The organism is Bradyrhizobium niftali (assembly GCF_004571025.1).
GTDB classification, from domain to species: domain Bacteria; phylum Pseudomonadota; class Alphaproteobacteria; order Rhizobiales; family Xanthobacteraceae; genus Bradyrhizobium; species Bradyrhizobium niftali.
Window position 1 is genome coordinate 1 of record NZ_SPQT01000010.1, and the last position, 56,513, is coordinate 56,513.

Sequence of the window (56,513 nt, forward strand, 5' to 3'; positions counted from 1 at the left end):
TGGCGCTGCAGGGCCATGTCGACTTCGCGGTGTTCGGCGACGACTACGACACGCCCGACGGCACCGCGATCCGCGACTACATCCATGTCACCGACCTCGCCGCCGCGCATGTCGCGGCGCTGAAGCTGCTGGAACAGGGACATGCCGGCGGCAGCTTCAATCTCGGCACCGGCTCCGGCTTTTCGGTGCGCGAGATCCTGGGCGCCATCAGGCAGGAGACCGGGCGCGAGGTGCCGCACACCGTCAAGCCGCGCCGCGCCGGCGATCCCACCTATCTGGTCGCCGACCCCTCCGCCTCCCGCAAGGTCCTGAACTTCGTGCCGCGCCACTCCGACCTGCCGACGGTCATCCGCACCGCCTGGGCCTGGCACCAGAACGCGCATCCGTTCAGGTCACGTTAGGCAACCGTAACACCCGTACCTTGCCTGCCGTGCCTGCAAACGGCTAGAATGGCTGTTCGCCGCCGCCGTTGGCGCATCGCTGACGGCCGCATTCAGGCATCGCCGACGATGATGTCGGCATGCATGGCTCGGCCAATTTGGCGCGAGCCAGCTTTTTCCGAGCGTCAAGGCCACGATCAAATCCGCGCGTCGGCCTGTCGTCGGGCGCGGATTCCGGGAGTATCGACCGCATGCATCAGGCTGCACGCCTGGAGTTCGAGCGCGTGATGGATGAGTTCGTTCGCTGGCATGTCGTGCCCGAGGACGAGCGCTCGCCTGCGCCTGCCTGGTGGTGGGGGCCTGCCATGGCGGTGGTCGACGACCAGGAGCCGATGAGCGCCGCATGGTGCTCCGAGCTCGGCTTGAACGAAGGCGCGAGCTTCGCTGACGGTGCGCGCACGATACTCGCGCTGTTCGTCGAGCAGACCTCGCTGACGGAACCGCAGGATTTTCCGAGCAAGGCCGAAGGCACGGATCACGAGGTCCGGGAATTGCACCCGCAGCCGTCAGACGACAGCGCGTTTCAGCCGTAGCGCCGCAGCTTCGGTGGCAACCGGATCCGGCTCGGGCTGGAGCGGCGGTGCGACCGGCAGGACCATCGGCCGCAGCAGCTCGGCCATCTGCCGCGCCGGCAGCGGCTTCGAGATCAGGAAGCCCTGCATCTCGTCGCAGCCATGGGTGCGCAGGAACGCCTCCTGCTCGGCGTTCTCGACGCCCTCGGCGACGACGGTCATGCCGAGCGCCTTGCCCATGCTGATGATCGCCTGCGCGATCGCCTGGTCCTCCGAATCCTGCGGCAGGTCACGCACAAAGGAGCGGTCGATCTTGATGGTGTCGATCGGGAAGTGCTTCATCAGCGACATCGACGAATAGCCGGTGCCGAAATCGTCGATGGCGAGGCGAATGCCGCGGCTCTGGATGGCGTCGAGCACCTTGAGCGCGCGCCCGACATTGCGCATCATCATGCTCTCGGTGACCTCCAACTGGAGCAGCACCGGCGACATGCCGGAGGCCGCCAGCGCCTCGTCGACATCCTGCAGCAGATGTTCGTCGGCGAACTGCCGCGGCGACAGGTTCACCGCCATCGACACCGGCAGCAGGCCGCGGCGCTGCCAGGCCATGGCCTGCGCACAGGCCTCTTTCACCACCCAGCGGCCGATCGGCACGATCAGTCCGGTTTCCTCCGCAAGCGGAATGAATTGCGCCGGCGAGATGCTGCCGAGATCCGGGTGCGTCCAGCGCAGCAGCGCTTCCACGCCGGTGATCTGGCCGGTCTCCATGTCCACCTTGGGCTGGTAGTTCAGCGAAAACTGCTCGCGCTCCAGCGCGCGGCGCAGCGCGCTTTCGAGCGACAACCGCTCGATCGACTGCGTCTTCACTTCGTTGGAGAAGAAGCGGTAGCCGTTCTTGCCGTCCTCCTTGGCCAGATACATCGCCATGTCGGCGTTCTTGGTCAGCGTCTGCGCGTCGGAGCCGTTGGCCGGATACATCGCGATGCCGATCGAGGCTGTGGTGTGACATTCGTGGCCGGCCAGCTCCATGGGCTTGGCGAGTGCCGCGAGCAACCCGGTCGCGATCCGCTGGACGTCGTCGATCTCGCCGCACTGGTCGAGGATCACCACGAACTCGTCACCGCCAAGCCGCGCCACCACGTCGCTTGCCCGCAACGCGTTGCGGAGGCGGTCGGCGACCTCGAGCAGGAGCAGGTCGCCGGCCTCGTGGCCGAGCGAATCGTTGATGACCTTGAAGCGGTCGAGATCGATGAACAGCACCGCAAAGCGGTGGTCGTGGTGCTGCGCTGCGTCGATCGCCTTACGCAGCAGCCCGTTGAAGGTCTCGCGGTTCGGCAGGTTGGTCAGGCTGTCGTGCGAGGCGAGATACTCGATTCGCTCGTCCGCCTTGTTCTTCTCATCGGCGCGGTCGAAATTCTCCATCGCGAAGGAGACGTTGTCGGCGAGGCGCTGCAACAGCTCGACGAACTCGGCCGTGAAGGTGCCCGGCTCGGTCGACATGTAGATCATGACGCCGACGGCCTGATCGTGCGCGATGAGCGGAAACGCCGCGCCCGACCGTGCGCCGTCGCCGCGGACGACGGCATGGAAGACACGGACGCGATCGTCGTTGAGATAGTCGTTGCTGATGCAGGGTTGGCGCGTGCGGAATGCCGTGCCGCTCATTCCGCGCCCCTCGGGACGCTCGGGGTCGATGGAGAGGCGGATGTTGCGCGTGGTGTCGGCGGAGGGCCCGGCCGCGGCCACGATCTCGAGCTGGTCGCTGTCGGCCCTGGCCAGCGCGATCGTCGTCGAGGTGAACTTGGCGCCGTTCGATGCCGCAAGGCAGACGAGGTCGAACAGCTCGGCGCGGGATTTCGCCCGCATGATCGCCTCGTTGGTCGCGCTCAGTGCCGCGAACATGCGCGTCAGGCGCTCCTTCTGCACTTCGGTGCGGGCCTTTTCCTCGGCCCGATCGAAATTGTCGAGCGCGAAGGAGACGTTTTCAGCCAGACGTCCGAGCAGTTCGACCAGATCGGGCGTGAACGTATGCTCTTCCGGTGCGAGGAAAAGCAGAATGCCGATCGGCTCCTGGCCAGCCCGCATCAGCGGGAAGCTGGCAGCGGCCCGGGTTCCATCCTCGATCGCCTTGGCGTGCCAGTGCGCCGATCGCGGGTCGTTCAGATAGTCGTTGATGACACTGGGCCGGCGGGTCCGCACCGAGATTCCGATGATGCCCTGGCCCTCGGGATGATCGGCGGAAACAATGCAGGTACGTCCGACCATTCGGCCCTGCAGTCGTCCCTTTCCCGCGACGACGCGAACGAGCTCACGCTTTTCGTCCATGATGCCTATCGTCGCCGAGGCGAACACGTCGCCCAGCACGGCCGCCTGGCACGCGACCTCGAACAGCTCCTCCCGCGTCTTGGCGCGCATGATGGCTTCGTTGGTCGCGCTCAGCGCCTCGAACATGCCGCTCAGGCGGCTCCGCTGCTTGTCGGCGCGCGCCTTCTCCTCCGCGCGATCGAAATTTTCCAGCGCGAAAGCGACGTTCGCCTGCAATCGCTCGAGCAGCTCGACGAATTCGGGAGTGAACGTGTCGCGCTCCGCGGCATTGAAGAGGAAGACCCCCTCGACCCGGTTGCCGTTCAGCAACGGCAAGGCAGCAGAAGAATGTATGCCGGCGCGACGTGCGCTTTCATGCCATGGCTTGATGCGATCGTCCGCCAGGACGTCGTTGCTGACATGGGTCTGGCAGGTTCGGAGGGCCGTTCCGGTCACCCCTCGCCCTTCCGGTACCTTGTCGGACGTGGCGAAGGTGTAGCGGCGTAAATCATCCGCATGCGGTCCATAACTCGACGCGACACGGAGCAGTTCAGCTTCATGATCGGCCACGAAGATCGTGGTCGAGACGAACTTCGCGCCATGCACGGTCGCCTCGCAGATAAGGTCGAACAGCTCCGATCGCGATCGCGCGCGCAGGATCGCCTCGTTGGTGGCGCTGAGCGCCGCATACATGCGCGCCAGGCGCTCTTCCTCCGCCGCGATCCTGGCCTTGTCGGCCTCCCGGCCGAAATTCTCGATCGCGAACGAGACGTTCTCTGCCATGCGCAGCAGCAGCGCGACGACTTCCTCGTCCTTGGCCCATGACCTGCCGACGAAGGACAGGAGCACGCCGACGCTCTCGCCGTGCTTGATCAGCGGCGCGACCACGCAGGCGGCGACGCCGGTGTTGACGTTGGCCTGCTCCCACGGCGTTCCCCGGGTACGGCTGGCGAGATCGTCCTCGACGATGGCTTTCTGCGTCCGGAACACCTCGCCGGAGATGCCCTTGCCGTAGGGATTTTCCGGATCGATCGAATAGCGCGCCTGGGTGACCAGTTCGAGGTTCTGTCCGGTGGAGGCCACCGGCCTCATCCAATGAGAATCCGGGTCGCGGAGCAGGACGATGGTCGCAAGCGACTTGCCGCCATGCACGGAGGCGTCACACACGAGCTGGTAGAGCTCCTGCTCGGTCTTGGCGCGGAGAATGGCCTCGTTGGTGGCGCTGATGGCGCCGAACATGCGGTTGAGCCGCCGCATCGCCCGCTCGCCGGTCTGCCGCGCGGTCTCGCGCGCGAAATTGTCGAGGGCATAGGAGATGTTGGCCGACATCCGCTCGAACAGCGACACCATCTGCTCGTTCAGCGAGCCGGCTTCGCTGCGGGTCACGTACAGCACGCCGACACTCTTGCCGTTGCAGAGCAGCGGCAGCGCCGCGGCCGCGCCGATGTGGGCCCGGGCAGCGCCCTCGCGCCACGCCAGCGAGCGCGGATCGTTCAGATAGTCGTTGCTGACGCACAGCTTCTGATCGCGAAATGCTTCGCCGCCGACGCCGGATCCTTCGGGTGTGCCGGCGTCCGTGATGATCTCGATCGAGCGCAGCCGCGGGATGTCGTCGCCACAGCCGGCCGCAAAGCAGAGCCGCCGGCCGTCCGGTCCCGCCAGGAACACGGCCACGGCCAAAAAGTCTCCGCTCGCAAACCCGGCGTCGCAGACCTTCTGGTACAGCTCGTCCGGCGATTTTGCGTAGAGGATCGCTTCGTTGATGGCGCTCAGCGCCGCAAAGGTGCGCGCGAGTGTCGTCGGCACGATCTCAGCTCCCGGGCATTTCTGCCTAATTTTCCCGGGTGCTTTATGAACGGCCATCGCCTAAACGGTCGTTATTGCGGGCCGCAAACCGTCGATCAAAGTGAACGAGCTGCGAACGACCTCCGCCAAACTATCGAAAATACCGCCGCCCGGGACAAATCTTCGACCAAAGGCGCGCGCTCTTTACGAATTTGCAGCCCTGTATTGGTTTACGGGAGATTGATATCGGTCCGGCGCTTTGAGACGATGACCCCAACAACCGCCCGCCGGATGTCATGACAAGGGCGATGACCGGGGAGACGCCATGCCGATCGTCAGGGCCGACCGCCTCACGCGCATCAGCGCCGCACTGCTCCAGGCGGCAGGAGCTTCCCAGGAAGAGGCCGATGCGGTCGCGACCGGCTGCGTCAACGCCAATCTCGCCGGCCACGACTCCCACGGTGTGATCGCGGTTCCCACCTATATCGACCGCATCAAGGCCGGGCACATCGTTCCCGGTGCGAAATGGACCATCGTCCGGGAATCGCCGACCACCACCGTGATCGACGGCCATTGGGGATTTGGATTTCACGTCAACGCCAGGGCGATGGCGCTGACGATCGAGAAGGCGAAGACGGCGAATGTCGCCGCCTGCACCGTGTTCCGGCAGAGCCATGTCGGCCGCCTCGCCGCTTATCCGCTGATGGCGATGCGCGAAGGCATGATCGGGATTGCAACGGCGGACTCCGGCCGCTCGCCGAAGCACGTGGCGCCGTTCGGCGGCAAGGAGGCGCGGCTCGGCACCAACCCGATCTCGATCGCGGTGCCGTCCGATCTCGACGCACCGTTCTACCTGGACATGGCGACCTCGGCGGTCGCCGCCGGCAAGATCCAGCTCGCCGTGGCCCGCGGCGAGGAGATCCCGGCGGGATGGATCATCGATGCCGAGGGACGGCACACCACCGACCCGGCCCAGTACCGCAAGGGCGGCGCACTGCTGCCGCTCGGCGGCACCGAGGGCTACAAGGGCAGCGGGCTTGCTGCCATGGTGGAAGTACTGTGCGGCCTGCTCACCGGTCTCGGCTTCGGCGTCGAGCCCACGGGGCGGCACAATGACGGCTGCTTCATGGCGGTGTTCAACGTCGCCGCGTTCCGCCCGCTGAAGGAATTCAAGCGCGAGGTCGCCGAATTCGCCCGCTATCTGAAATCGACCCCGCCCTCCGAGGGCAGCACGGGCGTCTACTATCCGGGCGAGATCGAAGGCGAGCGTGCGCAGCAGCGGCTGCGTGACGGCATCGAGGTCGAGGATGCCACCTGGGAGAAGCTGCGCACGCTGGCGCGGGAGTACCGGCTCGACACGGTGCTCGACCTGGCCTGACGGAATTCGGAGAACAGCAGCATGACGCGGCAGATGGTACTGGTCGGCTTCCTCCAGGCGCAAAACTGCACCAATTTGCCGAGCTCCTGGCGGCATCCGGACTCGCGCGACGATTCGATGTCGGCGGACTATTATCAGGAGATCGCCAGGATCCTCGAAGCCGGCAAGTTTCACATGGCTTTCTTCGACGACCGCCTGGCGATGCCGGACCGCTACGGCAACGACCACGCCCACACCGTCGAATACGGCATCCGCTGCGTGAAGATGGATCCGCTGATCGTGCTGACCACGATGGGCATGGTCACCGACAAGCTCGGCCTTGGCGCGACCTGCTCGACCACCTATTACGAGCCGTTCGACGTCGCGCGCCGCTTCGCGACGCTCGATTTGATGTCCGGCGGGCGCGCGGGCTGGAACGTCGTCACCTCGCTCAATGACGGCGAGGCGCTCAACATGGGCCGGGACTCCCATCCCGAACATGATTCCCGCTACGACCGCGCCGACGAGTTCATGGAGGTCGTGCTCGGCCATTGGGACACCTGGGAGGACGGCGCGCTCATCATGGACAAGACGAGCGGCCGTTTTGCCGATCCGGCCAAGGTGAAGCGGCTCGATCACAGGGGAGCGGCCTTCAAGTCGCGCGGGCCGTTCACCGTGCCGCGCTCGCAACAGGGCCATCCTGTCATCATCCAGGCCGGCGCATCCGGCCGCGGCCAGCGCTTTGCCGGCCGCTGGGGCGAGATAATCTTCACCGCCGCGCGCGACCTCGCCGCGGCCAAGGAGGGTTATGCGGCCGTGCGTAACGAAGCCGCCAAAGCCGGCCGTGATCCCGACCAGATGTTTCTCTGCAACCTGACGACGCCGGTCTGCGGCGCAACCAAGACCGAAGCCGAAGACAAGATGGCGCTGATCAACAAGCTGCCGCTCCAGATCGACGCGCTGTCGCTGCTCGCCGAAGCGCTCAATTACGATTTCGCCTCCAAGGACCTCGACGAGCCGCTGACGACGGAAGAGCTGAAGAGCATGCAGGGCATCCTGGGCATCCGCGACGGCGTGCTGAAGAATTCGGGTAAGAGCAATCCGAGCGCGCGCGATTTCGTCACCTTCTCCGGCCGTGGCCAGGTGCAGGACGCAATGGTCGGCGGCCCCAAGGAGATCGCGGACAAGCTCGAAGAAATGTTCGTCGAGCGCGGCTGCGACGGCTTTGTCATCGCGGCCACCTACGTACCCGGCTCCTACGCCGATTTCGTGCGCCATATCGTGCCGGAATTGCAGCGGCGCGGTTTGTTCCAGAAGGACTATCGCGGCAAGACGCTGCGGGAAAACCTCGGCTTGCGGCGGCCCGCTGCCGGTGTCTGGAAGGTGCAGCCGCGCGATGCTGCGGAATAACAAAGAGGACACCACATGCGCTGGCTGAAATTCACTGCCTCGGACAAAACCTCCTGGGGGATCGTTGAAGGCGACCAGGTCATCGCAGTTGACGGCGATCCCTTCGGCGAATGGCAGCGCACCTCGCGCACGCATCCGCTTAGCGACGTCAAGATCGAGCTGCCGCTGATCCCGCGCACCTTCTATTGCGTCGGCCTCAACTATTTGAAGCACCTGAAGGAGGCCGCCGACAAGCGCGGCGAGGTGCCGGCCGTGCCTGACCGGCCCGAGATCGGCTATCGCGCGCAAAACGCGCTGATCGCGCATGACGAGGAGGTCGTGATCCCCTCTTTCGCGACGGACAGGATCCACTACGAGGGCGAGCTCGTCGTCGTCATCGGCAAGAAGGTCAAGCACCTCACCAAACAGAACGCGATGGATTGCGTGTTCGGCTACACCATCGGCAACGACGTCAGCGAGCGCAGCTGGCAGAAGGCGGACCGCAGCCTGTGGCGCTCGAAGAACGCCGACACGTTCAAGCCGATGGGCCCGTGGATCGAGACCGAGGCCAATCTCGCCAGGATGCAGACGATCGTCAGGGTCAACGGCAAGGAGACCAACCGCTTCCACACCAACGACATGATCTTCGGCGTGGTGCCGTTCCTGGTCGAGCTGACCAAGTATTTCACGTTATGGCCCGGCGATGTGATCTGGATGGGCACCGACGGCGCCTCGCCGGACATCAAGCATGGCGATGTCGTGGAGATCGACATCACCGGCATCGGCACACTGCGCAATCGGTTCGTGCGGGAGCAGCGGTAGATCAGTTCGTGCCGCCTGAGCGACCCTTCACATGATCGATAAAGGCCCGCAACTTCGGCATGATTTGTCGGTGACCGGGATAGTACAGGAACACGCCCGGTGTCATCGGCGCGAATTGCTCGAGGACGGGAACGAGCTTTCCCGTCGCCATGGCACCGGTGGCCAGGGGTGCGGGCACTTGCGCAAGACCCACACCTTCGACGGCGGCTCCGAGCATCGTAGGAAAGTCGTTGGCGATGAAAGGTCCCGAAACCACAATCTCGATCGAACGACCGTTGTCGTCGAGCGACCATGACGCAAGCGCACCGTTCGATCGTCGCAACCTCAAGCAAGCGTGCTCACGCAGATCGTCTGGCCGCTCGGGCCGGCCGCGGCGGGCAAGGTAAGCCGGGCTGCCGAGGATAATGAGCGGTAGCGGATTCGTCAGGCGCACCGCGATCATGTCGGGGGCGATGAACTGGCCCAACCTGATGCCGGCGTCAAAACCTTCGGCTGCGAGGTCGACCAATTCTTCGCTTGCGGCAAGCTCCACCTCAATCTCGGGAAATGCCCGGCAGAACGACGCAATCAGCGGCTCCAGCAGGATCGGCACGACTGAGCGCGGGACGGTGAGACGCAGGAGCCCGGTCGGTCGCTGTCCGAGCTCGCGCGCCACGCCGCTGGCGGCGACGAGCTCCTCGAAGGCGGGTCTGGCGCGCGCAAGGAATCTTTCGCCGGCTTCGGTCAAACCGACACTGCGGGTCGTGCGGATGAAGAGCGCGGCGCCAACGCGCGCCTCGAGCGCGCGTATCGCCTGACTGATGGCCGATGGCGTGACCCCGAGTTCAGCTGCCGCTCGGCGGAAACTGCGATGGTGGGCGACACTCAGGAACGCCTCCACGCCGTCCAGCGCGCCGTGCCTGACTGTGAAGTTCTGCTTCATGGCCCATCAACATTATCGCGAATAGTAACTCGCGGAAAGCAGCTTTACATCCGAATTGCACATGAGCCGTGCCGCTGCGGCAACCGCCGCGATCGGAGAAATGAAATCGATGAAGACAATCCGCAATGTCGTCTTCGCAGTCTCCCTCATACTCACAGGCGCAATCTCCATGGCCGATCCTTCACTTGCCCAATCGCAGACCGCGTCACCGACAACCGGGGTCATGGTCATCCTGACCGTCAAGGCGGGCGTCACCCGAGATCAGATCATGGCCGTCATGCCCGATGAAATCAGGCAGACCGTGCAGCTCTATCTCAACGGGACGGTTCGCGAATGGTATTCGCGATCCGACGGCGGGGCGCCGTATTCCTGTTGAATGTCAGGGATGTCGCCGAGGGACACGCGATCATGGAGGGCCTGCCGCTCGCGCGGCAAGAGCTCATGGACCACGACTACATCGCAGTCGGTCCGCTGATGCCGCTCGGTCTGCTGATGGCCAAACCCTGAGCGTCCGCCGACGCCGAACCGACCGGCTTCGACCGCACCCGGCCGGACAGGCCACCACAAGGGAATCCGAACGTGCCGCAAAGCTTCAACCTTCCATTCGTGCTCAGCGTCGCAGGCGCTTTCCTGGCTTCGATCTACGTCTGGCCGGCACTCCGCGTCATGCCGCGCTATGAGGCCCTGAGACTTCTCGCGGCCTTCAACGCGTTCAGGTTCTTCGGCATGAATTTCATGGTGGCGGGATTCGTATCTGCGGAGTTGAGCCCGACTTTCGCCGCCGAGGTCGGATGGGGGGATCTCATTGCCGCCTCTCTCGCGCTCGCGTCAATCGCAGCACTCTCCTGGCGATGGTCGATCGCCGTTCCGGTGGTCTGGGCGTTCAACGTCTGGGGCACGCTGGATCTCTTGAATGCCTACTATGTGGGCGTGACGAAAATCCAGGATCCCGGCCTCTTCGGCGCCGGCATCTATATTCCAGCCCTTTACGTCCCGCTGCTGCTCGTCAGCCATGTTCTTGTCTTCATGATTCTCGTGAGGTCGGGAGCAGAAGAAAAAGCGGCCTGACATGGCCCCTGACATGGCCGCTGGCCGCGATCTCGTGCGTCCGCCAGAACCGACCTCTCTCTAGGGAACGCCGATGAACAGCGATGCTGCTTCCGTTGCCGCCCCGGCCCAGCCTCCTATCCGGCTCGGCTTGATGTGGACCGTTCTATTCACGATCCTGTGGACCTGGCTGATCTACTCGCTCCCCGCACTTCCGGAGAGCGGTTTTCCGGCCCTCGGCGTTCGGCTGCTGGCCCATGGCCTCATTGCGGTCGGCCTGTGGCTCGGGCTCGAAAACACCGCGTTGACGCCAGAGCAACGCCGGACGACCTGGCTGGTCGTCATGGTCCCCTTCACGCTTTGGGCTGCCCTCGCCTGGACGGCAGCCATCAATGGTGCATTCCGCACGGGCGCCTCCTCCTTGCCGCTGCTTCCCGCGGCGATCCTGCTGCCAGTGATCGTCGGCGCTCCGGTGCTGATGCTATCGAAGCGTGTCGGACAATTGCTCGATGCAATGCCGACGACGTGGCTCATCGCCCTTCAGGTCTATCGCATCTTTGGCAGTCAGTGGCTTGCTTACTGGCTGCGCGGGGCGCTCCCGGGCTTATGGGCATTGCCGGCAGGAACCGGCGACGTGCTGACCGGCCTGTTCGCCGTGCCAGTGGCGATTGCCTTGGCGGCCGGGACGGCCGAGGGGCGGAAAGGAGCGGTCTTCTGGAATATCTTCGGCCTCGCAGACTTCGCCGTCGCGATCGCGCTGGGAATGGCGATGTCGCCTGGCCCGTTCCAGTTGATCGTTCCGGATGGCCCGAGCATGGCCGTCGATACTTTTCCGAACGTGTTGACCCCAGCCTTCGTCGTACCCAGCTCGATCCTGTTGCACGTGCTGTCGCTGCGCCAACTGCGCCGGCGCAGCCGGGCCGAGACAGTGTGAGTCCTGTTGTTGTCTCAGAACGGCAGCGCCACGCCGGTCTTGATCTCCTTCAGCACCACATTGCTGCGGACGTAACGGATGCCGGGAATGCGGAACATGAACTCGTCGAGGAATCTGTTGTAGGCGGCCATGTCCTGCACGACGACGCGCAAATGATAGTCGGCGTCGCCCGTGGTCGCGAAACATTCCAGCACCTCGCGGCGCGTCGTGACCCTGGCCACGAACTCGTCGACGAACTTCGCATCGTGTCGCTCCAGCGAGACGTGGAGGATGGCCGACATCGTGAATCCCGCCTGCTCGCGTGCGACCAGCGCCGCATAGCCTTGGATGACGCCGCTCTCCTCCAGCGCGCGCACCCTGCGCCAGCAGGCGGAGGTGGACATGCCGACCTCGTCGGCGAGTTGCTGATTGGTGGCGCGACCATCCTTCTGAAGATGGGCGAGTATTCGCGTGTCCTGCTCTTCGATCATGGAGGCCTCTCAAGCCGAGAACATCTACCAAATTTGATTGCCTTGTGCAAAATTCTACCGAAATTTCGATCTAAGCGGGAAAAATAGGTAAGACCTACCAGCCTCCCAGGCATAACCTTCCATCATCAGGCAGGATGCCGCGCGAGGTCCGCCATGGACGCCATTCCGTCACTCGACAGCTACGAGCTCCCCGACCGCTACGACCGCGAGGAGGGCCGCGTCTTCCTCACGGGTACGCAGGCCATCGTCCGCATCGCGCTCGACCAGGCGAAGCGCGACCGTATGCGCGGTCTCAACACCGCAGGTTTCATCTCCGGCTATCGCGGCTCGCCGCTCGGCGGCATCGATCTTGAGCTGTGGCGCATCCAGGAACGTCTCAAGCGGGACCGCATCGAATTCCTCCCGGCCGTGAACGAGGACCTCGCGGCAACCGCAGTGCTCGGCTCGCAACAGGTCGAGACGCAAGCGGAGCGCGAGGTCGATGGCGTGTTCGGGCTCTGGTACGGCAAGGGCCCCGGCGTCGATCGCTCCGGCGATGCGCTCAAGCACGGCAACGCCTACGGCTCCTCGCCGCAGGGCGGCGTGCTGGTGGTCGCGGGCGACGACCATGGCTGCGTGTCGTCGTCGATGCCGCACCAGTCCGACGTCGCCTTCATGAGCTGGTTCATGCCGACGCTGCATCCGGCCGATGTCGGCGAATATCTGGCGTTCGGCGAATATGGCTACGCGCTGAGCCGCTTCTCCGGCATGTGGGTCGGCTTCAAGGCGATCTCGGAAATCGTGGAATCGGGCGCATCCGTCGCGCTGCGCCCGCCGCGCGCCTTCCGCACGCCCGACTTCACGCCGCCGCCGGGCGGCCTGCACTATCGCTGGCCGGACCTGCCGGGCCCGCAGATCGAGGAGCGGCTAGAGGCGAAGAAGCACGCGGTCTATGCCTTCGCAAAGGCCAATCCGATCGACCGCCACATCTACGACATTCCGGGCGCCACATACGGCATCGTCACAACAGGCAAGGCGCATCTCGATCTGATGGAAGCGCTGCGGCTGATGGGCCTCGACGAAGCCGCTTGCCGCAGCATCGGCATCGACGTCTACAAGGTCGGCATGGTCTGGCCGCTGGCGCTGCATGACGCGATGGACTTCGTGAAGGGCAAGCGCGAGATCCTCGTGGTCGAGGAAAAGCGCGGCATCATCGAGAGCCAGTTCAAGGAATATTTCTACGACTATCCCGGCACCAAGCCCGAGCGCATGGTCGGCAAGCACGACGAGCGAGGGGCGCGGCTGATCTCCTGGATCGGCGAATTGTCGCCGCGTGCACTGGCTGGCGTGCTCGCCCGCCGGCTCGATCCGATGCTTCCGGGCCTCAATCTCGCCGCACGCGCGGCCGCCTTGATGCCTGAAGCCGCGCGCACGATCAACGTCAGCGGCGCGACACGCACGCCTTATTTCTGCTCGGGCTGCCCACACAACACGTCGACAAAGGTGCCTGAGGGATCGAAGGCGCTGGCCGGCATCGGCTGCCACTTCATGGCGAGCTGGATGGACCGTGAGACGTCGTCGCTGATCCAGATGGGCGGCGAGGGCGTGAACTGGGCGGCGTCGTCGAAATTCACCGGCAACAAGCATATCTTCCAGAATCTCGGCGAAGGCACCTACTATCACTCCGGCTCGATGGCGATCCGGCAGGCGATCGCCGCCAGGGCCAACATCACCTACAAGATCCTGTTCAACGACGCCGTCGCCATGACTGGCGGCCAACCGGTGGACGGCCCCATCAGCGTCCATGCCATCGCGCATAGCGTCCGGGCTGAAGGTGTAACACGCATCGCGCTGGTATCGGACGATCCCGCGCAGTTTTCGCCGGCGGACCTGCCCATCGGCGTGACCATCCATCCGCGCGAGGAAATGGACCCCGTGCAGCGCGAGCTGCGTGAGGTTCCCGGCGTCTCCGTCCTGGTCTACCAGCAGACCTGCGCCACCGAGAAGCGACGCCGCCGCAAGCGCGGGCAGATGGCCGATCCCAAGCGCTTTGCCTACATCAACGATCTCGTCTGCGAGGGCTGTGGCGACTGCTCGGTCGAATCCAACTGCCTGAGCGTCGAGCCGAAGGAGACGCCGTTCGGCCGCAAGCGGCAGATCAACCTGTCGGCCTGCAACAAGGATTTTTCCTGTCTCAACGGGTTTTGCCCGAGCTTTGTCACCGTCGAAGGCGCGACGCGCCGGAAGAAGAGCGCGAGCGAGATCGACGCAGTCGGCCGCGCGGCTACGCTTCCCCTGCCCGCTCCCGCCACGCTCGACCGTCCCTACGACCTGCTGGTAACAGGCGTCGGCGGCACCGGCGTGATCACCATCGGCGCGCTGATCGGCATGGCCGCGCATCTCGAACGAAGCGGCGTCTCGGTCCTCGACTTCACCGGCTTTGCGCAGAAGTTTGGCCCGGTGCTGAGCTATATCCGCCTTGCCGCCTCGCCCGAGGCGCTGCATCAGGTCCGCATCGACCAGGGTGCCGCCGACGCGCTGATAGGCTGCGACCTCGTCGTCAGCTCGGCGCCAAAGGCGTCCGGCACCTATCGTCGCGGCACGCGCGCTGCAATCAACACGGCGGAGATGCCGACCGGCGACGTCGTCCGCTTCCGCGACGCGGACCTCGCCTCGCCCGCCCGCCTGCGCGCGATCCGGCAGGTCATCGGCAACGACAATCTCGACACCATCAACGCGAACGCGCTGGCCGAACAGCTGCTCGGCGATGCCGTCTATGCCAACATCATCATGCTCGGCTTTGCCTGGCAGCACGGACTGATCCCTGTCTCGCTGCAGGCGCTGCTGCGCGCGATCGAGCTCAACGGCGTCACAGTCGAACGCAACAAGCAGGCCTTTGCCTGGGGCCGGATCGCCGCGGCCGATCCGGACTTGTTGCCGAAGGCGGACGATGCGCCCAAAGCCGAGACGCTCGACCAGCTCATCGCCCGCCGCGCCGATTTCCTCACCGCCTATCAGAACGCGGCCTACGCGGCACGCTACCGGACGATCGTCGCAAGGGTCCGCAATGCCGAAGCCAACCTGGACAGCGATGCGATGACCGAGGCCGTCGCACGCGCGCTGTTCAAGCTGATGGCCTACAAGGACGAGTACGAGGTGGCGCGCCTGCACATGCAGAGCGGCTTCCTCGACGAGTTGAAGCGCCAGTTCGAGGACGGTTTCAGCGTCCAGTATCACCTCGCGCCGCCGTTCCTGCCGTCCGAACGCGACGCCCGCGGCCGTCCGCGCAAGCGCGCTTTCGGCCAGTGGATCCAGATGCCGCTTGCCATGCTCGCGCGGCTCAAGCTGCTGCGCGGGACGCCGCTCGATCCGTTCGGCTACACCGCCGAGCGGCGGACCGAGCGCGAGCTGATCTCCTGGTATGAGGGTGTGATCGAACGGATGCTTCGCGAACTCGACGCGGCGCGCCTGCCAGATTTCATTGCGATCGCCAAGGCTCCGATGGATATCCGTGGCTACGGCCCGGTCAAGGACGCCGCGGTCGCCAAGGTGAAGCCGGAGGTCGAACGGCTTCTCGCCGATGTGATCGCGGCATCGCCAGCAAAGATGCGCGCCCACGGTTGACGTGATGCCAGCGAGGCTTCAGCCTTCCGAATTCAAGGGGGCTCCCTGATGGAGCCCGGCAATCGGGTGACGCATCATGGATTTCGACCAGTTGACCCTGACCCAGGCCGCGGCCGACCTTCGCGCCGGGAAAGTCACGAGCACTGCACTCACGTCGGAAGCTCTTGCCCGCGCCAAAGCCAACACGGATCTCAACGCCTTCGTCATCCTGGACGAGGCCGGCGCCCTGAAGGCCGCAGCTGAATTCGACGCAAGCGGCGACCGGAGCAAGCCGCTCGGCGGCGTTCCCATCGTGATCAAGGACAATATCGAGGTGGCCGGGCTTCCCTGTAGTGCCGGCACGCCCGCGCTGAAGGATTACGTGCCGAGTTCCGATGCGCCGGTGGCGGCAAGGCTGCGCGCCGCCGGTGCAATCATCATCGGTAAGACCAGCATGCACGAACTCGCCTTCGGCATCTCCGGCTATAACACCGCATTCAAGACCGGCGCCGAGTTCGGCGTACGCAACGCCTATGATCGCGCGCTCATCGCGGGCGGCTCCTCGTCAGGCACGGGTGCCGCGCTCGGGGCGCGGATCGTCGCGGGCGGGCTTGGTACGGACACGGGCGGATCGGTCCGGGTACCGGCCGCGCTGAACGGATGCGCCTCGCTGCGCCCGACCGCCGGCCGCTATCCGCGAGAGGGCATTGCGCCGATCTCGCACACCCGCGACACCGCAGGGCCGATGGCCGCGACCATCGCCGATGTCGCGCTGCTCGACCGCGTCATCGCGGGTGGCGACGACGTCGTGCCGGCTGACCTGAAGCAGGTGCGGATCGGCATCGTGAGGTCGATGCTGACCAATCTCGATGCCGACACCGAGACCGCATTCCAGGCGGCCGTCGCGACAATGAAGGCACAGGGTGTCACGGTGGTCGAGATCGAGATGCCGCAGCTTGCCGGGCTCAACGGTCAGGTCGGTTTTCCCGTCGCGCTGTACGAAGCCTATGACGACATGGTCGCCTATCTCGCGCACACCGGCACCGGCCTCAGCATCGAGGCGCTGGCTAAGGAGATCGCGAGCCCCGACGTGAAGGGCACCTACGATGGCCTCGTCATCCCGCGCAAACTGCCCGGCCCCGACAACACGCTGCTCGACGCCAGGCCGATCTATGACGCAGCGATCGGGACCGCGCGGCCTGCGCTGCAGGCGCTCTACAGCGACACGTTTTCCGGGAACAAGCTCGACGCTATCGCCTTTCCGACCACGCCGCGCGTCGCCATTCAGTCAAATCCCGATTCCAGCAGTCTCGAAAATTTCGGCCTGTTCATTCAGAACACCGATCCCGGCAGCAATGCCGGCATTCCCGGCATCCAACTTCCGATCGCGCTTGGCGCCACAAGCACATTGCCTGTTGGTCTCGAGCTGGACGGCCCGGCAGGCAGCGACCGCCGCCTGCTCGCGATCGGGATGGCGCTTGACACCGTGTTTGGGCGGCTGCCGGCGCCGGCGCGCTAGAGGCAAGCAGATATCCATCTCCTCAGCCTGAGGAGCTTGCGAAGCAAGCGTCTCGAAGGGCGAGGCCACGACCCGGGCCTTTCATCCTTCGAGACGCGCGTTCCGCGCTCCTCAGGATGAGGAATTGGCAGCGTCTCACGAATACGGATTGATCAGCTTCTGCTGTTCGGCGCTGTGGTGCACGAGCATGTCGATGAAGGTCCTGACCTTCGCCGACAGATGATGTTTGTGCGGATAGACCGCGTTCATCGACATCTCGACAGGACGGTATTCGGGCAGGAGCCGAACGAGGTGACCGGCTTCGAGATCGTCCCGAATGAGAAACCCGGCCATCAGACAGACTGCAGCGCCTTCCAGCGCCACCTTCCGCAAGGCCTCACCGCTGTTGGTGATGAAGCTGCCGGAGATCCGTACCGATGCCGGCGCGCCCTTGCGATCGAAGAAGCGCCAATCGTCGCCGTAGGGATAATTCACGTGACGGCCGCAATTGTGCGCGGTGAGCTCATCGAGCTTGCGCACGCGACCATGCCTCTCGAGATAGTCGTGCGAGCAGCACAGCACGTGGCGCCAGGTGGCGAGACTGCGGACGATCAGGCTCGAATCCGGCGGTGTGGTCATGCGCACGGCAACGTCATACCCTTCCTCGATGAGGTCGACGTCGGCTTCGCCCATGCGCAGATCGATCTTGAGCTCTGGATAGGTCGACAGGAGTTTCGCCACGACGGGCGCGACAAACGGCACCATGTGCGTGGCGACGTGGACGCGCAAGGTGCCGCGGGGCACCGACTGCAATTCGCTCGCGATATCGTCGGCCTGTTCGATATCGGCGAGGATCTGGACGCAGCGGTCGTAATAAGCCTTGCCAATCTCGGTGAGGTTGACCCTGCGCGTGGTGCGCTGAAGCAGCCTCACCCCGAGCCGGTCTTCCAGCGCCTGAACGTGATTGCTCACCATGGTGGTCGACATGTTGAGCTTGCGGGCTGCTGCGGAGAAGCCGCCGGTCTCGACCACCCGGCTGAAGACTTCGAGGCTGGTCAATCGGTCCATGCCGCGTGATTATCCGCTCTTGATCGATAATCTCAAGGTATTCGCCCCGATTATCTATCAGATCATCTCGCGCGCGGCATTGGTGCGTGCGTTAGCAGCAATCGCTCGACAGGCACGGCAATCGCTCTGGGGCAGTCGCACGTCCGGTTGGGTAGATCATACGCACCTCAGGCGAGGTCCGGACTATCCACCCGCAGTGGATAATCCTTCCAGCATTTCGCCGATTATCGCTCGAACTGGAAAGACCGATAGTCCCTGCCAGCCGATAGGAGACCGTCATGTCCGAGATGCCCCGCACCGAAACCTTTCAGCAAGCAACTGAAATCACTCAGGATTATTCCAAGGCGCCGCCGCGTGTGCCGGTCCGCAACAAACTCCGGCGGGCGGCCTTGGCGCTCGCGCTCCTCGCGGGCACGGCAGCGATCGCCTATTACGGCCACGACTACTGGACCACCGGCCGTTATCTCGAGACGACCGACGACGCCTACGTGAAGGCGGACTCCACGATCGTCGCGCCGAAGGTTTCCGGCTACATCGCGACGGTCCTGGTCGGCGACAATGAAAAGGTCAAAGCCGGCCAGGTGCTGGCCAGGATCGACGATCGCGACTTCAAGGCGGCGCTCGATCAGGCCCGCGCCGATGTCGCCGCCGCGGAGGCTTCCGTGCGCAACCTCGATGCCCAGCTCGAACTGCAACAGCCGATCATCGAGCAGAGCACGGCCGATGTCACGGCTGCGGACGCCAACCTGAAATTCGCCCAGGAGGAGCGCGCCCGCTACGACGATCTCATGAAGTCGGGTTCCGGCACGATCCAGCGCGCACAGCAGACCGATGCGGCGCTGCGCGCCAGCGGCGCGCAATTGCAGCACGCGAAATCGGGCCTTCTGGCCGCACAGCGCAAGGTCGACGTGCTCACCACGCAGCGCGCCCAGGCCACGGCCCAGCTCGCACGCGCTCGCGCCGTTGCGGACCAGGCGCGGCTGAACCTGTCCTATACCGAGATCACCGCGCCGGTGGACGGCACGGTCGGCGCCCGTAGCCTGCGCGTCGGCCAGTTCGTGCAGGCCGGCACGCAATTGATGGCGGTGGTGCCCCTCGATGCGGTCTATGTGGTCGCCAACTTCAAGGAGACGCAGCTCACCCATGTCCGTCCCGGCCAGCCGGTCGAGCTACGCGTCGACAGCTTCCGCGGCCAGACCCTGCGCGGTCATGTCGACAGCCTGTCGCCGGCCAGCGGGCTCGAATTCGCGCTGCTGCCGCCCGACAACGCCACCGGCAATTTCACCAAGATCGTGCAGCGCGTCCCGGTGAAGATCGTGCTCGACGATCACAGCCTGACCGGCCTGTTGCGGCCGGGCATGTCCGCGGTGCCAACGGTAGACACCAAGCAGGCGGTGCTGGCCGAACGCGAGACGGCCAGGCGCATCGCCGACAACACCTCTCGCCCGAACGGCGGCTGACCTCGAGGGGGCATGCGGCAGGATTGTCAAACCCTGCCGGATGATCCTTCCCAAACTCCGCCGATTATCGAAACCATCCACCTAATGCATCCTGTCTCCGTAACCGAGACGAGGCTTCCATGAGCACGCTCCAACCGGCCGTTAATGCCGCTTCCGCCGCCACCCTCCCCGCGCCTGCCGCGGCCCCCACGACTCCAGCCGTGTCGGCCAAGACCTGGATCGCAGTGATCGGCGCGACGCTCGGCGCCTTCATGGCGGTGCTGAACATCCAGATCGTCAACGCCTCGCTCGCCGATATCCAGGGCGCGATCGGCGCCGGAATCGACGACGGCGGCTGGATCTCGACGTCCTATCTGATCGCAGAGATCGTGGTGATCCCGCTGTCGGGCTGGCTCGCCCAGGTGTTCTCGATCCGCATCTATCTCCTCACCAACGCGATCCTGTTCCTGGCTCTGTCGGCAGCGTGCGCGCTGGCGCAGGACCTGCCGCAGATGATCGTGCTGCGCGCCGTGCAGGGTTTTACCGGCGGTGTGCTGATCCCGATGGCGTTCACCCTGATCATCACGCTGCTGCCGCGCGGCAAGCAACCGGTCGGCCTTGCGCTGTTCGCGCTGTCGGCGACCTTCGCGCCCGCGATCGGCCCGACCATCGGCGGCTATCTCACCGAGAATTTCGGCTGGCAGTACATCTTCTATGTCAACCTCGTGCCGGGCGCGATCATGGTCGGCATGCTCTGGTACGCGCTCGAGGCCAAGCCGATGCAGCTCGCGCTGCTGCGCGAAGGCGACTGGGCCGGCATCATCACCATGGCGATCGGCCTGTCGGCGCTTCAGACCGTGCTGGAAGAAGGCAACAAGGACGACTGGCTCGGCTCGCCCTTCATCGTGAAATTGTCCGTCATCGCGGCCGTCGCGCTAGCTGCCTTCCTGATCATCGAGCTCACCGTGAAGAAGCCGCTTCTGAACCTGCGCCTGCTGGTGCGCCGCAATTTCGGCTTCGGCATGCTCGCGAACTTCCTGCTCGGCATCGCGCTGTACGGCTCGGTGTTCATCCTGCCGCAATATCTGGCGCGCATCCAGGGCTACAATGCGGAGCAGATCGGCATGGTGCTGGCATGGACCGGACTGCCGCAGCTCGTGTTGATTCCGCTGGTGCCGCGCCTGATGCAGCGCTTCGACGCGCGGATCATCATCGGCGTCGGCTTCGTCCTGTTCGCGGCCTCGAACTTCATGAACATCGATATGACCAACGATTATGCCGCCGACCAGCTGCTGTGGCCCAATGTCGTCCGTGCGATCGGCCAGGCGCTCGTGATGGCCCCGTTGTCTGCTGTGGCGACCGCCGGCATCGAAGCGGAGAATGCGGGCTCGGCCTCAGGCCTGTTCAACATGATGCGTAATCTCGGCGGCGCCGTCGGCATCGCGCTGCTCCAGACCTTGCTGACCAAGCGCGAGCAATATCACTCCAACGTGCTGATGCAGTCGGTTTCGGTGTTCGAGCAGGCGACGCGGACGCGGCTGGAGCAGCTCACGCAGTATTTCATCAATCACGGCGTGCTCGACCGCGCCGACGCCGCGCATCGCGCCTATGTCGCGATCGGCCATACCGTGCAGAAGCAGGCTTACATCTTCGCCTTCAGCGACACCTTCTATCTGCTCGGCATGGCACTGATCGTGGCCCTGATCGCCGTATTCTTCCTGAAGAAACCCGGCCAGACCTCGGCCGGGGGAGCCCACTGACGTCAACCCCAGCAAAAGGAGAACGACCATGAAACCCCGCATGAATTTCTACCAGGCCGCCCCCGACACGATGAAAGCGCTGATGGCGCTGGAGGAGCAGATCCAGTCCACGGGACTCGAGAAATCGCTGATCGAGCTCGTCAAGATTCGGGCGTCGCAGATCAACGGCTGCGCCTTTTGCATCAACATGCACACCGAGGACGCCCGCAAACGCGGCGAGACCGAACAGCGGATCTATCTGCTCAACGCCTGGCGCGAATCCCCGCTCTACACCGACCGCGAGCGCGCCGCGCTGGCCTGGACCGAGTCGGTCACGCTGATCTCCGAGACGCATGCGCCCGACGATGTCTACGAGCAGGTCCGCGCGCAATTCTCCGAAGCGGAGACGGTGAATCTGACGATGCTGATCGGGGCCATCAATGCCTGGAACAGAATCGCGATCGCGTTCCGGGCGGTGCATCCGGTGAAGGTGAAGGCGTCGGTCGCGTGAGGGGCTGACGTTCGCGCGCTTAATTCCGCTGTCATGCCCCGCAAAAGCGGGGCATCCAGTACGCCGCGGCCTCTCGATTCAAGCACTCCTGTCGCGGAGTACTGGATCGCCCGGTCAAGCCGGGCGATGACAGTGGAGGGTGTGGCCTAAACCGCCGTCGCCTTGGCGAATTCCACGTAGATCTCACGCAGACGCGTCGCCATCGGGCCGGGCTTGCCCTCGCCGATTGTCTTGCCATCGACTGCGACCACCGGCTGCACGAACGACGAGGCCGAGGTGATGAAAGCTTCCTTGGCGGCGAGCGCCTCGGCGACCGTGAAGGACCGCTCCTCGACGCGGAGCTGACGTTCTTCCGCGAGCGCGATGACGGCCTTGCGGGTACAGCCCGGCAAGATCGCGTTGGAGTTCTTGCGGGTGACGATAACGTCGTCCTTGGTGAGGATGAACGCTGATGATGACCCGCCCTCGGTGACGTATCCATCCTGCAGCATCCAGGCTTCGCCTGCGCCGGCTTCCGCCGCGGCCTGCTTCGCCAGCACCTGCGCCAGCAGCGCCACGCTCTTGATGTCACGCCGCTCCCAGCGGATGTCGGGCACCGTGATCACGTTGATGCCGGTCTTTGCCACCGCGGCGTTGATGATGTCCTTTTCCGAGGTGAACATCACCAGGCTCGACTTGACCTCAGCCTTGGGGAACGGGAAGTCGCGGCCCTTGTCGGCGCCGCGCGTGACCTGGAGATAGACGAGGCCGCTCTCGAGCTTGTTGCGCGCGATCAACTCCTTCTGGAGCTCGGTGATGCGCTCGACCGTCTCCGGCAGCCTCAAGCTGATCTCGCCGACGGAACGCTCCAGCCGCGCCAGGTGCGAGGCGTTGTCGACCAGCTTGCCGTCCAGCACGGCCGAGACCTCGTAGATGCCGTCGGCGAACAGGAAGCCGCGGTCGAGAACCGAGATCTTGGCTTCCGAGAGCGGGACGAATGAGCCGTTGACGTAGGCAATCGAGTCCAAGGCAGGTCTCCTGGCGGGAAAAGGGGATTTAGCTGTCCGTATACGGGATTTGGTGAGCCCGATAAACCCTACTCTTCGTCATCCCGGGGCGCGCGTAGCGCGAGCCCGGGATCCATACTCCCGATGGTGGTTATGGATTCCGGGCTCGCGACTGCGTCGCGCCCCGGAATGACGCCAGAAAGTTAATGCGACAGAATCTTCGACAAGAACTTCTGCGCGCGGTCGCTGCGCGGCTTGCCGAAGAAATCCTCCTTCGCCGCGTCCTCGACGATCTCGCCGCGATCCATGAAGATCACGCGATTGGCGACCTTGCGGGCAAAGCCCATCTCGTGGGTGACGACCATCATGGTCATGCCCTCATGGGCGAGGTCGACCATGACGTCGAGCACCTCGCTCACCATCTCGGGGTCAAGCGCCGAGGTCGGTTCGTCGAACAGCATGACAATGGGGTCCATGGCGAGCGCGCGCGCGATCGCCACGCGCTGCTGCTGGCCACCGGAGAGCTGCGCCGGAAACTTCTGCGCCTGCTCCTTGAGGCCGACGCGATCCAGCAACTGCATGCCCTTCGCCACCGCCTTGTCAGACGACCGGCCCAGCACCTTCTGCTGGGCGAGGCAGAGATTGTCGATGATCTTGAGATGCGGAAACAGCTCGAAATGCTGGAACACCATGCCGACGCGCGAGCGCAGCTTCGGCAAATCGGTCTTGGGGTCGTTGACCTTGGTGCCGTCGACACTGATGTCGCCCTCCTGGAACGGCTCCAGCGCATTGACGCATTTGATCAGCGTCGACTTGCCCGAACCCGAGGGACCGCAGACCACGACGACCTCACCCTTGGTGACGCTGGTGGTGCAGTCGGTCAGCACCTGGAAGGTCGGGCTGTACCATTTGTTGACGTGGCTGATTTCGATCATGACCGACACGCTCTATCGAATGATGGCGATGCGTGCCTGGAGGCGACGAACGCCGAAGGACGCAACACAGGAAATGGTGAAGTAGACGACGGCGGCAAACAGGTACATCTCGACCAGGCGGCCGTCGCGCTGCGCGACCTTGCTCGCCGCGCCCAGAAAGTCCGGGATCGAGAGCACGTAGACCAGCGAGGTGTCCTGGAACAGCACGATGGTCTGCGTCAGCAGCACCGGCAGCATGTTGCGGAACGCCTGCGGCAGCACGACGTAGCGCATGGTCTGGGCGTAGGTCAGGCCGAGCGCGTTGGCGGCGGCCGGCTGGCCGCGCGAGATCGACTGGATGCCGGCGCGCATGATCTCGGAGAAGTACGCCGCCTCGAACATGATGAAGGTGATGAGCGAGGAGGCGAACGCACCGACACTGATCGGCCGCGACGCGCCGGTCACCCACTGCCCGATATAGGGCACCAGGAAGTAGAACCAGAAGATGACCAGCACCAGCGGCAGCGAGCGCATGAAGTCGACATAGATGCCGGCGATGCGGCCGAGCACCTTGAAGCCGGACAGTCGCATCAGTGCGATCGCGGTGCCGAAGATCAGGCCGCCGAGGCCGGCCAGCGTCGTCAGGGTCACCGTGAACGTCATGCCCTCGAAGAACAGATAGGGCAGCGCGCGGCGGATGACGTCGAAATCGAGATTACCGAACATGGCGCTATTTCCCCGTAATGTAGCCGGGGATCGCGACGTAGCGCTCGAGGAAGCGCATCGCGGTCACGACGACGGCGTTGACAAGGAGATAGAGCAGGGTCGCTGCGGTGAAGGCCTCGAACACCTGGAACGAGAATTCCTGCATCGAGCGCGCCTGTCCGGTCAGCTCGAGCAGGCCGATGGTGATGGCGACCGCCGTGTTCTTGATGGTGTTGAGGAACTCGGAGGTCAGCGGCGGCAGGATGATGCGGAACGCCATCGGCAGCAGCACATAGCGATAGCCCTGCACGGTGGTCAGGCCGAGCGCAGTTGCGGCCATCTTCTGCCCGCGCGGCAACGAGCCGATGCCGGCCTGCAATTGCACGGCGACACGCGCCGACATGAAGAGGCCGACACCGATCGCAGCGGTCCAGAACGGTGCGTTCGGCAGTTGCTTCAGCCAGGTGCCGGCCGCCTTCGGCAACAATTCCGGCAGCACGAAGTACCACAGGAACAGCTGCACCAGCAGCGGCATGTTGCGGAAGAACTCGACCCAGCAGAAGCCGAACCAGTAGGCCGCCCTGGAGGGCAGCGTGCGCATGACGCCGATCAGCGAGCCGAAGACCAGCGCGATGATCCAGGCAAGAACCGCCGTCTTCAGGGTCAGCGCCAGCCCCGACAGCAGCATGTCGAGATAGGTGCCGGTCCCCATCGGGTTCGGCTCGAAGAAGATTCCCCAGTTCCAGTGGTAGTTCACGTGTCCCCCGCGCGAACGCGCCAATCATAGATGTCGTAAACGTCTATGCAAATGTCCGGCCACTCCCTCCAGAATGGCCGGAATTTGCTTCCTCTCCCCGCAAGCGGGGAGAGGCAAACAGCAGCTTATTTGTAGTCGTCCGGGTTAGGCGAGTCCGTGGGCTTCGCGAACTCGTTCTTCAGCTCGGCCGAGATCGGCGAATTGAGGTTGAGGCCCTTCGGCGGAATCTTCTGGGTGAACCACTTCTCATAGATCTTCTGACCTTCGCCCGAGGTGTAGAGCGCGGCAGTCGCCGCATCGACCACCTTCTTGAACGGCGCGTCGTCCTTGCGCAGCATGATGCCGTAGGGCTCGGGCTTGGAGAAGGCGTCCTTGGAGATGACGTAGTCGTCCGGCGACTTCGAGCCGGCAACAAGGCTCGCGAGCAGGATGTCGTCCATCACGAAGGCGACCGCGCGATCAGTCTCGACCATCAGGAAGGACTCAGCATGGTCCTTGGCCGGGATGATGTTGGCGCCGAGTCCCTTCGCAACGTTGGCCTCGGTGAGCTGCTTGATATTGGTGGTGCCGGCGGTCGAGACCACCGTCTTGCCCTTGAGGTCGTCGATCGACTTCAGGCCGCTCGACTTCTTGAACACGTAGCGGCTGGCGGTCAGGAAGTGGGTGTTGGTGAAGGCGACCTGCTTCTGGCGCTCGGCATTGTTGGTGGTCGAGCCGCATTCGAGGTCGATGGTGCCGTTGGCCATCAGCGGAATACGCGTCGCCGAAGTGACCGGGTTGAGCTTGACCTCGAGCTTGTCGAGCTTGAGCTCCTTCTTCACGGCGTCGACGATCTTGTAGCAGATATCCATCGCGAACCCGATGGGCTTCTGGTTGTCGTCTAGATAGGAGAACGGGATCGAGGAGTCGCGGAAGCCCAGCGTGATGGCGCCGGTGTCCTTGATGTTCTTCAGCGTGCCGGTCAGCTCCTGGGCCCCGGCCTGGCTGACGGCAAAGGTCGCGGCAAGCGCGAGACCGATGTGACGGAAATGCTTCACTTTTTTGTTCCCCTTTCAGGATGATGGGCCGGATGCAAGCACAAATCGGCCCGGATTAGAATGTGACTTTCGGCTGGCTTGCGGCTCAGGTTAATGGCTAAGGGTCAGTGGCTCAGGTCAAAGGCTTGGGCAATTCCCCGAGATCCCAGAACAGCCCGGCCATCACCGTCAAGGCCTCTTCGGTCAATGGCAGCAGGATGTGCTCATTGGGCGCATGCTGGGAGCAACCGGGATAGGAGTGCGGGACCCAGATCGTCGGCAGGCCCAGGATCTCGGAAAATACGTCGTTCGGCAGCGATCCGCCGAAGTTCGGCAGCACCGCCGGCGCCTTACCGGTCGTTTCTCGCACCGAATCCGCCGCCCATTTGATCCAGGGGCTGTCGAAATCGGTACGCGAGGCCGCAAAGCTCTGTGCGGCCCGCACCTCGACCATCGGGAAACCCTTCTCGACCAGATGCGCGCGGACGGCCTCGATCAGGCCGTCGATCTTGGTGCCGACGACAAAGCGCAGTTGCAGCACGGCATTGGCGTGACCGGGAATGGCGTTGGCCGGCTTCTCGATATTGCCCGAGGACATCGCCAGCACTTCGAGCGTGTTCCAGGCATAGAGCCGCTCGGCCGCTGACAATCCCTCCTCGCCCCAGTTCTCCGCCAGCGCCGGCTCGTCCTCGGTCGGGACGACCTGCACATCGGCAAGATAGCTGCGGATCTGGTTGGTGAGCCGCGGCGGCTTCAGGGCATCGAGCTGGAGACGGCCACGGCCATCGACCAGCGTCGAGATCGCGTTGACCAGAATGGTCGCGGGATTGGCGAGCACGCCGCCCCAATTGCCGGAATGATGGCCGCCGTCGCGCAAATTCACGTCGAGATGGATGCGGATGCCGCCACGGCAGCCGAGGAAGAGTGTCGGGCGATCTGCCGACAGGCGCGGTCCGTCGGAGGCCATGAACAGATCGGCCTTGAGCGCATCGCGATTGAGATCGCAGACCTTGCCGAGATCGGGCGAGCCGATTTCTTCACCCATCTCGACGATGAATTTGGCGTTGAAGCCGAGCTTGCCGCCGCGGGCCTCGCGCACCGCGCGGAGCGCCGCCATGTTGATGCTGTGCTGGCCCTTGTTGTCGGCGGTGCCGCGGCCGTAGAGGCGCGTGCCCGCAACCGTCGTGCGCCAGGGATCGCGGCCATCGCGCCATTCGCCTTCCATGCCGTCGACGACGTCGCCATGGCCGTAAATCAGCACGGTCGGGGCGGACGCGCTCTCGTGATGCTCGGCGAACAGGAACGGCGCCTTGCCGCTGGGGGATTCGACCATACGGCTTTGAAAATCGAGCGCAGCGAAGGCCGGCTGCATCTCCTGTTCCAGATAGGCACGCAACTCGGCGCCGCGCGACGGATTCTGGCTTTCGGTCTTGAAGGCGACGCGGCGGTCGAGTTCGGCGAGGAACGCGCCCGATTTGAAATCCTCACGGGCGCGGGCGATGGCGTCGGCTCTGGTCATGATTTGCTTTTCGGACTTCGAGGAAGGACCCTACCCGAGACAGGACGGCCTTCGAAAGTGGCGGGGACTTGGATTGTTCTTGTAGTTCTCTTGTAATTCTCTTGGGATTTCGTTCTTGCTCGCTTGAGATTGGCTCGCCAAGGGCAGCAGTGCTGCTGATTTTGGCCTTGCCAAGCGCAAGTTATATGCAAGAACTTCGCCAAGTTGGGGCGCACGTCTATCATTCGAAGAGCGCTCAGTACAGAGCGCCGGGGGACCATCATGGCCAAGCAGATCAGGCTCAACGCCTTTGCGATGAATTGCGTCGCACACCAGTCGCCGGGCCTGTGGACCCATCCGCGCGACCGCACCGCCGAATATAACCGCCTGCCCTACTGGATCGACCTTGCCAGGACGCTGGAGCGCGGCCGCTTCGACGGCTTGTTCCTGGCTGACGTGCTGGGCGTCTACGACGTCTATGGCAACAGCCCTGACGCAGCCTTGCGCAATGCAGCACAGGCGCCGTCGAACGAGCCGCTGCTCCTGCTCTCGGCGATGGCGGCGGTGACGCAAAATCTCGGTTTCGGCGTCACCAGCAATTTGTCCTTCGAGCCGCCCTACCCCTTCGCGCGACGGATGTCGACGCTCGATCATCTCACCGAGGGGCGGATCGGCTGGAACGTCGTCACCGGCTATCTCGACAGCGCCGCCCGCGGCGCCGGCAAGGACAAGCAGACCGGGCATGACGACCGCTACGACATCGCCGACGAATATATGGAGGTCGTCTACAAGCTCTGGGAAGGGAGCTGGGAGGACGATGCCGTGCTGCGCGATCGCAAGCGCGGTATCTTTACCGATCCCGCAAAGGTTCATCGCGTCAATCATGAGGGCGCGAACTACCGCATCAACAACACCATTCACCTCAGCGAACCGTCGCCGCAGCGCACGCCCGTGCTGTACCAGGCCGGCACCTCGCCGCGGGGCCGCCAGTTCGCGGCGCGTCACGCCGAATGCGTGTTCATGTCGGGACCGTCAGCCAAGGTGATCGCACCGCGCGTCTCCGCAATCCGGCAAGAGGCCGCCGCGCTGGGCCGCAATCCGGCCGAGATCCTGATGTTCTCGATGATGACGATCATCCTCGGCCGGACCGAAGCCGAGGCGAAGGAGAAATACGCCGACTACCGCCGCCATATCAGCCCCGAAGGCGCGCTGGCGCTGATGTCAGGATGGACCGGCGTCGACTTCTCCGGCTACGACCTCGACCAGCAGGTCCGCCACGTCCAGAACGATGCCGGCCGCAGCGCCATGGACAACGTCACCCGCGCCGACCCCGATCGCGTCTGGACCGTGCGCGACGTCATCGAGCATGTCGGCATCGGCGGCGCCGGCCCCGTGGTGGTTGGAACGCCCGAGATGGTCGCGGACAAGATCGAGCAATGGTTCGAGGCAACCGACGTCGACGGCCTCAACGTCGCCTTCGCGATCTCGCCCGGCGACTTCGAGGACATCGCCGACATGCTGGTGCCGGAGCTGACGCGGCGCGGGCGGTACAAGCCGGAATACGCAAAAGGCACATTGCGGGAGAAGCTGTTCGGCGATGGCCGCGCGCGGCTCGGCGCGCCGCATCCGGCGGCAGGGTATCGGGTGGGGAAGACGGGGTAGAAGCCTCACACTCTCTGTCATGCCCCGGCTTGACCGGGGCATCCAGTACGCCGCGGCGTCCCGACTCCATCACCGCCGTCTCTGGAATACTTGATCACCCGCCTTCGCGGGTGTTGACGACTGAGAGTGCGGCGAGCACCGATCCTGCAGGGAGGCGCGACCCCCTACACCTTCCCGTCCACCATCACCTCGATCAGCTTCGTCCCGGGCCGGGCAAACGCCGACGACAGCGTCGCCTTCAGCTCACGAGGGTCGCTGATCTTGATCGCCTCGCAGCCCAGCGCCCTGGCGATGCCGGCGAAATCGACCGGCGGGTCGACGAAATCCATGCCGACATAATTGTCGTCGCCATGGAAGGCGAGCAGGCGCTGCTTGATGATGCGATAGCCGCCATTGTTGGCGATGACGACGTTGAGCGGCAGCTTGTGATGTGCCGCCGTCCATAGCGACTGGATCGAATACATCGCGCTGCCGTCGCCGGAGAAGCACACCACGGGACGATCCGGATTGGCGATGCTGACGCCAACCGATGCCGGCAGGCCCCAGCCGATGCCGCCCGAGGCAAGGCCGTGATAGCCGAAGCGATCGCGGTGCGGACGCAGGTTCGTGATCTGGCGGCTGGAAGTGAGGCCTTCATCGACGAGAATGGCGTTCTCGGGCATGGCCTCAACCATGTGCAGCACCAGATAATCGGGATCGATCGGCGTGCGCCCCGCGCTCTTGCCGATCTGCTCGGCCAAAGCGGCGCGGCGCGCGCTCCAGTTCTTCGGCGCGAGCTCTGCGAGACGCTGCCTTGAGCGTTGCGCCAGTGCCGCGCCGCCGATCTCCTTCAGCACGGGAAGCAGCGCGCGCAGCGTTTCCTTGACGTCCGCCTTCAGCGCAATCTCCGCGCCAAAATTCTTGGCGATCTCCCAGTCGGCGAGGCCGACCTGCAGAATCGGCAATCCGTCCGGCAGCGGGTCGACTTCGCTATAGACCGACATGCGCACGGGATCGCCACCGAGCGCGACCAGGAGATCGTAGGGCGCGAGCGTATCGCGTGCGACCTTCTGGACGCGCGCCAGCGTGCCGACGAAGCTCGGGCTTTCCGAGAGGAAGTGCGAGCCATAGGCGGTCGAGGATTGATAGGCGGCAGCGCCGAGCAGCTCGGCGAGCTCGGCCGCCTCCTTCAGCGCGTCGCTCTTGACCACCTCGTCCATGGTGACGATGACAGGACGTTCGGCCTTGAGCAGCCGCGCGGCAAAGGCCTTCAGCGCTTCGTCCGACGGCCTGGTGCGCGCGTCGATGCGTGTGGAGCGGCCAAGATCGATGCCGGCTTCGCTGTTGAGGATGTCGCCGGGCAGCGAGATGAACACCGGCCCGGTCGGCGGCGTCATCGCGACCTTGGCGGCGCGGCGCACGATGCGCGGCAGATCCTCCAGCCGCGTCACCTCGACCGCCCATTTCACCAGCGGCTCGGCCATGCGCACCAGCGGGCCGTACAGCACCGGCTCCATCAGGCCGTGGCCCTGCTCCTGCTGGCCCGCGGTCAAAATCATCGGGGTGCCCGTGAACTGGGCGTTGTAGAGCGAGCCCATGGCGTTGCCGAGGCCGGGCGCGACATGGACGTTGCAGGCGACGAGCTTGCCGGAGGCGCGGCTGTAGCCATCGGCGATCGCGACCACCAGGCTCTCCTGCATCGCCATCACATAGCTGAGATCAGGATGGTCCTTCAGCGCATGCATGATCGGCAGTTCGGTGGTGCCGGGGTTGCCGAACAGATGGGTGATGCCCTCGTCCTTGAGCAGCGCGAGAAAGGCGGAGCGGCCGGTGATCTTGTTCTTCATGTTTCCTCCAGAAGCGGGCGTTGCCGCAAGGACGGAGGCATGATGGCCGAACTTGGCCGAGGCACGCAAGGAAGCGCCGTCATGGCAGACTTGCGTCGGCGCGCGCAAGCTGGGAACATGCTCGGGCGTAAACCTGCACGGGGAGACGCGATGGCCTATGACGAGAACACCGCGGCGCGGGTGCGCAAATTACTGGCCGGTCAGCGAGACGTCGCGGAAAAGAAGATGATGGGCGGCCTCTGCTTCATGGTGAACAACACCATGTGCTGCACGGTCAGCGGGCGCGGCGGCATGCTGATCCGCGTCGGCCCGGAAGCGCATGCACGCATGCTGCAGGAGCCGCACACCAGCCCGATGGAAATGCGCGGGCGCATCATGACCGGCTTCGTGCGCGTCGCGCCGGACGGCTATCAGAGCGATACCGAGCTGAAAAACTGGGTCAAGCGCGGGCTCGACTTCGTGGCGGCGAATACGGCGGGACGCAAAGCGGCGCCGCGGAAGGCTGTTTCGGCGAAGACTGAGGTCGCCGCCAAGGCTAAAGCACCTCCTCGCGGCCAAGCTCGAAAGGGTCTTCGCCGCTAGCGCGCTTCTTCTTTTTCGAGCGCTGCCACACCACACCGGGAAAGCCCTTCAGCGGCACCAGCGGCTCGCCGGTATAGGCCCACTCCTGGAGCTCTTCGATGGCGATGTGATAGAGCGGCTGGCGGCCGGTGCGCTCCTTGAACAGGGCGCGCGGGATGTTGACCATGTGCGGGCCCCGCGGGCGCTCGTAGGCGATCGGCGTGCCGCAATGCGAGCAGAAGCTGCGCGCAGTCTTCGTTGCCTTGTCCTCGTAGCGCGTGAGCGCAGCCTTGCCGGAGGTGATGCGAAAGCGCTTCTTCCAGCTGCCGACATAGGTCGCGTAAGCCGCGCCATGGGCGCGGCGGCTACCCGTGGAATGATCATGCCAGGCCCAGCGCGCGGGAACGTCGATCTCGAAGGTGACCTTGCCGCAGAGGCATTGGCCAGTGGCGATACCTGCGGCGGCTGCGGCTTTGGCCATGGTAGGTCCCTCCGTCGTCATTGCGAGCGTAGCAAAGCAATCCAGACACCTCTGCGGAAAGATTCTGGATTGCTTCGCTACGCTCGCAATGACGGAAATTGTGTTGACGGTCGCGCGACAAATCAAGCTCGTCATTCCGCGGCGATGCGAAGCATCGAGCCCGGAATGAGGGAAGAGAACGCCTACGCCGGCGTCAGTTCGTCATACGCCGGATAGTCCGTATACCCCTTCTCCTCGCCGCCGTAGAACGTCGCACGGTTATACGGCGTGATCGGATAGTCGTGCGCGAGGCGTCGCGGCAGATCGGGGTTGGAGATGAAGATGCGGCCGAAGGCGATGATGTCGGCATGGCCGTCGGCGATTGCCGCATTCGCGGTCTCGCCGGTAAAGCCGCCGGCCGTCATCAGTACGCCGCTGTAGAACGGACGGAACAGCACCATCGCCGAGGGCACGTTCTCCCAGTGGACGTCGGCGCGGCCGGCGCCGCTGGAGCGCGGCTCGATGAGGTGCAGATAAGCGAGACCGAGCTTGTCGAGCGCCTTCACGACATGGGTGTAGAGCGGCATCGGATCGGGCTCGCCGGAATCGTTGGCGATGCCGTGCGGCGACAGCCGCACGGCGACGCGGTTCGCGCCCCAGACGTCGATCGCGGCCTGCGTGACCTCGAGCAGAAGCCGCGCGCGGTTCTCGATCGACCCGCCATATTGATCGGTGCGCTGGTTGCTGCGCGATTGCAGGAACTGCTCGAGCAGATAGCCGTTGGCGCCGTGAATCTCGACGCCGTCGAAGCCGGCGGCAAGCGCGTTCTTCGCGCCCTGCCTGAAGGCCTCGACGATGCCCTTGACCTCGTCGGTCTCCAGCGCGCGCGGCGTCTCATAGTCGGAAATCTTGCCGTCGGCGGTCATCGCCTTCATGCCTTCGGCCTTGATCGCGATGGCCGAAGCCGAGACCGGAAGCTCACCGCCATGGAAGGACGAATGCGAGACGCGGCCGACATGCCAGAGCTGGAGGAAGATGACGCCGCCCTTGGCATGCACGGCATCCGTCACCTTGCGCCAGCCGGCGATCTGTGCCTCCGAATAGATGCCCGGCGTCGCCGGGTTGCCGCGGCCGTGCGAGAGCACGGGCGAAGCTTCGGCGATCAGTAGGCCGCCCTCCGTTGCGCGCTGGCCGTAATATTCGGCGTTGAGCGGCCGTGGCGAAAAGCTCTCGCGCTCGGCGCGCATGCGCGTCAGCGGTGCCATCGCGACGCGATGCGCGAGCTTGTACGGACCGACCTGCAACGGTTTGAACAACGCCGGAAATTTCATGCTGGCCCCAAAGTGGCTATGGAAGGATGCGGATCATATAGCGAGGGGCGGTCACCGGAAAAGGTGCCGCCCCCGCAAAAGTAGATATTCCCTCCCGCGGAACGCGTGGGAGGGAACAGACCTTACGCCGTCTTGATCCAGACGGCCTTCACGTTGAGATACTCCTCGACGTGCTGCTTGCCGGACTCGCGGCCGTAACCGCTCATCTTGTAGCCGCCGAAGGGCACGGCCGGGTCCATCGCCTGGTAGCAGTTCACCCACACCGAGCCGGCGCGCAGGCTCTTCGCAACCGCATGCGCCTTGCTGACGTCGCGCGTCCAAAGGCCCGAGCCGAGGCCGAACGTGGTGTTGTTGGCGCGCTTGACCAGCTCGTCCATGTCCTTGAACGCGATGGCGGAGATGACGGGGCCAAAAATCTCCTCCTGCGCGATGCGCATATTGTCCTGCACGCCCGCGAACACGGTCGGAGAGACGAAGAAGCCCTTCGACAGCGCACCCTCGGTGACGCGGCCGCCGCCGGCGAGCGCGCGCGCGCCTTCCTTCTGGCCGATGTCGAGATAGCCGGTGACGCGCTCGAGCTGCTGCTCGGAGACGAGCGGGCCGATCTGCACATTGGGATCGAGGCCGTTGCCGACTTGCAGCCTCTTGCCGAACTCGGCGACACGGCCGACGAACTCCTCGTAGATCGACTGCTCGACGAACAGGCGCGTGCCGGCGCTGCAGATCTGGCCGGAGTTGGCAAACACCGCCATCGCGGCGCCGGGCACGGCGGCATCGAGATCGGCATCCGCGAACACGATGTCCGGCGACTTGCCGCCGAGCTCGAGCGAGACGCGCTTGAGGTTGCCGGCCGAGGCGCGGATGATCGACTGTCCCGTGACATGCGAGCCGGTGAAGGCGACCTTGTCGACGTCGTGGTGCGAGGCGAGCGCAGCGCCCGCGGTCTCGCCATAGCCGGGCACGACGTTGACGACGCCGGGTGGAATGCCCGCCTCCATCGCAAGCTCTGCGATGCGCAACGAGGTCAGCGGCGCCTCCTCGGCGGGCTTGAGCACCACGGTGCAGCCGGTCGCGATCGCGGGGCCGATCTTCCAGATCGTCGCAGTCAGCGGGCCGTTCCAGGGGATGATGGCGCCGACGACGCCGATCGGCTCCTTCAGCGTGTAGGAGAAGATTTCGCCCGGAAGCGAGTTCTCGATGGTCTCGCCATGGATCGCGGTGGTCTGCCCGGCGTAATAGCGCAGCATGCCGACGGCGCGCAGCCGATAGGCACGGGTGCGGCTGAGCGGCGCGCCCATGTCGAGCGTGTCGAGCTGCGACAATTCGTCGAAATTCTTCTCGACGAGGTCGGCAAGCTTCAGGAGCAGGTTCTGCCGCTCGAACGGCTTGACCTTGCTCCAGGGTCCTTCGAAGGCGCGGCGAGCGGCGGCGACCGCACGGTCGATGTCTTCCTTGTCGCCCTCGGCGACGGTTGCGAGCAGTTCGCCGGTCGCGGGATTGTGGGTCTCGAAGCGCTTGCCGGAGGCGGCATCGACCCACTTCCCGTCGATCAGCATCTGCTTGTAGGACCCATTGGCGAACGGGTGGCGCGTGATCGGAATAGCCTGCGACACAGCCATGGCTGCACTCCCTGTCAGGTGATTGATTGGGTTCGATCTGGGCGGGATCGTTAGGTCAGGGAGAATACAGCGGTGCCGGAAAGGCGTAAAGGCGGCGTGGAACGAAGACCTCCCATGCCGACTTGTGCAGGGTCGCGCGAACGCCATGTTATAGCTCGACCGAACTCGACGCCCCTCCCCGGAGAATGAGCCATGTCGCATCCTGTCATCGCCAAGGGCAACGTCGCCGTGATCACCGGGGGCGCATCCGGCATCGGCCTCGCCGCTGCCATGGCCTTCGCACGTGCGGGAATGAAGGTGTGCATCGCCGACGTCGACCAGACACGACTGGCCGAGGCCGCAACAAAACTGTCATCCGTCACGGCCGCCACACATGTGATGACCTTCGTCGTCGATGTCAGCCGCGCCGAGAGCGTGAAGGAACTGGAACGCGCCGTGGGCGCGCATTTCGGCGGGACCGATATCCTCATGAACAATGCGGGCATCCAGCCCGGCAGCACCCTGTTTGGCGAGCCCGACAACTGGCAGCGCATCATCGCCGTCAACATGTGGGGGATCGTCAACGGCTCGCGCATCTTTGCGCCCAGCATGATCGCGCGCCGCAAGGCCGGTCTGATCATCAATACCGGCTCGAAGCAGGGCATCACCACGCCGCCCGGCGATCCCGCCTACAATGTCTCGAAGGCCGGCGTGAAGGCGTTCACCGAAGCGCTCCAGCATGAGCTGCGCAACACGAGAGACTGCCACATCACGGCGCATCTGCTCATTCCCGGCTTCGTCTTCACCGGACTCACCGCCAAGGGCCGCACCGAGAAGCCGGCGGGAGCCTGGACCCCCGAGCAGACCGTCGACTTCATGATCGCGCGGCTCGAGGCCGGCGATTTCTACATCCTGTGCCCGGACAACGACGTGCCCCGCGCCCTCGACGAAAAGCGCATGCTCTGGGCGGCTGGCGATATCGTGGAGAACCGCCCGCCGCTGTCGCGCTGGCACCCGGATTACGCAGATGCGTTCGCGAAGTTCGTGAAGGGGGAGTAACTATCAGACCCTCATGGTCAGGAGCGCGGAACGCGCGTCTCGAACCATGAAGGCCCGGCTGGGGCCTCAATCCTTCGAGACGCCCGCTTATGGCGGGCTCCTCGGGATGAGGGGGTTAGAGCGCCTATGGCGCGAGGTGAGGTTGGGCCGCGGCCTACAGCGTTTCCTGCTGGTGCCCGCACTGCTTGCAGGCGAATTTGACGCGGCTCTGGCCTTTTGGCGCCTGCACCCGGTTCGGGGCGCCGCACTTGCCGCAGACCGCCTCGATCCGGGTATCGCCCTGCTTGACGACGATGGTCTTCTTTTCCATCGATTCGCGGATCAGGCGCTCGGCCTCCTCTCGCAGGGATTGTTTGGACAAAGCTCATCTCCGCCATGAATGCGGGCGAGGCTTATCGCACCTGCGTCGAAATCACAATCCGTGATGGTGATCGCGGCTCTATCAACATGTCGTTCCGGGATGGTCCGCAGGACCAGACCTCAGGTGCGACTTGCGCACCGGGGAATCTCGAGATTCCGGGTTCATTCGCTGCGCAAACGCCCCGGAATGACGGTGCATGACTTCAGACCTCGACGATCACATAGCTGTCCTCGACATGCACCGGAAACGTTTCGGCAACATACGGTCCCTTCTGCAATTCATCGCCGCGCTCCACCGCGACCGGATAGGACCGGATCTTGACGCGTTTCGGGTCGAACCAGGACTGGCCGTTGCGCATGTCGAACTCCCAGCCGTGCCAGGGACAGCGCAGCATCTCGCCGACGCGAGAGCGCTGATAGATGCCCGGCTCGGGCGAGGTCAGCCGCGCCACGCAGGCGGCCTTGTCGAGCGGCGCGCCCTCGTGCGGGCAGCGGTTCAGAAGCGCAAAGAACTCGCCGTTGACGTGGAACACGACGATGTCGCGACCCGCGACGTCGACGACCTTGTTGCCGCCGGGCGGGATGTCGGAGGTGCGGGCGACGATGTGACGGGCCATGCTGGTTTCAGAACTTGTAGACCGCGCGGGCATTGGTGCTGAAGATCTTCTTCCGCTCAGCCTCGGTCAGCGGCGTCTTGAAGGCGAAGCGCGGGTCGTCAAAATCCCAGTGCGGATAGTCCGATGAGAACAGCAGCCGGTCGATGCCGACCCATTCGATCAGCGCGCGCAGATGCCGGGCCTCGTCCGGCTCGTCGATCGGCTGGGTCGTGAACCAGAAGTGCTCGCGGACATATTCCGACGGCTTGCGCTTGAGATGCGGCACCTCGCTGCGGAACCGCTCGAAATGCTGGTCCATGCGCCACACCGCCGAGGGGATCCAGCCGAAGCCGCCCTCGATGAAGACGATCTTCAGCTTTGGAAAGCGCTCCGGCACGCCCTCGATGACGAGGCTCGCAAGCTGCGCGGCAATGGTGTGCGCGTTGGACTGGTGCTCCTCGACATAATAGGACGGCCAGCCGCCGCCGGTCGGCGCGTGACCGCCATAGCCGCCGACATGGATGCCGAGCGGCAGATCCAGCGCCTGCGCGCGCTCGTAGATCGGCCAGTAGCGGCGGCGGCCGAGCGGCTCGTTGGCTCGCGGCGAGACGTTGATCTGGATGTATTCACCGATCTTGGCGCAGCGCTCGATCTCGGCAATCGCAAGATCGGTCCCGTCCTGCCCGACCAGGATCGAAGCCTTCAGGCGAGGATCGCGGTGCGTCCAGAACGCCAGCTGCCAGTCATTGATCGCACGCTGGATCGCCGCCCCGAATTCGAGGTTCTGCTGCGAGAAGATGAAGAGATCGAGCACCTGGAGAATGCCGAACTCGACGTCGAGCGGATCGAGATGCTGCTTGCGCATGAAATCAAGATCGGAGCCGGGCGGCCCGCCGGTCGGCGGCCAGGCATCACGCCGCGCGATCAGCGGCGAGGACCGCGGATAGGGCGTGGTGAACAGATAGGGCGTGCGCAGATGGCTGCCGTATTCCTTCAGATGCTGCTGCCAGCGTCTTGGCAGGAACTCGTTGAGATCGTCCGTCGAGCGCAGGCTCGGATGGACGTCACAATCGACGATACGCAGCCGCGTCGCGGCAGGCTTTTCGTCGTCACGCAACGGACGGTCGATGACCTCACTCATGCGATCCTCCAGAATCTAATTTAGAGACAACCGCGGAAACGTCTCCAGGGGATTGTCGACGCACATCTTCGCGATGATGCTCTTCGGCAGGTTCGGCGGGATCGGGTCGTCGCCGTCGAACTGCCAGTGCGGGTAGTCGGACGCGAACAGGAACATTTTTTCGGAGCCGATCTGGTCGATGATCTCCTCGACGCTTTTCGCATCGCTAGGTGCATCGAACGGCTGCATGGTGACACGGAAATTGTCGCGGATGATCGATGCAGGCTCGCGCTCGACCCAGGGCACCTCGACGCGCACGCCGCGCCAGGTCTTGTTGGCCCGCCACATGAAGGCCGGCAGCCAGCTCACGCCCGACTCCATCAGCACGACCTTGAGATCGGGATATTTGCCGAACACGCCCTCATAGATCAGGCTGAGGATCTGTGCCTGAAACGCCTGCGCCTCGACGAAGTAGTATTCGTAACGATGCGACGGCCAGCCGGCGGAGCTCGGCGCCTGACGATATTGCGTACCGGCGTGGATCGCGAGCGGCAGCTTGTATTTCTCCGCGAGCTGATAGACCGGCCAGAAATGCCGCCGGCCCAGCAGCGTCTCGCCCTGCGCCAGCACCAGGATGGAGACGAAGCGATTGTCGCCGGCGCGGCGCTCGATCTCCTCGATCGCCAGATCCGGCGCCTGCATCGGCACGACGATCGAGGCGCGCAGGCGCGAATCGCGCGCGAGCCATTCGGCGGCGATCCAGTCGTTGATGGCCTTGCAGAAGTCGGCCGCCATGTAGGCGTCGAACACGGCCTGCGCACCATAGAGCACGTTGAGGATGGCGTGGCTTGCGCCCAACTGGTCGAACGCGCCCTTCTGCACCATGGCGAGATCGGAACCCGGCCTGGCGCCATTGGCCGACCGCCAGTCGGCGCGGCCTGACAGCGGCATGCTCGGCGGGTAGCTGGTAAGGTCGAGCCCGTCGATCGCCCGGCTCACCACCTGCTCTTTCCAGTGATCGCTGAGATAGGGCAGCAGCGTCGTGCGCGTGCCACCAACCGCCGGGTGGATGTCGCAGTCGATCCGCGTCACCGCCATGGATGCTTCCTCGCCGAGATCTTAGAGCAAGTCTTTATTGGCGGCGTTCTTGGTGCGCCGCCTGGGCAGAGTGCTCCGGCCGCCACCGCTTCGCAAGGGCGCGCGCCCGCGTGATCCGTCATGGCTCGGTTGCATTTCGCAGGCGCGATATGTGGATCAGCCGCGCGGTGGATGCTCCGGCACCCACCGCGTCAGCTTGCACTTCTCCTCAAGCCGCCTTGGAAACCTCCATCAAGAGGCGCTCGGCCTTGGCATCCTCGATGCGGTTCATCAGCCGGCCGCTCTCGTGATTGTCGCGCACCGTCTTGGTCAGTGTGATGCAGGTCTGGATCAGCATCACGATGCCCATGGTGAGATAGCCCTTCATCCAGAGGTCGATCGGCAGGAAGAAGATCCCGATGGCGACGAGGAACGCGGAGGCCGCGAAGGACACGTAAGTGAAGGTCACCCAGGCGTTGCTGTGGGGCTGGCCGTTCTGGTTCATGGTCGTCTCCTGTTGGTTCGAATGATGATGGGATCTGAGTTCAGGCAGTCGGCGTGCGCTTGGACTTCAACCGCGCCAGCACGTCGTCCGCGGTCGTCTTGAGCCGGGGGCCAAAGCCCTGCTCGGCGAGTTTCTCGGCGGTGGCGAGCGGTCCGCTCGCCGCATCGAGCTCGACCAGCGCATCATCGGCGGCCTGGGCCTCGATCTGCCGCTCGCGCAGGCGCCTCAAGGTGCTCTCCGCTTCCGGCAGCGTGGATTCGTAAGGACGTGCGGCCTCGATGCCGCTGCGGCGAAGCGAGCGCACCGCTTCCGAGGCACGGGCGAGGCGACGGCCGCGATCGAGCTCAGTGATGCGGGTCTGCGCGCTCGCGACGTGGCGCCTCAGCCTGATGATCTCGGTCGCGAACAAGGCGCGTGCCGTCATCGCCGCGTCGCGATCGGCTTCGAGCCCCGCGATGGCCTCGGCGGCGTCCCTGGCGAGATCCTCGCGGCCGCCGTCGAGCGCCGCGACCGCGCGGGTCTCGAGATCGGCGATGCGGGCGACGGTCGCCTCGAGCTTGCGGCCCTCCTGCTGGTCCTGTGCGATCGCCAGCGCCAGCGTCCGCTTGCTGCGCTCGACGGCGGCGGCCGCATCGCGCATCTGCTGATCGAGGATCAGAAGGGCCGTCCGGTCCTCCAGTTCCTCGCCCGCGGCGGCCACGCTGCCGCGGAAAAGTGTCACGACGGTCTTGAACATTGTCAGCTCCCTGTTTATGAGCGTTGCTCACAGATGCTTTGTAGCAGGAACATTGAACATCGTTCAATAAAAAATGAGCGACGCTCAAGAATTTGACTCCAGATGACTAAGGCCTTGGAACGTCGAGCGAAACTTCGGACCGACCTGATCCAGGCGGCCGAGCGGATGATCGCTGAGCGGGGGGTAGCGGGTCTGAAAACCCGCGATTTGGCCCGCGAGATCGGCTGCGCCAATGGTGCGGTCTACAATCTCGTCGCTGATGTGGACGAACTCGTCCTGCGGGTCGGCTCGCGCACGCTGCATCGCCTCGATAAGGCGCTCAGCGCAGCGGAAAGCGCGGGTGATCCTTCGCCACATGAGACGCTGGTCCGCATCGCCATTGCCTATTGCGACTTCGCCGCCGAAAACCTCGAACTCTGGCGCGCGCTGTTCGAGCACCGCATGGCCGCCGACAAGATCCTCCCCGACTGGTCCATCAACGACCAGATGCAGCTGTTCCGCCACATCTATCATCCGCTGGCGCTGCTGCTTCCCGAGCGCAGCCCCGAGGAACTCGGCATCACCGCGCGCAGCTTGTTCTCGGCGGTGCATGGCATGGTGGCGCTGGGGCTGGAGCAGAAGCTGGTCGCCGTTCCGCTTCCGGCGCTGCGGAACGAGATCGCGGGCCTCGTGCGCGCGATGCTGGACGGGCTGGTCGCGCGGGCTGAGTAAAAAGATCGGCGGCGGCTGACTAAAATTTCGCCTGTCGCATCGCGAGTGGTGCGCTTAGCCTTCGGGCCGTCCCTCACCTCTCCCCCGGAGTCTCCCATGCCCCTCCTCATCCGCGGCGGCACCGTCGTCAATCACGATCATTCGCGACGCGCGGACGTGCTGATCGACGGCGAGACCATCGTCGCAGTCGGGACATCGCTCAACGCGCCGACGGGCGCCGAGATCATCGACGCCGGCGGCGCCTACATCATCCCGGGCGGCATCGATCCGCACACCCATCTCGAAATGCCGTTCATGGGCACCGTCACCGCCGACGATTTCGAATCGGGAACCAAGGCGGCGCTGACCGGCGGCACCACCATGGTGGTGGATTTCTGCCTGCCCGATCCCGGCCAATCGATGCTCGCGGCCTATCAGGAGTGGCGGCACAAATCCGAGAAGGCGGCGACCGACTACGGCTTCCACATGGCGGTGACGTCGTGGTCGAAGCAGATCTATGACGAGATGGAGACCGTGGTCAAAACCTACGGCATCAACACCTTCAAGCACTTCATGGCCTACAAGGGCGCGCTGATGGTGAACGACGACGAGCTCTACAACTCGTTCGCGCGCTGCGCCCATCTCGGCGCCATGCCCGTTGTCCATGCGGAGAACGGCGACGTCGTCGCCCTGATGCAGGAGGCACTGATCGCGCGCGGCGTCACCGGCCCCGAGGGCCACGCTTATTCGCGGCCGCCGGAAGTCGAGGGCGAAGCCACCAACCGCGCCATCATGATCGCGGACATGACGGGCACACCGGTCTATATCGTGCACACGAGCTGCCGCGAGGCGCATGAGGCGATCGCGCGGGCGCGCGCGGCGGGAAAACGCGTCTACGGCGAACCGCTGATCCAGCATCTGCTGCTCGATGCCGGCGAATACCAAAACAAGGACTGGGATCATTCCGCGCAGCGCGTGATGTCGCCGCCGTTCCGCGACAAGTCGCACCAGGATAGTCTTTGGGCCGGCCTGCAAGCCGGCTCGCTCCAGGTGGTCGCGACCGACCATTGCGCCTTCACCACGGAGCAGAAGCGGTTCGGGCTCGGCGATTTCAGGAAGATCCCGAACGGCACCGGCGGCCTCGAAGACCGCCTCGCGCTGTTGTGGACCGCGGGCGTCGCCACGGGGCGGCTGACCAAGGAAGAGTTCGTCGCGGTGACCTCGGCAAACATCGCCCGCATCCTCAACATCTATCCGCGCAAGGGCGCGGTCGCCGTGGGCTCGGATGCCGATATCGTTGTGTGGGACCCCAAGGCGACGAAGAGCATCAGCGCGAAGCGGCAGATGAGCCGGATCGATTACAACGTGTTCGAAGGCTTTGCCTGCACCGGCGGACCGGCGGCGACGCTCTCGCGCGGCAGCATTGTCTGGAAGGATGGCGATCTGCGCGCCGAGGCAGGCGATGGCCGCTACGTCGAACGCCCCGCCTTCTCGCCGGTACATGTGGCGAATTCGACCTGGAAGGAGCTGACCGCCCCGCGCGCGGTCGCACGCGGAGCGGTGACACCGTAAGAACGCGATTCACGCGGGATGCGACGCCATGAAGCGCGGTTGATGGCACGCGCTTTGCCTCTTTATGTCGCAACTTTTTCTCAAGGAGGCAGCGATGAGCGCATCATCTTCCGACATGAACCGCCGCAGCGTCGTGCTCGGTGGCCTCGGCATTGCCGGAATGATGGCGATCGCGCCACGCTTCGCCCGGGCGCAGGGGCGCGCCGAGACGCTGCTGGTGGTGCAGGAGCTGGGGCCGAACTCGCTGGACATGCAGGGCGTCGGCTCCAACCAGACCGTGAACGGCCTGTCCTGGAATTGTTACGATCGCCTGCTGACCTACGCCTCCAAGACGCTGCCCGATGGGACCGTGTCCTATGATCGCGAGAAGCTCGCGCCTGAACTCGCCGAGAGCTGGGAGGTCGCGGCCGACGGCATGTCCTGCACCTTCCGCTTGCGGAAGGACGCGAAATTCCACGACGGCACGCCGGTCACGGCCAGGGACGTCAAATGGTCGTTCGACCGTGCGGTGAAGGTCGGCGGCTTTCCGACCTTCCAGATGTCGGCGGGATCGCTGGAAAAGCCCGAGCAGTTCGTGGTGGTCGACGACCACACCTTCCGCATCGACTACGTCCGCAAGGACAAGATGCTGCTGTTCAACGTCGCAGTGGTCGTGCCGTTCATCATCAACTCCGAGCTCGCGAAGAAGAACGCAACGCCTGAAGATCCGTGGGCGCTGGCCTGGCTGAAGACCAACGAGGCCGGCGGCGGCGCCTACAGGATCGAGAGCTGGAAGCCCGGCAGCGAGACCGTGTTGGCGCGCTTCGACGACTGGAAGAGCGGGCCGCTGCCGAAGGTCAAGCGCGTGATCGCGCGCGACGTTCCCTCCGCAGGCACCCGGCGCGCCATGCTGGAGCGGGGCGATGCCGATATCTCCAGCGGCTTTGCGCCGCGCGATTTCGAGCAGATCATCCGGGAGGGCAAGGTCAAGGTATCAGGCGTGCCGATCCCGAACGCGCTCTGGTACGTCGCGCTGAACACGGCAAAGCCGCCGTTCGACAATGCCAGGCTGCGCCAGGCCATCGCCTGGGCGATGCCTTACGAGCAGATCCAGAGCAGCGCCTTCTTCGGACGCGCCGTCCCCATGTATGGCGGCCCGGCCGATGTCTCAAAGCCGGTCTGGCCGCAGCCGTTTCCCTATGTCACCGATCTCGACAAGGCCAAGGCCCTGATGAAAGAGGCTGGCTTCGAGTCCGGGCTGGAAACGACGCTGTCGCTCGACACCGGTACGGCGACCGTCGGCGAGCCGACCGCGATCCTGATCCAGGAGAGCCTCGCCAAGATCGGCATCAAGGCGTCGATCGAAAAGATCCCCGGCGCGAACTGGCGCACGACGCTGAACAAGAAGGAGCTGCCGCTCGCGCTCAACCGCTTCAGCGGCTGGCTCGATTATCCCGAATATTACTTCTACTGGAATTTCCACGGCAACAACTCGATCTTCAACATCTCCTCCTACCAGAACAAGGAGATGGACGCGCTGATCGACAAGGCACGCTTCACCGCGGATGCAGCCGAGTACGACAAGTGCGTGAAGGATTTCATCGCGCTCTGCATGCGTGACGTTCCCGTCATTCCGCTCAACCAGCCGATCCACGACGTCGCCATGCAGAAGGGCGTCACCGGCTACGAGTTCTGGTTTCACCGCGAGCCGGACTACCGTCAGTTCGCGAAGGGCTAGTGCCGATCGACGACGCGGACGAGGCCTGAGGGGCCTCGCGCCTGCTCGGTCGGAAAGCCCCTTTCCAGCCGCGCCTCGCTCGCACGCAGCATCGCCGCATCGAGCTTGCCTTGCCGCGATCCGTCCAGCGCGCAGGTAAAGATCCGGTAGAACTGCGCACCGTCATAGGCGACCAGCAGCAGGTCGACGCCGGCGTTGATCGCCTCGACCACCGCCTTGCAGACGTCGTGCTGGTAGATCGCGCCCATCACGAGGTCGTCGGTCATCACCACGCCCTGGTAATTCCACTTGTCGCGGATGATGCCTTGGACGACGCGCTTCGAATGCGAGGCGGCGCGATCGGGATCGACGGCGGTGAGTGTGACATGGCCGACCATGAGCGCGCTGCGCGAATGCGACAGCACCTCGCGGAACGGGAGCCAGTCGGTTGCTTCCAGCTCCTTTACCGGCGTGTCGAGATTGGCGCTGAAATGATGCGTATCGGTGCGCACGCGCCCGATGCCGGGAAAATGCTTGAGCGTGGCGCCGACGCCGGACTCTTCCAGCCCGCGCACATAGGCGTTTGCGATCGTGCTGACCACGACGGGATCGGTCGCAATCGCCCGTTGGCCGATCAGCGTGTGGAAGTCGAGACGATTGCGGCGGCCCGGCGGCTTGAGGTCGAGCACCGGCGCCAGATTGAGGTTGACGCCGAGGCCGGCGAGCTCGCGGCCGTGGATACGGCCAAACCCTTCGGCTTTGGCCTGCTGGTCGTCGGGGGCGAGCCCGGTGAGCGTCGCCAGCGCCGGCACCTTCGTCAGCGGCGGCGCGAGATGCCCGACGATGCCGCCCTCCTGGTCGGCGGCGACGACCAGCGGCGGCAGGCTAGCTGCACGCCGCTTGTCCTGGAGCGCCGCGATCTCGGCACGCAGCGTCTCGACCGTCCGGCCGCGGATGTTGTGCCGGGTCACGTAGACGCCACCGATCAAGCCTTGCTCGGCAAGGCGCGCGACCTCGGGAAAAGAGGAATAGCCGACCATGAAGTGAGGCCCGAGCTGGCGCGCCTCGGCGGCACTGGCCCCCAGAACATCGCGCTTGCGCAACTCGAACTTCAGTTGCGCTGCCGACATCAACAGCGGCGGCAGGCACCAGAGCACGACGAGAAGCTTGCCGGCCATGGTGCGCCACCGCCCTCTGCGAAGCAGAAAAATGACAATCGCGATGCTTGCAACGACAAGCACGATGTTTCCGGCGCCGCGCAGCGGGACCAGATAAGGATCGTTCTTGTTCGCGGCCGCGAATGCGACGAGGGGCGCGGCCAGCCAGAGCAGAATGAGACCAATACGGCGGAGGAATTGCATGATGCGCCACATGCGAGAGGTGATGAATGCTTCGCACCTAACAAAGCGATTTGCGCTGCGCGAGAGGCAAAAGCGCGCCTGCACGAAAACTGCAAAAGACTCCTGAAACCGTGCAGACGATGATCGCGCCTTCTGCACAAGCAGCGTTCAGACTTCGTGATGTCACCCATCACGAGAGGTCCTTCGGACATGACGAGCCTGGCTTCGACGATCGCAGCGGACATTCAGCCGATCAGGCATTCCTCGATTCCGGCCAAGGTCGGCCTCGCGCTGGCGCTGGCCGCGCTCGCCGACTGGCTGTTCTATGGCGAGCGGATCGGACTTTCGCTCACGCTCTTTGCCGTCGCGATGGCTTGCGTGTCCGTGCTCTTCAACCATGCGGTACTGGATTTTCGGCGCGCGGCGATCGGCGGCACGATCTTCATGCTCGGTCTTATGCCCGCCGTCGAGGAGCTCAATACGCAGTCGTTCCTGATCCTGGTCACGTCGCTGACGATTGCGCTGCTGCTCGCGACCAACCCGGAGACGACTGAACTCGCCGACCGCGCCCGCGCGCTACGCAACTTTGTCCTGTTCGGTCCCTTCAGGTTCTTCCTCGAGACGCTCCAGATCTTCAACATGTCGGCCTTCACCCGCGGCATCGCGCTCTGGCTGCTGCCGGCGGCGCTCGGCACGGTGTTCATCGCGCTGTTCGCCGCGGCCAATCCGGTGATCGAGCAGTGGATCTCCCTGCTCAATCCCAAGGTCGTCTTCGAATATGTCAGCGTCTGGCGCGTGCTGTTCTGGACTTTGATGCTGGCGCTGGTCTGGCCATTCATCCATGTGCGCTGGCGGCGCAGGAAGGTTCTCACCACGACGGTCGACGATGGCCCGGTGCCGCCGCCGCTCCCGCCCCTGGTCCCGGCCGAGTTCTTGGGACCCTCGGCGATTCTGCGCTCGCTGATCCTGTTCAACCTGCTGTTCGCGGCACAGTCCATCCTCGACGGCATCTATCTCTGGGGCCATGTGGCGCTGCCGGCCAACCTGACCTACGCGGCCTACGCCCATCGCGGCGCCTATCCGCTGATCGCGACCGCCCTGCTCGCCGCTGCCTTCGTGCTGGTGGCGATGCGTCCGGGCGGACCGGCGGAGAAATCGAACGTGATTCGTCCGCTGGTGTATCTCTGGGTGGGGCAGAACGTGCTGCTGGTCGCCTCCTCCATCCTCCGCCTCGATCTCTACGTCGACATCTACATGCTGACCTACTGGCGCATCGCGGCCTTCATCTGGATGGGGCTGGTGGCGCTCGGGCTGATCCTGATCGTCGCCCGGATCGCGCTCGACCGGTCCAACCGGTGGCTCGTCAGTGCCAACCTGATCGCGTTAACGATCGTGCTCTATAGTGCCTCGCTGGTGAACTTCGATGCGTTCATTGCCGACTACAATGTCGCCCACAGCCGGGAAGTGTCAGGCAAAGGCGTGCAGATCGATATCAACTACCTCCTCACGCTCGGACCGCAGGCGTTGCCCGCAATCGACAAGGCGATGTTGCTGCGGCCCAGCGCCAATGAGAGCTGCCTTGTGTCGCGCCGCGACCTGCTTGTAGAACTTCAGCACCGGGATCTGGCCTGGCGAAGCTGGGGCTTTCGGAGCTGGCGGCTGCAACGCAGGCTCGATGCCGAGGTCAAGAACCCGCCCGGCAATCAGCCGGCCGGTTAAGCGGAGATATCCTTGGCGCATCGCATTCTCATCGTCGACGACGAAGGCCACATCCGCGAGGTCATCCGCGTCGCGCTGAAGAAGGCCGGCATGGACGTGATCGAGGCGCGCGACGGCAAGGAGGCGCTCGCCCGCTTTGCCGCCGACAAGCCTGACCTGATCGTGCTCGATATCGGCATGCCCGAGTTCGATGGCCTCGACGTCTGCCGCGAGATACGCAAGAGCTCCGACGTGCCGATCCTGTTCCTGTCGGCGCGCGACGAGGAGATCGACCGCATCCTGGGTCTCGAGATCGGTGGCGACGATTACGTGACAAAACCCTTCAGCCCGCGCGAGCTGGTGGCGCGGGTCAACGTCATTCTGCGCCGCCTGAGCCCGCGCAATGGCGAGGCCAAGGCCGGGCCGAGCGCGCTGGCGCAAGGCGGCCTGCTGATCGATCCCGAGCAGCATGTCGCGTCCTTCGCCGGCACGCCGCTGAAGCTGACCGCGATCGAGTTCGGCATTTTACGTGCGTTCCTGACCCGGCCGACCTCGGTGTTCAACCGCGAGCAGCTGATGCGCGCGGCCTATCAGCTCAACATCCAGGTCTCCGATCGCACCATCGACAGCCATATCCGCAACATCCGCGCCAAGCTCGCGGCGCTGAATTGCGAGAACGTGATCGAGACGATCCACGGCGTCGGCTTCAAGCTCGGCCGCTGCGAGAAAGAGGCATGAGCGCGGCGCCCGACAAATGGCGGCCGTCGCTCGGGCTCGTCATCTTCGCGGTGCTGGCAACCGTCGCGGTGCTGCCGCTGGTCGGCCTGTTCTTCTTCCGCCTCTACGACAACCAGCTGATCCGCCAGACCCAGGCCGAGCTGATCGCGCAAAGCCGCGTGCTGGCGACGATCTATGCGCAGGAGGTCACCGCGCGGCTCGATAGCGGCCTCACGCTCGGCGCAGAAGTGCCGCCGGGCGTGCTGCCCGACCCCGGCGACCAGGTCACGCCGATCCGGCCCGCGCTTGACCTCACCGCCAACGATTTGTTGCGGCGGCGGCCCGATGCGCAGGCAGCAATCCGCCCGGCACAGCCGGCCTATGTCGAGATCGGCGCAAGGCTGACGCCGATCATCCGCGAGACCCAGAAGGTGACGCTGGCGGGCTTTCGCATCCTCGATCCGCAGGGCGTGGTGATCGCCGGGCGCCAGGAGGTCGGCCAGTCGCTTGCGCATATCGAGGAGGTCGCAGACGCGCTGCACGGGCAGTACCGCGCCACCTTGCGCAACCGCGTGCCGGACAAGCCGCCGCCGCCGATCTATTCCTTCAGCCGCGGCCTCGGCGTGCACGTGTTCTCGGCGATGCCCGTCATCGTCAACAACCGCGTTGCGGGGGTAATCTACACCACGCGGACGCCGAGCAACATCTTCGACCATCTCTACCAGGAGCGGGCCAAGTTCGTGCTGGCCGGGCTCGCCGTGATCCTCGGCACGATCGCGATCGGCCTGGTATTCTCGCGCACCATCACGCTGCCGATGCGCGAATTGATCGACCGCGCCGCGCGGATCGGACGCGGCGACCGCGAGGCGTTCAGGCCGCTCCGGCACTACGGCACGCGCGAGTTCGCCCAGCTCTCGCACAGCTTCCTCGGCATGGCCGAGCAGCTCGCAAGGCGCTCCGACTACATCGCGACCTTCTCGGCCCATCTCACCCACGAGCTGAAGTCGCCGCTGACCTCGATCAAGGGTGCGGCCGAGCTGCTGCAGGATTCGGTTCAAGGCAAGTCGGGCAGCCTGACGCCGGCCGAGCAGACGACGTTCATCGCCAACATCCTGTCCGACACGCAGCGGCTGGAGGCGATGGCGCAGCGGCTGCGCGAGCTCGCCCGCGCCGAAAGCCTGCCGCAGAACGAGCGCACCGAGCTTGCGCCCGTCATCGCCGACCTCCGGAGCCGGTTTCCGGCAAGCGCAATCTCGGCCAGCGGCAGCCTCGACCGGGCGATCGGCATGTCCAGCGAGAAGGCACTGATCGTGCTGTCGCATCTCGCCGACAACGCGATGCGGCACAAGGCGAGGTCAATCAGGCTGGAGGCGGTGGACGAGCGGACGACCCTGCTTCTGACGGTGAGCAATGACGGCGAGCCGATCTCGGCGCCGAACCGCGACAGGATCTTTGACGCGTTCTTCACCACCCGCCGCGACCAGGGCGGCACCGGGATGGGGCTGGCGATCGCGCGCGCGGTGATGGCGAGCCATGGCGGCTCGATCAGGCTGAAGCCGACCGACGAGGGCGCGGCCTTCGAGCTGCAGTTTCCAGTCGCCTAGATCGCGAACACCCAGGCGGCGACAATGGTGCCGATGGTGACGAGACCAGCGATGGTCCAGCCGGCGGCATATTCCAGTTCAGGGTGACCGGTCGCCCGCATGATCTCTGCCGGATCGGCGGTATGCTTCTCTGCCATGACAGCCTCGCACGTTTCTCCCCGTGTCTATGGATTAAGTCGCACCAGCCGCCATAAGGTTCCATCACGGACATGCGAGGAATAAAAAAACGCGAAAACAACCCCATGCACAGTAGAAAGCCTGCTCCGGCACGAGGCCAGGTCGCGCCGCACAACCGCATGACGCGCCGAACCAAAACGGCCCCGCCGCACAATTGCCGCGTGCCCCGCGCCTTGCCTTCCAAATCCGGTTGCATGCTAGACTGGACGCCATCCACGGCAGGAGGGAAGCATGGCCGACAGCAAGGCAAAGCGGGGCGGAGCCGATCGCGCCCTGATTGCGCTCACCGAGAAATACGAAGTCGCCTATTGGTCGAAGAAGTTCAAGGTGACGCCGGCCAAGCTGAAATACGCCGTCAAGAAGGTCGGCCACTCCGCCAAGAAGGTCGAGGCCTACATCAAGCTCCAGAAGCACCGCGCCTCCGACAAGAGCCGGATCGCGCTCGGCGAGGCCTATGAGGTCCGCTACTGGTCGAAGAAATTCAAGATCACCGCGGCCAGGCTGAAGGCCGCCGTGGCCGCAGCCGGCCATTCCTCCAGGAAGGTGGAAGCGTATCTCGCAGCCCAGAAGGCGGCGAAAAAGGCTAGGAAGGCGAAGAAAACGGTCAAACGGAAGAAGGCCGCCTGAGATTTCGGGCCGATTTTCGGACTCATTTTCGGACTCATTTTCGGACTCTTGGAGGCAGGGATGACATCCGGCCGATCGATCCTATCCTGCGCCCTTGTTCTTGCCGCCACGTCCCACCTCGCCGGCGCCTCCGCGACCACGCCCGCAAAGGTCTCGGGCGCGACGGCGCTGGCGCTTGCGGGCGTGATCGCGCCGCTGTCGCCGAACCTCACCGGCGCCGAGAAGAAGGCGGTGGCGATGCTGTTCGCCGCCAATGCCGACATTCCCTACAAGAAGGCGATCGTGGTGACGGCCGACCGGATCGTCTGCCGCACCGGCAATGTCGACATCACCGTTCGCAATTGCGAGGTGACCTTCGGCAAGAAGGTGAAGACGGTGAACGGCTCCACCGCCAACGAGATCTTCGCCACCGAAGCGCTGGCCGGCGTTCCGCCCGACGGCGCGGCGGGATCGAATTTCGAGAGCCTCGCCAAGCTGAGCTGCACGATCGACCCCAACGCGATCAAGCGGAAGGACGGCAGCGGCGCGGATTGCACATTCGAGCCGGGGAATTGAGAGCCGAAGGTGCCGTCAAATCGCCTCAAGACCAGCCAACTAATAAGGCGAATTGAAAAGACAGGCCCCGACAGCGAGCCAATATGAGCGCGCAAGGCCCGGCACCATCATGAAGAATTATCTCGCATTTTTGCTTGTTCTGACCGTCTCGACAGCCTCCGCGCATGGTCCGGTTCCGGCCCGGCTGACTGCGCCGCCCGAGCTGGTCCGCGTCGGGCTCACCGATAACGACACCACCGCCGGCGGTACCGCGCGGCTCTGCGAGCAGGTCACCTTCGCGCGCGGCCTGCGCTACGGCGAGAGCGAGGCCAATGTGCTCGATGTCGCCACCAGCGCGACCAAGGCGGATACGCCGCGGCCGGTGCTGCTGTTCGTGGCGGGCGACACCTTTACCGGCGACCATGCGGCGCCGGAGCTGTCGCGCCAGATCCAGGACCAGGCCATGTGCTTTGCCGCGCGCAACGACATGATCGGGGTGCGCGTCAGCTATCGCCTCGCGCCGGCGGCGAGCTGGCCCGTCGGGGCGACCGACGTGGCGGCGGCGCTGTCCTGGGTCCACGGCAATATCGACCTGTTCAATGGCGACGCCCGCGAGATCGTCGCGGTCGGTTATGGCGCCGGCGCCTTTCACGTCGCCACCCTGCTGGCGCATCCCGAGCTCCAGACCGACCGCGCCGACGTCGCGGGCGTCGTGCTGGTGTCCGGGATCTACCGTGCGGGCAAGGACGCCAGCGACAGCGTGAAGGCCTATCTCGGCGGCGACGCCACCCAGTACGACAAGCGCTCGGTCTTCCCCGGCATCCTCAATGTCGACGTGCCGATCGTGCTGGCCTGGGCCGCGGACGATTCCGCCGGGGTGGTGGCACAGGGCGAGACCCTGAAGAAGACGCTCTGCGGCGCCGGCCATTGTCCGCGCGGCACCATCCTGCGCAGCCGCGACGGCATCGCCGCCGCGTTCGGCCTCGACGGCTCCGGCGACAGCCTCGCCGAGCCGACGCTGCTGCTGGTGCATCAGCTCGAGGCGCGGGGACTGCCGTAAGGGCGGTTGCGAGCGGCGCGCCGATAACGTCCGCCGCACGGGCACGAGCTGCTGACGTAAGCCAAATCGCATTGGCGGCTCCCAGACAATTGTCTCGCCGGCGTTAGCACGCCTCAAACCACGATTCGCGATTTGGTCGCCGCCCGGACCGCCGCATGCTATCTAGGAGAGTTATCTGGGGCATTTCTATCTATGGGGGTTCGCTGGAGACCAAGGAAATCGGCGTTTCGCACAACCGAGTGACGCGCCGCCGCCACGAACGGAAAACCGATGCTCAAGTTGCTGGCACGATGCGCGGTGATCTCTGTTGTGTTGATTTCGGCGTCGGCAGCCGAACCGGTCAAGCTCAAACTGGCCTTCCCTAGTTCCGACCGCTCGACGAGCTATCTCGCCGCGGTCAGACCATTTGTCGACGCGGTCAACACCGAAGCAAGAGGCCTGATTGAAATCGAAACCTATTTCAGCGGCGTGCTCGGCAAGGATCCGGCTGAGCAGCCCCAGCTCGTGCTCGATGGTACGGCCGACATCGCCTACGTCGTGACAGGCCTGACGCGCAACCGGTTCGCAGACAATGCAATCATCGAGATGCCCGGTCTGTTTACGAGCATGCGGGAGTCCGTTGCCGTGTTCACCCGGCTCGTGGCCGCCAACGCTTTGCAGGGTTTCGATGACTACACCGTGATCGGCGCCTATGTCACCGAACCGGAGACGATCCACAGCAAGATCCCGATCACGTCGCTGAATGATCTGAAGGGCAAGAGAATTCGCGTCAACAATCCCGGCGAAGCCGCCGCGCTGGAAAAACTCGGAGCACAGCCCGTGTTTCTGGCGGTCACCAAGATCTCGGAAGCCATCGGCAACGGCAGCATCGATGGCGCGCTCGTGCCACCGTCTCCATTGGTCGACTATGGCATCAAACGCGTTGCAACTTATCATTACCTTCTTGGAATCAGCGGCGCGCCATTGATGGTTTTGATGAACCGAAAAACGTTCGATCGGCTGCCCGAATTGGCCCAGGCGATCATCCTCAAATACAGTGGTGAGTGGGCTGCCGCGCGCTTCATGGATACCTACGAAGCGGTGGAAAACAGCATTATGCGGGAACTGAAATCCGATCCGAAGCGCCAAGTGATCATGCCCTCGTCGTCGGACCTCGATGCGGCAAATGCCGTGTTCGCAGCCATTGCCAATGATTGGGCTTCAAAAAGCGAGCGCAATGCCGAACTGCTGAAAACGGTCCGGACCGAGCTCACGAAAATGCGATCGACCCGGTAGCCGCGGATGCCGTCGCTCGCCAACATCTGGCCTCAGCGAAACATCGTCACCATCGTCGCTGCGCTCGCCATCCTGTTGACGGGTACCGGGATGACGCTGAAGATCACGACCGATCACCTTCTCCGCCAAGATGCGATGTCGACCGCACGCAGCTGGGCGAGTTTCCTGGCGGCCAGCGTCACCGATCTTGAGCAGATCGCCGGCGGCGAGCAGCCTTCAGCCGCGAGTCTAAGGTTCTTCCTGTCGGCGCGAAATTCCGGCGAGGTCTTTCACTACGAAATATTCAACCGCAATGGCTACTCCCAGCTCGTTTCGACCCGCGAAAAGATCGCGCTCGTCGACTTGTCCGAATACAGCCCCGATGCGGCGCGATCAGTGGTTGACGGTCGTCCGATCGTCGACGTCAGGGAGGGAAGTTCGCCCGACCGACCGGCATTCTTCGCCCGCGCCTATGTCCCGGTCCAGACCGATGGTCGCCTCACCGCGGTCGTTGCGGCCTACGTCGATGAAACCGAGCAACGCAAGAATGTCCACAATACGTTCCTGACCGCGGCCGTATTCCTTTGCCTGCTGTCGGGCCTCGCCTTCTCCATTCCCGCGATTGCGTGGTATCGTGAAACAAAGGTGAAGCAGGCTGACCGACGCATCCGATTCCTCGCCCACCATGACGCGTTGACCGGACTGACCAATCGTCCCCATCTGATCGAAAAACTGGAGAGAGCTCTCGCTCACTTGCCGAAGAGGGGCGGCAGCCTTGCAGTGCACTTCATCGACGTCGACCGCTTCAAGGAGGTCAACGATACGCTTGGTCATGACGGCGGCGATTTTCTGCTCAAGACTATCGCGGAGCGTCTGCGCGCAACGGTCCGGATCGACGACGTGGTGGCCCGGCTCGGCGGGGACGAGTTCGTCGTCGTGCAGTACGACGTCGCCGGCAGGACGCAGGCCGAGTCGTTTGCGCGCCATCTTGCCACCGCTGTAAATGCTCCGGTGAAGTTCAAGCAGCACGAGATCCTCACCACCGCCAGCATCGGCGTGGCCCTGGCGCCGGAGGAAGCCACCACCGCGGAGCAGTTGCTCAAGAGCGCCGATCTGGCGCTGTACGCGGCCAAGGCAGCGGGACGCAATTGCATCCGATTTTTCCTGCCCGAGATGGATACTGCGTTGCAAGCGCGAATCGAGCTCGAGAGGACAATCCGCGAGGCGGTGCTGAATGATCGCTTCGAACTGCATTACCAGCCGCTCTTCGAAATGTCTCAGCGCCGCCTTGCCGGCTTCGAAGCGCTGATCCGTTTGCCCGCGGCGGACGGAACGCTCATTCCGCCATTGACCTTCATTCCCGTCGCCGAGGAGTTGCGGCTTATCGACCAGATCGGGGCGTGGGTATTGCGGGAGGCATGCCGCACCGCCGCGACCTGGCCGGAGCACCTGACCGTTGCAGTGAACCTGTCGCCCACGCAGTTCGTGGCGGGCAGCATCAGCGGCATCGTCGCCGCCGCACTGAAAGAGGCGGGCCTCGCGGCGCACCGGCTCGAATTGGAGATCACCGAAAGCCTGCTGCTCGGCAACACCGAAACGATCATGGCGCAGCTCCTGACGCTCAAGGCGATGGGCGTAGCGATCGTGATGGACGATTTCGGGGCCGGATATTCGAGCTTCAGCTACCTGTGGCGCTTTCCGTTCGACAAGATCAAGATCGATCGAAGCTTCATACAGGGCCTCGACGGCTCCCATTGTCAGGTCGGGACGGTGGTGAAAGCGATCATCGCGCTTGGACGCGAGTTGCACATGCGAGTGACGGTCGAAGGCGTCGAAACCGCCAACCAGGCGGCTTTTCTCGAATCGGCCGACGGTGATCAGGCCCAGGGGTTCTTCTTCGGTCGGCCGGTCCCCGCCTCGGAGCTCAGCGCCAGCATTCTCGCGGACTTTGAGAAGACAACGCCGACGCCTTCGTCCGCGACTGCACAAGCGGCCAAGCTGCGCCTCGTCAACTTGTCGGCTGAACGGTAGCACGGACCCTTTGCCTGTATCGGCCAACGCGGCTCTTGGCAGATCTCTATTGCAGACAATTCGCGTGGGCTTGAAAGAATTGGTCGTGCGTCTTTCGCAAGCGGAGCGCTGCAATCGGCTCTTCTCGACCAAAGCCCGCCTCTGGGCTTCCGGCGCTCGATCGTTCCGGGTCGCGCGCCCCTACGTGGGCGCCCGCAATTCGCTCTGAAACCAAGCCAGGGTTTTGGCCGATCTCATCGGGTCGACCAGTTCGACCGCGATCGGATCGACGAAATTGCAAGCGGGACATTCGAAGGTACGAATGTCAAAACCGGCGGGGCCGGGCGTGATGCGCGCCAGCATCGTTGTTGTCTGGCATTTAGGACAAGGTGGTCGCTGAATGGTCATGAGACTCGCCTGGATCCGGCGGGAGTACGATACTCTCAGTCACCGATGGATGCGGATGGGGGCGGTGATGGACCATCATGGAACCATGAGCTCTGCTGCCACTGGTCAATATTGACCACCATCCAAATTAAGGCCTGCTATCCCGAACGTGATCTTACACAGATCGATTCATTTTTCATCGGTCGATTGCCAAACCAAACCCGCCGAGCGCAACCCCGAGTTCGCCAAGACATCGGCGCGTCAGCACGCCTGCCATTTCGAGGACGACAAGTACGCCGCTTCGAAAACGAACCGTCGAGCCATACGATTGACAAACGCTTGACCTAGATCAAGCGGGCTTGACCGGTTGAGCCGATTTCCATGTGGGGCCAACATCAAGGTGTCGGACATGCGCATCGTCGGCAGGATGGCGCTCGTTTTCGTGGTCGCGTTCGCCTCGCTCGGCGCGATGTCGCAGCAACACGCAGACCAATCCGCAAGCGACAACGAAATCCGCATCGGCAATGTCATGCCGTATTCGGGGCCGCTCTCGGAATTCGG

General features: G+C 64.4%; 52 protein-coding genes (1 of these 52 running past the window's edge). 29 read left to right on the top strand and 23 right to left on the bottom strand.

Going from position 1 to position 56,513, the window contains the following annotated elements; genetic code table 11:
• Nucleotides 1-401: NAD-dependent epimerase/dehydratase family protein (locus tag E4K65_RS18575; RefSeq protein ID WP_135175402.1), on the top strand; the 401-nt coding region annotated here is incomplete at its 5' end.
• Between the two features lie 230 nt (nt 402-631).
• Entirely contained in the window at nt 632-973 is a 342-nt protein-coding gene (locus E4K65_RS18580) for a hypothetical protein (protein WP_027547470.1), read from the top strand.
• Here the strand turns inward: E4K65_RS18580 and E4K65_RS18585 are convergent.
• Nucleotides 947-5,062, bottom strand: a complete 4,116-nt coding sequence (locus E4K65_RS18585) for a bifunctional diguanylate cyclase/phosphodiesterase (RefSeq protein WP_167770934.1) — start codon at nt 5,060-5,062, stop codon at nt 947-949. The two genes, E4K65_RS18580 and E4K65_RS18585, sit on opposite strands and share 27 nt — an antisense overlap.
• A gap of 304 nt (nt 5,063-5,366) precedes the next feature.
• On the opposite strand from E4K65_RS18585, the gene E4K65_RS18590 reads away from it, so the two are divergent.
• From E4K65_RS18590 to E4K65_RS18600, 3 genes are read left to right on the top strand one after another with little or no spacing between them, the layout of a single operon-like run.
• Nucleotides 5,367-6,419 (top strand): Ldh family oxidoreductase, encoded by a 1,053-nt coding sequence (locus tag E4K65_RS18590; protein WP_135175404.1) that lies wholly within the window; start codon nt 5,367-5,369, stop codon nt 6,417-6,419.
• A 21-nt stretch (nt 6,420-6,440) separates the two neighbouring features.
• Complete coding sequence (locus E4K65_RS18595; RefSeq protein WP_135175405.1) at nt 6,441-7,808, top strand: LLM class flavin-dependent oxidoreductase; 1,368 nt, start codon at nt 6,441-6,443, stop codon at nt 7,806-7,808.
• Nucleotides 7,809-7,823: 15 nt separating this feature from the next.
• Nucleotides 7,824-8,609, top strand: coding sequence for a fumarylacetoacetate hydrolase family protein (locus E4K65_RS18600; RefSeq protein WP_135175406.1), 786 nt, complete (start codon nt 7,824-7,826; stop codon nt 8,607-8,609).
• A 1-nt stretch (nt 8,610) separates the two neighbouring features.
• Here E4K65_RS18600 and E4K65_RS18605 read toward each other — a convergent pair whose 3' ends face one another.
• Nucleotides 8,611-9,531, bottom strand: a complete 921-nt coding sequence (locus E4K65_RS18605; RefSeq protein WP_135175407.1) for a LysR family transcriptional regulator — start codon at nt 9,529-9,531, stop codon at nt 8,611-8,613.
• Nucleotides 9,532-9,592: 61 nt separating this feature from the next.
• Between E4K65_RS18605 and E4K65_RS48750 the strand changes: the two genes are divergently transcribed.
• The 4 genes from E4K65_RS48750 (at nt 9,593) to E4K65_RS18620 (ending at nt 11,512) form a co-directional block, all read left to right on the top strand.
• Entirely contained in the window at nt 9,593-9,907 is a 315-nt protein-coding gene (locus tag E4K65_RS48750) for a hypothetical protein (protein WP_235885672.1), read from the top strand.
• A complete protein-coding gene (locus tag E4K65_RS49505; protein ID WP_283813842.1) occupies nt 9,904-10,038 on the top strand; it encodes a hypothetical protein in 135 nt (44 codons plus the stop codon). The genes E4K65_RS48750 and E4K65_RS49505 overlap by 4 nt, the downstream gene beginning before the upstream one ends.
• Before the next feature lie 99 nt (nt 10,039-10,137).
• Nucleotides 10,138-10,599 carry a hypothetical protein gene (locus tag E4K65_RS18615; protein WP_488226127.1) on the top strand — a complete coding sequence of 154 codons (462 nt, stop codon included), beginning with the start codon at nt 10,138-10,140 and terminating at the stop codon, nt 10,597-10,599.
• 73 nt (nt 10,600-10,672) lie between these two features.
• Nucleotides 10,673-11,512 carry an MFS transporter gene (locus E4K65_RS18620; protein ID WP_135175409.1) on the top strand — a complete coding sequence of 280 codons (840 nt, stop codon included), beginning with the start codon at nt 10,673-10,675 and terminating at the stop codon, nt 11,510-11,512.
• Nucleotides 11,513-11,526: 14 nt separating this feature from the next.
• Here the strand turns inward: E4K65_RS18620 and E4K65_RS18625 are convergent, their stop codons facing one another.
• Nucleotides 11,527-11,982: an Lrp/AsnC family transcriptional regulator gene (locus E4K65_RS18625; RefSeq protein WP_028173910.1), complete on the bottom strand. Its 456-nt coding sequence runs from the start codon at nt 11,980-11,982 to the stop codon at nt 11,527-11,529.
• Nucleotides 11,983-12,135: 153 nt separating this feature from the next.
• On the opposite strand from E4K65_RS18625, the gene E4K65_RS18630 reads away from it, so the two are divergent.
• A complete protein-coding gene (locus E4K65_RS18630) occupies nt 12,136-15,585 on the top strand; it encodes an indolepyruvate ferredoxin oxidoreductase family protein (RefSeq protein WP_135175410.1) in 3,450 nt (1,149 codons plus the stop codon).
• A gap of 76 nt (nt 15,586-15,661) precedes the next feature.
• Complete coding sequence (gene iaaH / locus E4K65_RS18635) at nt 15,662-17,083, top strand: indoleacetamide hydrolase (protein WP_135175411.1); 1,422 nt, start codon at nt 15,662-15,664, stop codon at nt 17,081-17,083.
• Between the two features lie 135 nt (nt 17,084-17,218).
• Here iaaH and E4K65_RS18640 read toward each other — a convergent pair whose 3' ends face one another.
• Nucleotides 17,219-18,130, bottom strand: a complete 912-nt coding sequence (locus tag E4K65_RS18640; RefSeq protein ID WP_135175412.1) for a LysR family transcriptional regulator — start codon at nt 18,128-18,130, stop codon at nt 17,219-17,221.
• Between the two features lie 278 nt (nt 18,131-18,408).
• Between E4K65_RS18640 and E4K65_RS18645 the strand changes: the two genes are divergently transcribed.
• From E4K65_RS18645 to E4K65_RS18655, 3 genes are all read left to right on the top strand, one after another.
• Nucleotides 18,409-19,590: an HlyD family secretion protein gene (locus tag E4K65_RS18645; RefSeq protein ID WP_135175413.1), complete on the top strand. Its 1,182-nt coding sequence runs from the start codon at nt 18,409-18,411 to the stop codon at nt 19,588-19,590.
• 119 nt (nt 19,591-19,709) lie between these two features.
• Nucleotides 19,710-21,329, top strand: a complete 1,620-nt coding sequence (locus tag E4K65_RS18650) for an MDR family MFS transporter (RefSeq protein WP_135175414.1) — start codon at nt 19,710-19,712, stop codon at nt 21,327-21,329.
• 28 nt (nt 21,330-21,357) lie between these two features.
• Nucleotides 21,358-21,819: a carboxymuconolactone decarboxylase family protein gene (locus tag E4K65_RS18655; RefSeq protein WP_135175415.1), complete on the top strand. Its 462-nt coding sequence runs from the start codon at nt 21,358-21,360 to the stop codon at nt 21,817-21,819.
• A 146-nt stretch (nt 21,820-21,965) separates the two neighbouring features.
• Here E4K65_RS18655 and E4K65_RS18665 read toward each other — a convergent pair whose 3' ends face one another.
• From E4K65_RS18665 to E4K65_RS18690, 6 genes are all read right to left on the bottom strand, one after another.
• A complete protein-coding gene (locus E4K65_RS18665; protein WP_167770935.1) occupies nt 21,966-22,826 on the bottom strand; it encodes a D-amino-acid transaminase in 861 nt (286 codons plus the stop codon).
• A 182-nt stretch (nt 22,827-23,008) separates the two neighbouring features.
• Nucleotides 23,009-23,740 carry an amino acid ABC transporter ATP-binding protein gene (locus E4K65_RS18670; RefSeq protein WP_027547453.1) on the bottom strand — a complete coding sequence of 244 codons (732 nt, stop codon included), beginning with the start codon at nt 23,738-23,740 and terminating at the stop codon, nt 23,009-23,011.
• Nucleotides 23,741-23,752: 12 nt separating this feature from the next.
• A complete protein-coding gene (locus tag E4K65_RS18675) occupies nt 23,753-24,445 on the bottom strand; it encodes an amino acid ABC transporter permease (RefSeq protein WP_027547452.1) in 693 nt (230 codons plus the stop codon).
• Between the two features lie 4 nt (nt 24,446-24,449).
• Nucleotides 24,450-25,181 (bottom strand): amino acid ABC transporter permease, encoded by a 732-nt coding sequence (locus E4K65_RS18680; protein WP_027547451.1) that lies wholly within the window; start codon nt 25,179-25,181, stop codon nt 24,450-24,452.
• A 125-nt stretch (nt 25,182-25,306) separates the two neighbouring features.
• Nucleotides 25,307-26,218 (bottom strand): amino acid ABC transporter substrate-binding protein, encoded by a 912-nt coding sequence (locus E4K65_RS18685; protein ID WP_027547450.1) that lies wholly within the window; start codon nt 26,216-26,218, stop codon nt 25,307-25,309.
• Between the two features lie 112 nt (nt 26,219-26,330).
• Nucleotides 26,331-27,716 carry a M20 family metallopeptidase gene (locus E4K65_RS18690; RefSeq protein WP_135175417.1) on the bottom strand — a complete coding sequence of 462 codons (1,386 nt, stop codon included), beginning with the start codon at nt 27,714-27,716 and terminating at the stop codon, nt 26,331-26,333.
• Between the two features lie 261 nt (nt 27,717-27,977).
• On the opposite strand from E4K65_RS18690, the gene E4K65_RS18695 reads away from it, so the two are divergent.
• Complete coding sequence (locus E4K65_RS18695; protein WP_135175418.1) at nt 27,978-29,357, top strand: LLM class flavin-dependent oxidoreductase; 1,380 nt, start codon at nt 27,978-27,980, stop codon at nt 29,355-29,357.
• A 164-nt stretch (nt 29,358-29,521) separates the two neighbouring features.
• Here the strand turns inward: E4K65_RS18695 and E4K65_RS18700 are convergent, their stop codons facing one another.
• The gene (locus E4K65_RS18700; RefSeq protein ID WP_135175419.1) at nt 29,522-31,183 is read right to left on the bottom strand and encodes a thiamine pyrophosphate-binding protein; all 1,662 of its coding nucleotides are present in this window, start codon (nt 31,181-31,183) and stop codon (nt 29,522-29,524) included.
• Nucleotides 31,184-31,222: 39 nt separating this feature from the next.
• On the opposite strand from E4K65_RS18700, the gene E4K65_RS18705 reads away from it, so the two are divergent.
• Nucleotides 31,223-31,765 carry a TfoX/Sxy family protein gene (locus E4K65_RS18705; RefSeq protein ID WP_235885676.1) on the top strand — a complete coding sequence of 181 codons (543 nt, stop codon included), beginning with the start codon at nt 31,223-31,225 and terminating at the stop codon, nt 31,763-31,765.
• Here E4K65_RS18705 and E4K65_RS18710 read toward each other — a convergent pair.
• The 3 genes from E4K65_RS18710 to E4K65_RS18720 all read right to left on the bottom strand — a co-directional run bounded on the left by E4K65_RS18710 (nt 31,719) and on the right by E4K65_RS18720 (nt 35,154).
• Nucleotides 31,719-32,225 carry a GFA family protein gene (locus E4K65_RS18710; protein ID WP_135175420.1) on the bottom strand — a complete coding sequence of 169 codons (507 nt, stop codon included), beginning with the start codon at nt 32,223-32,225 and terminating at the stop codon, nt 31,719-31,721. The two genes, E4K65_RS18705 and E4K65_RS18710, sit on opposite strands and share 47 nt — an antisense overlap.
• 182 nt (nt 32,226-32,407) lie before the next feature.
• Nucleotides 32,408-33,535 carry an alkene reductase gene (locus E4K65_RS18715; protein ID WP_135175421.1) on the bottom strand — a complete coding sequence of 376 codons (1,128 nt, stop codon included), beginning with the start codon at nt 33,533-33,535 and terminating at the stop codon, nt 32,408-32,410.
• 122 nt (nt 33,536-33,657) lie between these two features.
• Nucleotides 33,658-35,154 carry an aldehyde dehydrogenase family protein gene (locus E4K65_RS18720; protein ID WP_167770936.1) on the bottom strand — a complete coding sequence of 499 codons (1,497 nt, stop codon included), beginning with the start codon at nt 35,152-35,154 and terminating at the stop codon, nt 33,658-33,660.
• Between the two features lie 192 nt (nt 35,155-35,346).
• Here E4K65_RS18720 and E4K65_RS18725 point away from each other — a divergent pair, with 192 nt between their 5' ends.
• Nucleotides 35,347-36,192: an SDR family NAD(P)-dependent oxidoreductase gene (locus E4K65_RS18725; RefSeq protein WP_135175423.1), complete on the top strand. Its 846-nt coding sequence runs from the start codon at nt 35,347-35,349 to the stop codon at nt 36,190-36,192.
• A 154-nt stretch (nt 36,193-36,346) separates the two neighbouring features.
• Here E4K65_RS18725 and E4K65_RS18730 read toward each other — a convergent pair whose 3' ends face one another.
• From E4K65_RS18730 to E4K65_RS18755, 6 genes are all read right to left on the bottom strand, one after another.
• Entirely contained in the window at nt 36,347-36,553 is a 207-nt protein-coding gene (locus E4K65_RS18730) for a hypothetical protein (RefSeq protein WP_135175424.1), read from the bottom strand.
• A gap of 202 nt (nt 36,554-36,755) precedes the next feature.
• Nucleotides 36,756-37,169 (bottom strand): Rieske (2Fe-2S) protein, encoded by a 414-nt coding sequence (locus E4K65_RS18735; protein ID WP_167770937.1) that lies wholly within the window; start codon nt 37,167-37,169, stop codon nt 36,756-36,758.
• A gap of 7 nt (nt 37,170-37,176) precedes the next feature.
• Entirely contained in the window at nt 37,177-38,289 is a 1,113-nt protein-coding gene (locus E4K65_RS18740) for an amidohydrolase family protein (RefSeq protein ID WP_135175426.1), read from the bottom strand.
• Between the two features lie 15 nt (nt 38,290-38,304).
• On the bottom strand, nt 38,305-39,366 hold the full coding sequence (locus tag E4K65_RS18745) for an amidohydrolase family protein (RefSeq protein WP_135175427.1): 1,062 nt from the start codon (nt 39,364-39,366) through the stop codon (nt 38,305-38,307).
• Between the two features lie 208 nt (nt 39,367-39,574).
• Nucleotides 39,575-39,850, bottom strand: coding sequence for a YiaA/YiaB family inner membrane protein (locus E4K65_RS18750; protein WP_135175428.1), 276 nt, complete (start codon nt 39,848-39,850; stop codon nt 39,575-39,577).
• A gap of 40 nt (nt 39,851-39,890) precedes the next feature.
• Complete coding sequence (locus E4K65_RS18755; protein WP_135175429.1) at nt 39,891-40,586, bottom strand: PspA/IM30 family protein; 696 nt, start codon at nt 40,584-40,586, stop codon at nt 39,891-39,893.
• Nucleotides 40,587-40,688: 102 nt separating this feature from the next.
• On the opposite strand from E4K65_RS18755, the gene E4K65_RS18760 reads away from it, so the two are divergent.
• From E4K65_RS18760 to E4K65_RS18770, 3 genes are all read left to right on the top strand, one after another.
• The gene (locus E4K65_RS18760) at nt 40,689-41,297 is read left to right on the top strand and encodes a TetR/AcrR family transcriptional regulator (protein ID WP_135175430.1); all 609 of its coding nucleotides are present in this window, start codon (nt 40,689-40,691) and stop codon (nt 41,295-41,297) included.
• Between the two features lie 96 nt (nt 41,298-41,393).
• Nucleotides 41,394-42,848: a dihydropyrimidinase gene (hydA, locus tag E4K65_RS18765; RefSeq protein WP_135175431.1), complete on the top strand. Its 1,455-nt coding sequence runs from the start codon at nt 41,394-41,396 to the stop codon at nt 42,846-42,848.
• A 94-nt stretch (nt 42,849-42,942) separates the two neighbouring features.
• Nucleotides 42,943-44,565 carry an ABC transporter substrate-binding protein gene (locus E4K65_RS18770; RefSeq protein ID WP_167770938.1) on the top strand — a complete coding sequence of 541 codons (1,623 nt, stop codon included), beginning with the start codon at nt 42,943-42,945 and terminating at the stop codon, nt 44,563-44,565.
• On the opposite strand, the gene E4K65_RS18775 is transcribed toward E4K65_RS18770, so the two are convergent.
• Nucleotides 44,562-45,905: a glycoside hydrolase family 3 N-terminal domain-containing protein gene (locus E4K65_RS18775; RefSeq protein WP_135175433.1), complete on the bottom strand. Its 1,344-nt coding sequence runs from the start codon at nt 45,903-45,905 to the stop codon at nt 44,562-44,564. The genes E4K65_RS18770 and E4K65_RS18775 overlap by 4 nt on opposite strands.
• A gap of 189 nt (nt 45,906-46,094) precedes the next feature.
• Here E4K65_RS18775 and E4K65_RS18780 point away from each other — a divergent pair, with 189 nt between their 5' ends.
• The 3 genes from E4K65_RS18780 to E4K65_RS18790 are packed head-to-tail and all read left to right on the top strand — an operon-like array spanning nt 46,095 to nt 49,903.
• Nucleotides 46,095-47,603 (top strand): DUF4153 domain-containing protein, encoded by a 1,509-nt coding sequence (locus E4K65_RS18780; protein ID WP_167770939.1) that lies wholly within the window; start codon nt 46,095-46,097, stop codon nt 47,601-47,603.
• Between the two features lie 12 nt (nt 47,604-47,615).
• A complete protein-coding gene (locus E4K65_RS18785) occupies nt 47,616-48,320 on the top strand; it encodes a response regulator (protein WP_135175435.1) in 705 nt (234 codons plus the stop codon).
• Entirely contained in the window at nt 48,317-49,903 is a 1,587-nt protein-coding gene (locus E4K65_RS18790) for an ATP-binding protein (protein ID WP_135175436.1), read from the top strand. The genes E4K65_RS18785 and E4K65_RS18790 overlap by 4 nt, the downstream gene beginning before the upstream one ends.
• On the opposite strand, the gene E4K65_RS47340 is transcribed toward E4K65_RS18790, so the two are convergent.
• Entirely contained in the window at nt 49,900-50,040 is a 141-nt protein-coding gene (locus tag E4K65_RS47340; RefSeq protein WP_007597071.1) for a hypothetical protein, read from the bottom strand. The two genes, E4K65_RS18790 and E4K65_RS47340, sit on opposite strands and share 4 nt — an antisense overlap.
• A gap of 271 nt (nt 50,041-50,311) precedes the next feature.
• Here E4K65_RS47340 and E4K65_RS18795 point away from each other — a divergent pair, with 271 nt between their 5' ends.
• The 5 genes from E4K65_RS18795 (at nt 50,312) to E4K65_RS18815 (ending at nt 55,586) form a co-directional block, all read left to right on the top strand.
• Nucleotides 50,312-50,707, top strand: a complete 396-nt coding sequence (locus tag E4K65_RS18795) for a DUF3606 domain-containing protein (RefSeq protein ID WP_135175437.1) — start codon at nt 50,312-50,314, stop codon at nt 50,705-50,707.
• Nucleotides 50,708-50,767: 60 nt separating this feature from the next.
• Entirely contained in the window at nt 50,768-51,262 is a 495-nt protein-coding gene (locus tag E4K65_RS18800) for a hypothetical protein (RefSeq protein ID WP_135175438.1), read from the top strand.
• A gap of 109 nt (nt 51,263-51,371) precedes the next feature.
• A complete protein-coding gene (locus E4K65_RS18805; protein WP_135175588.1) occupies nt 51,372-52,301 on the top strand; it encodes an alpha/beta hydrolase in 930 nt (309 codons plus the stop codon).
• Between the two features lie 270 nt (nt 52,302-52,571).
• Nucleotides 52,572-53,576 (top strand): TRAP transporter substrate-binding protein DctP, encoded by a 1,005-nt coding sequence (gene dctP, locus E4K65_RS18810; RefSeq protein ID WP_135175439.1) that lies wholly within the window; start codon nt 52,572-52,574, stop codon nt 53,574-53,576.
• Nucleotides 53,577-53,582: 6 nt separating this feature from the next.
• Nucleotides 53,583-55,586 (top strand): putative bifunctional diguanylate cyclase/phosphodiesterase, encoded by a 2,004-nt coding sequence (locus E4K65_RS18815; RefSeq protein ID WP_135175440.1) that lies wholly within the window; start codon nt 53,583-53,585, stop codon nt 55,584-55,586.
• A 180-nt stretch (nt 55,587-55,766) separates the two neighbouring features.
• On the opposite strand, the gene E4K65_RS18820 is transcribed toward E4K65_RS18815, so the two are convergent.
• Nucleotides 55,767-55,928 carry a response regulator gene (locus E4K65_RS18820; protein ID WP_135175441.1) on the bottom strand — a complete coding sequence of 54 codons (162 nt, stop codon included), beginning with the start codon at nt 55,926-55,928 and terminating at the stop codon, nt 55,767-55,769.
• A 433-nt stretch (nt 55,929-56,361) separates the two neighbouring features.
• On the opposite strand from E4K65_RS18820, the gene E4K65_RS18825 reads away from it, so the two are divergent.
• On the top strand, nt 56,362-56,513 hold the start of the coding sequence (locus tag E4K65_RS18825) for an ABC transporter substrate-binding protein (protein ID WP_135175442.1). It continues 1,072 nt past the right edge of the window; 152 of the gene's 1,224 nt are visible here — the first part of the coding sequence; the start codon lies at nt 56,362-56,364; the stop codon falls past the right edge of the window.

What these genes read in the sequence shown, in the direction of transcription:
- E4K65_RS18650 (WP_135175414.1), top strand. Translation starts at nt 19,710, where the DNA reads ATGAGCACGCTCCAACCGGCCGTTAATGCCGCTTCCGCCGCCACCCTC.
- E4K65_RS18700 (WP_135175419.1), bottom strand. Translation starts at nt 31,183, where the DNA reads ATGAAGAACAAGATCACCGGCCGCTCCGCCTTTCTCGCGCTGCTCAAG.
- E4K65_RS18670 (WP_027547453.1), bottom strand. Translation starts at nt 23,740, where the DNA reads ATGATCGAAATCAGCCACGTCAACAAATGGTACAGCCCGACCTTCCAG.
- E4K65_RS18775 (WP_135175433.1), bottom strand. Translation starts at nt 45,905, where the DNA reads ATGCAATTCCTCCGCCGTATTGGTCTCATTCTGCTCTGGCTGGCCGCG.
- E4K65_RS18805 (WP_135175588.1), top strand. Translation starts at nt 51,372, where the DNA reads ATGAAGAATTATCTCGCATTTTTGCTTGTTCTGACCGTCTCGACAGCC.
- E4K65_RS18630 (WP_135175410.1), top strand. Translation starts at nt 12,136, where the DNA reads ATGGACGCCATTCCGTCACTCGACAGCTACGAGCTCCCCGACCGCTAC.
- E4K65_RS18590 (WP_135175404.1), top strand. Translation starts at nt 5,367, where the DNA reads ATGCCGATCGTCAGGGCCGACCGCCTCACGCGCATCAGCGCCGCACTG.
- E4K65_RS18710 (WP_135175420.1), bottom strand. Translation starts at nt 32,225, where the DNA reads ATGGCCAAAGCCGCAGCCGCCGCAGGTATCGCCACTGGCCAATGCCTC.
- E4K65_RS18715 (WP_135175421.1), bottom strand. Translation starts at nt 33,535, where the DNA reads ATGAAATTTCCGGCGTTGTTCAAACCGTTGCAGGTCGGTCCGTACAAG.
- E4K65_RS18600 (WP_135175406.1), top strand. Translation starts at nt 7,824, where the DNA reads ATGCGCTGGCTGAAATTCACTGCCTCGGACAAAACCTCCTGGGGGATC.
- E4K65_RS18820 (WP_135175441.1), bottom strand. Translation starts at nt 55,928, where the DNA reads ATGCTGGCGCGCATCACGCCCGGCCCCGCCGGTTTTGACATTCGTACC.
- E4K65_RS18745 (WP_135175427.1), bottom strand. Translation starts at nt 39,366, where the DNA reads ATGGCGGTGACGCGGATCGACTGCGACATCCACCCGGCGGTTGGTGGC.
- E4K65_RS18800 (WP_135175438.1), top strand. Translation starts at nt 50,768, where the DNA reads ATGACATCCGGCCGATCGATCCTATCCTGCGCCCTTGTTCTTGCCGCC.
- E4K65_RS18815 (WP_135175440.1), top strand. Translation starts at nt 53,583, where the DNA reads ATGCCGTCGCTCGCCAACATCTGGCCTCAGCGAAACATCGTCACCATC.
- E4K65_RS47340 (WP_007597071.1), bottom strand. Translation starts at nt 50,040, where the DNA reads ATGGCAGAGAAGCATACCGCCGATCCGGCAGAGATCATGCGGGCGACC.
- E4K65_RS18655 (WP_135175415.1), top strand. Translation starts at nt 21,358, where the DNA reads ATGAAACCCCGCATGAATTTCTACCAGGCCGCCCCCGACACGATGAAA.
- E4K65_RS18625 (WP_028173910.1), bottom strand. Translation starts at nt 11,982, where the DNA reads ATGATCGAAGAGCAGGACACGCGAATACTCGCCCATCTTCAGAAGGAT.
- E4K65_RS18580 (WP_027547470.1), top strand. Translation starts at nt 632, where the DNA reads ATGCATCAGGCTGCACGCCTGGAGTTCGAGCGCGTGATGGATGAGTTC.
- E4K65_RS18740 (WP_135175426.1), bottom strand. Translation starts at nt 38,289, where the DNA reads ATGAGTGAGGTCATCGACCGTCCGTTGCGTGACGACGAAAAGCCTGCC.
- E4K65_RS18760 (WP_135175430.1), top strand. Translation starts at nt 40,689, where the DNA reads ATGACTAAGGCCTTGGAACGTCGAGCGAAACTTCGGACCGACCTGATC.
- E4K65_RS48750 (WP_235885672.1), top strand. Translation starts at nt 9,593, where the DNA reads ATGAGCCGTGCCGCTGCGGCAACCGCCGCGATCGGAGAAATGAAATCG.
- E4K65_RS18790 (WP_135175436.1), top strand. Translation starts at nt 48,317, where the DNA reads ATGAGCGCGGCGCCCGACAAATGGCGGCCGTCGCTCGGGCTCGTCATC.
- E4K65_RS18640 (WP_135175412.1), bottom strand. Translation starts at nt 18,130, where the DNA reads ATGGACCGATTGACCAGCCTCGAAGTCTTCAGCCGGGTGGTCGAGACC.
- E4K65_RS18750 (WP_135175428.1), bottom strand. Translation starts at nt 39,850, where the DNA reads ATGAACCAGAACGGCCAGCCCCACAGCAACGCCTGGGTGACCTTCACT.
- E4K65_RS18690 (WP_135175417.1), bottom strand. Translation starts at nt 27,716, where the DNA reads ATGACCAGAGCCGACGCCATCGCCCGCGCCCGTGAGGATTTCAAATCG.
- E4K65_RS18780 (WP_167770939.1), top strand. Translation starts at nt 46,095, where the DNA reads ATGACGAGCCTGGCTTCGACGATCGCAGCGGACATTCAGCCGATCAGG.
- E4K65_RS18720 (WP_167770936.1), bottom strand. Translation starts at nt 35,154, where the DNA reads ATGGCTGTGTCGCAGGCTATTCCGATCACGCGCCACCCGTTCGCCAAT.
- E4K65_RS18725 (WP_135175423.1), top strand. Translation starts at nt 35,347, where the DNA reads ATGTCGCATCCTGTCATCGCCAAGGGCAACGTCGCCGTGATCACCGGG.
- iaaH (WP_135175411.1), top strand. Translation starts at nt 15,662, where the DNA reads ATGGATTTCGACCAGTTGACCCTGACCCAGGCCGCGGCCGACCTTCGC.
- E4K65_RS18595 (WP_135175405.1), top strand. Translation starts at nt 6,441, where the DNA reads ATGACGCGGCAGATGGTACTGGTCGGCTTCCTCCAGGCGCAAAACTGC.
- E4K65_RS18605 (WP_135175407.1), bottom strand. Translation starts at nt 9,531, where the DNA reads ATGAAGCAGAACTTCACAGTCAGGCACGGCGCGCTGGACGGCGTGGAG.
- E4K65_RS18695 (WP_135175418.1), top strand. Translation starts at nt 27,978, where the DNA reads ATGGCCAAGCAGATCAGGCTCAACGCCTTTGCGATGAATTGCGTCGCA.
- dctP (WP_135175439.1), top strand. Translation starts at nt 52,572, where the DNA reads ATGCTCAAGTTGCTGGCACGATGCGCGGTGATCTCTGTTGTGTTGATT.
- E4K65_RS18755 (WP_135175429.1), bottom strand. Translation starts at nt 40,586, where the DNA reads ATGTTCAAGACCGTCGTGACACTTTTCCGCGGCAGCGTGGCCGCCGCG.
- E4K65_RS18620 (WP_135175409.1), top strand. Translation starts at nt 10,673, where the DNA reads ATGAACAGCGATGCTGCTTCCGTTGCCGCCCCGGCCCAGCCTCCTATC.
- E4K65_RS18645 (WP_135175413.1), top strand. Translation starts at nt 18,409, where the DNA reads ATGTCCGAGATGCCCCGCACCGAAACCTTTCAGCAAGCAACTGAAATC.
- E4K65_RS18735 (WP_167770937.1), bottom strand. Translation starts at nt 37,169, where the DNA reads ATGGCCCGTCACATCGTCGCCCGCACCTCCGACATCCCGCCCGGCGGC.
- E4K65_RS18675 (WP_027547452.1), bottom strand. Translation starts at nt 24,445, where the DNA reads ATGTTCGGTAATCTCGATTTCGACGTCATCCGCCGCGCGCTGCCCTAT.
- E4K65_RS18705 (WP_235885676.1), top strand. Translation starts at nt 31,223, where the DNA reads ATGATGGCCGAACTTGGCCGAGGCACGCAAGGAAGCGCCGTCATGGCA.
- E4K65_RS18770 (WP_167770938.1), top strand. Translation starts at nt 42,943, where the DNA reads ATGAGCGCATCATCTTCCGACATGAACCGCCGCAGCGTCGTGCTCGGT.
- hydA (WP_135175431.1), top strand. Translation starts at nt 41,394, where the DNA reads ATGCCCCTCCTCATCCGCGGCGGCACCGTCGTCAATCACGATCATTCG.
- E4K65_RS18795 (WP_135175437.1), top strand. Translation starts at nt 50,312, where the DNA reads ATGGCCGACAGCAAGGCAAAGCGGGGCGGAGCCGATCGCGCCCTGATT.